This window comes from Bordetella genomosp. 8 (assembly GCF_002119685.1).
GTDB lineage: Bacteria > Pseudomonadota > Gammaproteobacteria > Burkholderiales > Burkholderiaceae_B > Bordetella_C.
In genome coordinates, this window is record NZ_CP021108.1 from 4096335 (window position 1) to 4152990 (window position 56656).

General features: G+C 66.5%; 55 protein-coding genes (2 of these 55 only partly in view). 7 read left to right on the plus strand and 48 right to left on the minus strand.

The annotated features are described in order from the left end of the window. Positions 1-628, minus strand: partial view of a 1,2-phenylacetyl-CoA epoxidase subunit PaaA gene (gene paaA / locus CAL12_RS18685; RefSeq protein ID WP_232464921.1) — the 5' portion only. The gene continues 329 nt to the left of window position 1, outside the view; only the first 628 of its 957 coding nucleotides appear in the window; the start codon lies at positions 626-628; its stop codon lies off the left edge, out of view. 194 nt (positions 629-822) lie between these two features. Here paaA and paaX point away from each other — a divergent pair, with 194 nt between their 5' ends. Beyond that, positions 823-1764 carry a phenylacetic acid degradation operon negative regulatory protein PaaX gene (gene paaX / locus CAL12_RS18690; protein ID WP_086065999.1) on the plus strand — a complete coding sequence of 314 codons (942 nt, stop codon included), beginning with the start codon at positions 823-825 and terminating at the stop codon, positions 1762-1764. On the opposite strand, the gene orn is transcribed toward paaX, so the two are convergent. Continuing rightward, entirely contained in the window at positions 1761-2306 is a 546-nt protein-coding gene (gene orn / locus CAL12_RS18695; protein WP_086066000.1) for an oligoribonuclease, read from the minus strand. The two genes, paaX and orn, sit on opposite strands and share 4 nt — an antisense overlap. A 58-nt stretch (positions 2307-2364) precedes the next feature. On the opposite strand from orn, the gene CAL12_RS18700 reads away from it, so the two are divergent. Both CAL12_RS18700 and rsgA read left to right on the plus strand, forming a co-directional pair. Beyond that, entirely contained in the window at positions 2365-3615 is a 1251-nt protein-coding gene (locus tag CAL12_RS18700) for a M48 family metallopeptidase (protein WP_086066001.1), read from the plus strand. Positions 3616-3785: 170 nt separating this feature from the next. Then, a complete protein-coding gene (gene rsgA / locus CAL12_RS18705; protein WP_232464922.1) occupies positions 3786-4622 on the plus strand; it encodes a ribosome small subunit-dependent GTPase A in 837 nt (278 codons plus the stop codon). A 16-nt stretch (positions 4623-4638) separates the two neighbouring features. Here rsgA and CAL12_RS18710 read toward each other — a convergent pair whose 3' ends face one another. The 18 genes from CAL12_RS18710 to mdcA all read right to left on the minus strand — a co-directional run bounded on the left by CAL12_RS18710 (position 4639) and on the right by mdcA (position 21461). Next, positions 4639-5382: a CoA pyrophosphatase gene (locus CAL12_RS18710; RefSeq protein WP_086066003.1), complete on the minus strand. Its 744-nt coding sequence runs from the start codon at positions 5380-5382 to the stop codon at positions 4639-4641. A 168-nt stretch (positions 5383-5550) separates the two neighbouring features. Beyond that, the gene (gene rplS / locus CAL12_RS18715) at positions 5551-5961 is read right to left on the minus strand and encodes a 50S ribosomal protein L19 (RefSeq protein ID WP_086066004.1); all 411 of its coding nucleotides are present in this window, start codon (positions 5959-5961) and stop codon (positions 5551-5553) included. Positions 5962-6173: 212 nt separating this feature from the next. Next, positions 6174-6527, minus strand: coding sequence for a hypothetical protein (locus CAL12_RS18720; RefSeq protein ID WP_086066005.1), 354 nt, complete (start codon positions 6525-6527; stop codon positions 6174-6176). Positions 6528-6549: 22 nt separating this feature from the next. Then, positions 6550-7761 carry a PA0069 family radical SAM protein gene (locus CAL12_RS18725; protein WP_086066006.1) on the minus strand — a complete coding sequence of 404 codons (1212 nt, stop codon included), beginning with the start codon at positions 7759-7761 and terminating at the stop codon, positions 6550-6552. Between the two features lie 280 nt (positions 7762-8041). Then, positions 8042-9340 carry a sulfate adenylyltransferase subunit 1 gene (locus CAL12_RS18730; RefSeq protein WP_086066007.1) on the minus strand — a complete coding sequence of 433 codons (1299 nt, stop codon included), beginning with the start codon at positions 9338-9340 and terminating at the stop codon, positions 8042-8044. Positions 9341-9373: 33 nt separating this feature from the next. After that, positions 9374-10282, minus strand: coding sequence for a sulfate adenylyltransferase subunit CysD (cysD, locus tag CAL12_RS18735; protein WP_086066008.1), 909 nt, complete (start codon positions 10280-10282; stop codon positions 9374-9376). Between the two features lie 71 nt (positions 10283-10353). Next, positions 10354-11142, minus strand: a complete 789-nt coding sequence (locus CAL12_RS18740) for a phosphoadenylyl-sulfate reductase (protein ID WP_086066009.1) — start codon at positions 11140-11142, stop codon at positions 10354-10356. Between the two features lie 5 nt (positions 11143-11147). Beyond that, positions 11148-12209 (minus strand): sulfate/molybdate ABC transporter ATP-binding protein, encoded by a 1062-nt coding sequence (locus CAL12_RS18745; RefSeq protein WP_086066010.1) that lies wholly within the window; start codon positions 12207-12209, stop codon positions 11148-11150. A 24-nt stretch (positions 12210-12233) separates the two neighbouring features. Further along, complete coding sequence (cysW, locus tag CAL12_RS18750; RefSeq protein WP_086066011.1) at positions 12234-13175, minus strand: sulfate ABC transporter permease subunit CysW; 942 nt, start codon at positions 13173-13175, stop codon at positions 12234-12236. Beyond that, entirely contained in the window at positions 13172-14053 is an 882-nt protein-coding gene (cysT, locus tag CAL12_RS18755) for a sulfate ABC transporter permease subunit CysT (protein WP_086066012.1), read from the minus strand. The genes cysW and cysT overlap by 4 nt, the downstream gene beginning before the upstream one ends. 19 nt (positions 14054-14072) lie before the next feature. Next, positions 14073-15110 (minus strand): sulfate ABC transporter substrate-binding protein, encoded by a 1038-nt coding sequence (locus CAL12_RS18760; RefSeq protein WP_086066013.1) that lies wholly within the window; start codon positions 15108-15110, stop codon positions 14073-14075. Positions 15111-15286: 176 nt separating this feature from the next. Next, the gene (gene mdcH, locus CAL12_RS18765; protein ID WP_086066014.1) at positions 15287-16210 is read right to left on the minus strand and encodes a malonate decarboxylase subunit epsilon; all 924 of its coding nucleotides are present in this window, start codon (positions 16208-16210) and stop codon (positions 15287-15289) included. Beyond that, positions 16207-16896: a malonate decarboxylase holo-ACP synthase gene (locus CAL12_RS18770; RefSeq protein ID WP_086066015.1), complete on the minus strand. Its 690-nt coding sequence runs from the start codon at positions 16894-16896 to the stop codon at positions 16207-16209. The genes mdcH and CAL12_RS18770 overlap by 4 nt, the downstream gene beginning before the upstream one ends. 4 nt (positions 16897-16900) lie before the next feature. Beyond that, complete coding sequence (gene mdcE, locus CAL12_RS18775) at positions 16901-17707, minus strand: biotin-independent malonate decarboxylase subunit gamma (RefSeq protein WP_232464567.1); 807 nt, start codon at positions 17705-17707, stop codon at positions 16901-16903. Between the two features lie 56 nt (positions 17708-17763). Next, positions 17764-18609: a biotin-independent malonate decarboxylase subunit beta gene (locus CAL12_RS18780; protein ID WP_198298505.1), complete on the minus strand. Its 846-nt coding sequence runs from the start codon at positions 18607-18609 to the stop codon at positions 17764-17766. Beyond that, a complete protein-coding gene (locus CAL12_RS18785) occupies positions 18609-18917 on the minus strand; it encodes a malonate decarboxylase subunit delta (RefSeq protein ID WP_086066018.1) in 309 nt (102 codons plus the stop codon). The genes CAL12_RS18780 and CAL12_RS18785 overlap by 1 nt, the downstream gene beginning before the upstream one ends. Next, positions 18898-19803 carry a triphosphoribosyl-dephospho-CoA synthase gene (locus tag CAL12_RS18790; protein ID WP_086066019.1) on the minus strand — a complete coding sequence of 302 codons (906 nt, stop codon included), beginning with the start codon at positions 19801-19803 and terminating at the stop codon, positions 18898-18900. Before CAL12_RS18790 ends, CAL12_RS18785 begins: the two co-directional genes overlap by 20 nt. After that, the gene (mdcA, locus tag CAL12_RS18795) at positions 19803-21461 is read right to left on the minus strand and encodes a malonate decarboxylase subunit alpha (protein WP_086066020.1); all 1659 of its coding nucleotides are present in this window, start codon (positions 21459-21461) and stop codon (positions 19803-19805) included. Before mdcA ends, CAL12_RS18790 begins: the two co-directional genes overlap by 1 nt. Positions 21462-21593: 132 nt before the next feature. Here mdcA and CAL12_RS18800 point away from each other — a divergent pair, with 132 nt between their 5' ends. Beyond that, positions 21594-22523 carry a LysR family transcriptional regulator gene (locus tag CAL12_RS18800; RefSeq protein WP_420042730.1) on the plus strand — a complete coding sequence of 310 codons (930 nt, stop codon included), beginning with the start codon at positions 21594-21596 and terminating at the stop codon, positions 22521-22523. A gap of 53 nt (positions 22524-22576) precedes the next feature. On the opposite strand, the gene CAL12_RS18805 is transcribed toward CAL12_RS18800, so the two are convergent. From CAL12_RS18805 to CAL12_RS18825, 5 genes are all read right to left on the minus strand, one after another. After that, positions 22577-23563 (minus strand): Bug family tripartite tricarboxylate transporter substrate binding protein, encoded by a 987-nt coding sequence (locus CAL12_RS18805; protein ID WP_086066021.1) that lies wholly within the window; start codon positions 23561-23563, stop codon positions 22577-22579. Positions 23564-23710: 147 nt separating this feature from the next. Continuing rightward, positions 23711-24421: an RraA family protein gene (locus tag CAL12_RS18810; protein ID WP_086066022.1), complete on the minus strand. Its 711-nt coding sequence runs from the start codon at positions 24419-24421 to the stop codon at positions 23711-23713. A 41-nt stretch (positions 24422-24462) separates the two neighbouring features. Continuing rightward, positions 24463-25458, minus strand: a complete 996-nt coding sequence (locus CAL12_RS18815; protein ID WP_086066023.1) for a hydroxyacid dehydrogenase — start codon at positions 25456-25458, stop codon at positions 24463-24465. 9 nt (positions 25459-25467) lie between these two features. Further along, positions 25468-26346, minus strand: a complete 879-nt coding sequence (locus tag CAL12_RS18820; RefSeq protein ID WP_157793030.1) for an amidohydrolase family protein — start codon at positions 26344-26346, stop codon at positions 25468-25470. 2 nt (positions 26347-26348) lie between these two features. Beyond that, positions 26349-27365 (minus strand): Bug family tripartite tricarboxylate transporter substrate binding protein, encoded by a 1017-nt coding sequence (locus CAL12_RS18825; protein ID WP_086066025.1) that lies wholly within the window; start codon positions 27363-27365, stop codon positions 26349-26351. 163 nt (positions 27366-27528) lie between these two features. Here CAL12_RS18825 and CAL12_RS18830 point away from each other — a divergent pair, with 163 nt between their 5' ends. Then, positions 27529-28437: a LysR family transcriptional regulator gene (locus tag CAL12_RS18830; RefSeq protein WP_086066026.1), complete on the plus strand. Its 909-nt coding sequence runs from the start codon at positions 27529-27531 to the stop codon at positions 28435-28437. Between the two features lie 20 nt (positions 28438-28457). Here CAL12_RS18830 and CAL12_RS18835 read toward each other — a convergent pair whose 3' ends face one another. The 3 genes from CAL12_RS18835 to CAL12_RS18845 are packed head-to-tail and all read right to left on the minus strand — an operon-like array spanning position 28458 to position 34250. Continuing rightward, complete coding sequence (locus CAL12_RS18835; protein ID WP_086066027.1) at positions 28458-29891, minus strand: cytochrome-c peroxidase; 1434 nt, start codon at positions 29889-29891, stop codon at positions 28458-28460. Then, entirely contained in the window at positions 29891-32170 is a 2280-nt protein-coding gene (locus CAL12_RS18840; protein ID WP_086066028.1) for an alkaline phosphatase family protein, read from the minus strand. Before CAL12_RS18840 ends, CAL12_RS18835 begins: the two co-directional genes overlap by 1 nt. 43 nt (positions 32171-32213) lie before the next feature. Then, entirely contained in the window at positions 32214-34250 is a 2037-nt protein-coding gene (locus tag CAL12_RS18845) for an alkaline phosphatase D family protein (protein WP_086066029.1), read from the minus strand. Positions 34251-34486: 236 nt separating this feature from the next. Between CAL12_RS18845 and CAL12_RS18850 the strand changes: the two genes are divergently transcribed. After that, entirely contained in the window at positions 34487-35383 is an 897-nt protein-coding gene (locus tag CAL12_RS18850; RefSeq protein ID WP_086066030.1) for a 2OG-Fe(II) oxygenase, read from the plus strand. 76 nt (positions 35384-35459) lie between these two features. Here the strand turns inward: CAL12_RS18850 and CAL12_RS18855 are convergent, their stop codons facing one another. The 5 genes from CAL12_RS18855 to CAL12_RS18875 all read right to left on the minus strand — a co-directional run bounded on the left by CAL12_RS18855 (position 35460) and on the right by CAL12_RS18875 (position 40943). Further along, positions 35460-36101, minus strand: coding sequence for a peroxiredoxin (locus tag CAL12_RS18855; protein WP_086066031.1), 642 nt, complete (start codon positions 36099-36101; stop codon positions 35460-35462). A gap of 173 nt (positions 36102-36274) precedes the next feature. Beyond that, positions 36275-38119, minus strand: a complete 1845-nt coding sequence (locus CAL12_RS18860) for an acyl-CoA dehydrogenase (protein ID WP_086066032.1) — start codon at positions 38117-38119, stop codon at positions 36275-36277. Between the two features lie 87 nt (positions 38120-38206). After that, positions 38207-39136, minus strand: a complete 930-nt coding sequence (locus CAL12_RS18865; protein ID WP_086066033.1) for an electron transfer flavoprotein subunit alpha/FixB family protein — start codon at positions 39134-39136, stop codon at positions 38207-38209. 1 nt (position 39137) lies between these two features. After that, positions 39138-39887: an electron transfer flavoprotein subunit beta/FixA family protein gene (locus tag CAL12_RS18870; RefSeq protein WP_086066034.1), complete on the minus strand. Its 750-nt coding sequence runs from the start codon at positions 39885-39887 to the stop codon at positions 39138-39140. 132 nt (positions 39888-40019) lie between these two features. After that, complete coding sequence (locus tag CAL12_RS18875; protein ID WP_086066035.1) at positions 40020-40943, minus strand: histone deacetylase family protein; 924 nt, start codon at positions 40941-40943, stop codon at positions 40020-40022. Positions 40944-40952: 9 nt separating this feature from the next. Between CAL12_RS18875 and mltB the strand changes: the two genes are divergently transcribed. After that, positions 40953-42344 carry a lytic murein transglycosylase B gene (mltB, locus tag CAL12_RS18880; protein WP_086066036.1) on the plus strand — a complete coding sequence of 464 codons (1392 nt, stop codon included), beginning with the start codon at positions 40953-40955 and terminating at the stop codon, positions 42342-42344. Here the strand turns inward: mltB and cysM are convergent. From cysM to gyrA, 15 genes are all read right to left on the minus strand, one after another. Next, entirely contained in the window at positions 42317-43228 is a 912-nt protein-coding gene (gene cysM, locus CAL12_RS18885) for a cysteine synthase CysM (protein WP_086066037.1), read from the minus strand. The two genes, mltB and cysM, sit on opposite strands and share 28 nt — an antisense overlap. A 159-nt stretch (positions 43229-43387) precedes the next feature. Continuing rightward, positions 43388-43915: a ComEA family DNA-binding protein gene (locus CAL12_RS18890; RefSeq protein ID WP_086067982.1), complete on the minus strand. Its 528-nt coding sequence runs from the start codon at positions 43913-43915 to the stop codon at positions 43388-43390. A gap of 162 nt (positions 43916-44077) precedes the next feature. Beyond that, positions 44078-45067 carry an ADP-glyceromanno-heptose 6-epimerase gene (rfaD, locus tag CAL12_RS18895; protein WP_086066038.1) on the minus strand — a complete coding sequence of 330 codons (990 nt, stop codon included), beginning with the start codon at positions 45065-45067 and terminating at the stop codon, positions 44078-44080. Then, positions 45064-46002: a D-glycero-beta-D-manno-heptose-7-phosphate kinase gene (gene rfaE1 / locus CAL12_RS18900; protein ID WP_086066039.1), complete on the minus strand. Its 939-nt coding sequence runs from the start codon at positions 46000-46002 to the stop codon at positions 45064-45066. The genes rfaD and rfaE1 overlap by 4 nt, the downstream gene beginning before the upstream one ends. After that, complete coding sequence (gene lapB, locus CAL12_RS18905) at positions 45999-47219, minus strand: lipopolysaccharide assembly protein LapB (protein ID WP_086066040.1); 1221 nt, start codon at positions 47217-47219, stop codon at positions 45999-46001. Before lapB ends, rfaE1 begins: the two co-directional genes overlap by 4 nt. Before the next feature lie 63 nt (positions 47220-47282). Continuing rightward, on the minus strand, positions 47283-47606 hold the full coding sequence (locus CAL12_RS18910; RefSeq protein ID WP_086066041.1) for a LapA family protein: 324 nt from the start codon (positions 47604-47606) through the stop codon (positions 47283-47285). Between the two features lie 119 nt (positions 47607-47725). After that, positions 47726-48088 carry an integration host factor subunit beta gene (locus CAL12_RS18915; protein WP_086066042.1) on the minus strand — a complete coding sequence of 121 codons (363 nt, stop codon included), beginning with the start codon at positions 48086-48088 and terminating at the stop codon, positions 47726-47728. 6 nt (positions 48089-48094) lie between these two features. Further along, positions 48095-49834: a 30S ribosomal protein S1 gene (gene rpsA, locus CAL12_RS18920; RefSeq protein ID WP_086066043.1), complete on the minus strand. Its 1740-nt coding sequence runs from the start codon at positions 49832-49834 to the stop codon at positions 48095-48097. Positions 49835-50045: 211 nt separating this feature from the next. After that, positions 50046-50780 carry a (d)CMP kinase gene (gene cmk / locus CAL12_RS18925; RefSeq protein ID WP_086066044.1) on the minus strand — a complete coding sequence of 245 codons (735 nt, stop codon included), beginning with the start codon at positions 50778-50780 and terminating at the stop codon, positions 50046-50048. Continuing rightward, positions 50777-52111, minus strand: coding sequence for a 3-phosphoshikimate 1-carboxyvinyltransferase (gene aroA, locus CAL12_RS18930; RefSeq protein WP_086066045.1), 1335 nt, complete (start codon positions 52109-52111; stop codon positions 50777-50779). The genes cmk and aroA overlap by 4 nt, the downstream gene beginning before the upstream one ends. 55 nt (positions 52112-52166) lie before the next feature. Beyond that, complete coding sequence (locus CAL12_RS18935) at positions 52167-53060, minus strand: prephenate dehydrogenase (RefSeq protein WP_086066046.1); 894 nt, start codon at positions 53058-53060, stop codon at positions 52167-52169. Beyond that, positions 53057-54181, minus strand: a complete 1125-nt coding sequence (hisC, locus tag CAL12_RS18940; RefSeq protein WP_086066047.1) for a histidinol-phosphate transaminase — start codon at positions 54179-54181, stop codon at positions 53057-53059. The genes CAL12_RS18935 and hisC overlap by 4 nt, the downstream gene beginning before the upstream one ends. A gap of 65 nt (positions 54182-54246) precedes the next feature. Next, positions 54247-55332, minus strand: a complete 1086-nt coding sequence (pheA, locus tag CAL12_RS18945; RefSeq protein WP_086066048.1) for a prephenate dehydratase — start codon at positions 55330-55332, stop codon at positions 54247-54249. Beyond that, positions 55325-56458, minus strand: coding sequence for a 3-phosphoserine/phosphohydroxythreonine transaminase (serC, locus tag CAL12_RS18950; RefSeq protein ID WP_086066049.1), 1134 nt, complete (start codon positions 56456-56458; stop codon positions 55325-55327). Before serC ends, pheA begins: the two co-directional genes overlap by 8 nt. Continuing rightward, positions 56455-56656: the final stretch of a DNA gyrase subunit A gene (gene gyrA / locus CAL12_RS18955; protein WP_086066050.1), read on the minus strand. It continues 2456 nt past the right edge of the window; only the last 202 of its 2658 coding nucleotides appear in the window; the start codon falls outside the window, past its right edge; its stop codon occupies positions 56455-56457. The genes serC and gyrA overlap by 4 nt, the downstream gene beginning before the upstream one ends.

Genomic DNA, 56656 nt, shown 5'->3' on the forward strand with positions numbered 1-56656 from the left:
CGGCGTCCGGCGGACCGAACATCATCAAGGCGGGCCACCACCAGCGGTTCAAGGCGTCCTGGCACATGGCCTTCTGCTCCGGCGTGCCGTGCAGGCACATCTGGATCAGCAGGTCGTAGCCCTGGCGCTGGTGGAAGGATTCCTCCTTGCATATCCGCACCATGGCGCGGGCATAGGGACCATAGGAACAGCGGCACAGCGGGATCTGGTTGATGATGGCCGAGCCATCCACCAGCCAGCCGATCATGCCGATGTCGGCCCATGTCAGCGTGGGGTAATTGAAGATGGTCGAATACTTGGCCTTGCCGCTGTGCAGGTCGGCGATCATTTCGTCGCGCGACGTACCCAGGGTTTCAGCCGCGCTGTAGAGATACAGCCCATGCCCGCATTCGTCCTGCACCTTGGCCAGCAGGATGGCCTTGCGCATGAGCGTCGGGGCGCGCGAGATCCAGTTGCCTTCCGGCAGCATGCCGACGATTTCGGAATGGGCATGCTGGGAAATCTGCCGGACCAGGGTGCGCCGGTAGGCGTCCGGCATGGCGTCACGCGCCTCGATGCGCACGCCGGCGTCGATGCGCTGTTCGAAGGCGGCCTCCACCGGGTCGGTGACGCCGGCGGCGATCGCCATGGGTTCAGGCGCGTGCGCGTCCATGATGTGTCTCCTGCCTGGGCCGTCCGCCGGAGCGGAGGCCAAACGGTTCTTGATGCCGATAAGCTGTACGGCGATTATTTAATACAGAAATTCGTCTGTCAAACGCATTTCTGTATCACATTGGATTTATGTATCATGTCGCGTCATCCCGATAGCCTCCTCCGCCCTCCATGGCCCCTGCCGCGTCCGCGCTGGAACGCCTTACCGCCAGACTGATCAAGGCGGACCCGCCGCGCGCCAAGTCGCTGTGCGTCAGCCTGCTGGGCGACGCCATCGAGCCGCACGGCGGGGCGATCTGGCTGGGCGACCTCATCGCCCTGCTGCGTCCGCTGGGCATCAATGAACGCCTGCTGCGCACCAGCGTGTTCCGGCTGGTCGCGGAAGGCTGGCTGCATGCGGAAAGACAGGGCCGCCGCAGCCTGTATCGGCTATCGCCGCAGGGGGCGCGCAATACCGCCCATGCCGCGCTGCGCATCTACCAGTCGGTCGAGCCGCCCTGGGACGGCGAATGGACGCTGGTGCTCATCCCGCGCATGACCAGCAACGGCCTGGCGGAAAGGACCGAGTTGCGGCGCGCGCTGGAATGGGAGGGCTACGGGATGCTGGCGCCGGGCGTCTTCGCCCATCCGCGCGCCCGGCCGGCCGCGGCCGGCAGCATCCTGGAATCGTTGGGCATACCGGACAAGGCGCTGGTCCTGGCCGCGCGCGACCTGCCCGACGTGGGCGCCCTGCCCCTGGCCGCCCTGGCAGAGCAATGCTGGAATCTGCAGGAGCTGGCCGGGCAGTACCGTGAATTCGTCCAGCAGTTCGCGCCGCTGGAAAAAACCCTGGCAGACGGCGGGGCCGGCGCGCCGGCGGCGGCCTTCGCCGCACGGGTGCTGTTGCTGCATCGCTGGCGCCGGATCGTCTTGCACGACCCGCAATTGCCCGCCGGCATGCTGGCGCCGGACTGGCCGGGACACGCGGCGCGCGAGCTCTGCGGGCGCCTGTACTGGGCCTTGTTCGATGCGTCCGAAGCGCACCTGGCCAGCCTGGCCGGCCATGATGGCGAGCCCCATTTCCGGCCGCTGGCCGCGGAGGCGCTGCTGCGCTTCGGCGGCCGCCAGCCCTAGACCTTCAGGAAGTGCTCGCGGTAATGCTTGAGCTCGTCGATGGAATCGTGGATGTCGGCCAGGGCTTCGTGGCGGCTTTTCTTTTCGAAGCTCTTGTAGACGTCCGGCCGCCAGCGGCGCGCCAGTTCCTTCAGCGTGCTGACGTCCAGGTTGCGGTAATGGAAGAATTGTTCCAGCCGCGGCATGTAGCGGAACATGAACCGCCGGTCCTGGCTGATGGTGTTGCCGCATAGCGGCGACTTGCCGGCCGGCACGTGCTGCGACAGGAAGGCAATCAGGATATCCTCGGCCTGCGCCTCAGTGATCGTGGACGCCTTGACCTTGTCGATCAGGCCGCTTTTGCCGTGTGTGGACTTGTTCCAGCTGTCCATGGCGTCCAGCAGGCTGTCGGGCTGGTGTATGGCCAGCGCCGGGCCTTCGGCCACGACGGTCAGGTCCGGTTCGGTCACGACCACCGCCACTTCGATGATGCGTTCCTTTTCCGGATCGAGGCCGGTCATTTCCATGTCGAGCCAGACCAGGCGGTTGTCGTTCAGAGCCATATAATTCGCCTTTTGAAAACCCGATTTTCTCATATCGGTTTCCCAGCCCGGATTCCCCATGCTGACTCTGTTGTTCGTTGCGCTGCTGCTGGTCGATATCAGCGTCAGGCTCTGGCTGTCCACGCGGCAGATCCGCCACGTCGCCCGCCACCGGGACCGCGTACCGCCCGAATTCGCCGATCGGATCGGCCTGGCAAGCCACCAGCGCGCCGCCGACTATACGGTCGCCCGCGTTCGGCTCGGCATCGTCGAACGGGTATTCGATGCCGCCGTTCTGGTGGGCCTGACCCTGCTGGGCGGGCTGCAGGCCATCGACATGCTTGCCGGCTGGCTGACCGACAACGATTTCCTGCACCAGATGCTGTTGCTGGTCATCACCGGCCTGCTGCTGGGCGCGTTGGAGTTGCCCTTCACCCTGTGGCGCCAGTTCAGGCTGGAAGCCCGCTTCGGCTTCAACCGGATGACGCCGGCGCTGTTCATCTCCGACGCGATCAAGGGGCTGGCGCTCACCGCCATCATCGGGCTGCCCCTGGTCGCCGCCATCCTGTGGCTGATGGGCAAGGCCGGCACGCTTTGGTGGATCTGGGCCTGGGGCCTGTGGGTCGGCTTCAGCCTGCTGACGCTGCTGCTGTTTCCCATGGTGATCGCCCCACTGTTCAACAAGTTCACGCCGCTGGCCGACCAGGATCTGTCCAAGCGCATCGGCCAACTGGTGCAACGCTGCGGCTTCGCCATCAACGGGCTGTTCGTCATGGACGGATCGCGCCGCTCCGGGCACGGAAATGCCTATTTCACCGGCTTCGGCAAATCGCGGCGCATCGTTTTCTTCGACACGCTGCTGGCGCGCCTGAACGGCGACGAAATCGAAGCCGTGCTGGCCCATGAACTGGGCCATTTCGCCCGCCGCCACATCACCCGGCGCATCGCGATCAGCTTCGCCGTGGCGCTGGGCTTTTTCGCACTGCTGGGATGGCTGGCGCGCCAGCCCTGGTTCTACGAACAGCTGGGCGTGCTGCCGCGCCTGGACGGCCGCAACGATGCCATGGCCTTGCTGCTGTTCTTCCTGGTCGTGCCGGTGTTCACCTTCCTGTTCACGCCTATCGCCAGCTGGTATTCGCGACGTGATGAATTCCAGGCGGACGACTACGCCGCGCGCCAGAGCTCGGCGAAGCAACTGGTGTCGGCGCTGGTCAAGCTGTATGACGACAACGCCGCCACCCTGACGCCGGATCCCGTCCATTCCGCCTTCTATGACAGCCATCCGCCGGCGGCGGTGCGCATCCGGCACCTGGGCATGGCCGCCCGATGAGCCGGCGCGAGCGCCCTGCCCGGCCGGGTCGCCAGGACGGCATGCCGGCCGCCCGGCCGGACAAGGGCCGGCCCAAGGGTGCCGTCACGACGGATGACGCCCACCCGGACACGCAGGGCCTGCTCGACGGCCGCATCGTCGCGGCCCATGGCCGCCACTACATCGTCGAAATGGCAGACGGCACGTCGCGGCAATGCTACCCGCGCGGAAAGAAGGCCGGGGCGGCGGTCGGCGATCGCGTCCGCATTGCGCCGCAGGGCCGGGACGAAGGTGCCATCGAGGAAATCCTGCCGCGCAGCAACCTGCTCTACCGGTCAGACGACATGCGGGCCAAGCAGTTCGCCGCCAACGTCGACAAGCTGTTCATCGTCGTCGCCGTCGTGCCCACGTTTTCGGACGACCTGGCCGGCCGCGCGCTGGCGGGCGCCTGGAGCGCCGGCATCGCCCCCCGGATCGTGCTGAACAAAGTCGACCTGCAGGCAGGGCTGGCGGAAGCCAGGGCGCGCCTGGCGCCGCTGGCGCGGCTGGGCGTGCCTGTGCTGGAGGTCAGCGCCCTGGACGCCGATGCCACCCGACGCACGCTATACCCGGAGATGGCCGGCCACGTCAGCCTGCTGCTGGGCCAGAGCGGCATGGGCAAGTCAACCCTGCTCAATGACCTGATACCCGGCGCCAATGCAGCCACGCGTGAGCATTCCGCCGCGCTGGACATGGGGCGCCACACCACCACCAGTACGCGCCTGTATCACTTGCCGGAGGGTGGCGACCTGATCGATTCGCCGGGCTTCCAGGCCTTTGGCCTGCAACACCTGACGCGTGAGGATATCGAGCGTGGCTTCCCTGAATTCGCGCCGTATGCGGCGCAATGCCGGTTCTACAACTGCACCCATCAGCATGAGCCGGGCTGCGGGGTCCTGCAGGCCCTGGAGCAAGGCCGGATCGATCCGTCGCGCCATGCGCTGTATCTGCGCATCCTGCACGAGAACGCCGCGGCGCCCCGCTACTGATTGCTGATCCCGCCGCTTATTCCGGCGCGGTATCCCGCGCGTTCGGATCGCACAGGACGTGGTACAGGTTGCGCAGCATGGCGGCCGTCGCGCCCCAGATGAAGTACTTGCCCCAGGGCATGGAGTAATACCGGCGCACGCGCCCGTCCGGCAGCTCCACGCTGTGCAGCCGATGATTCGCCGGATCTGTGATGAAAGACAGCGGGACTTCGAAAATCTCCGCGACTTCGAAAGGGTCCGGTACCAGTTCGAAACCCGGGCGGACCAGGGCCACGGCGGGTGTGATGGAGAAACCCGTTGCCGTCAGGTAGGGCGGCATGGTGCCCAGGACATCCACCCAATCCGGCGCCAGGCCCGTTTCTTCCTGGGCTTCGCGCAAGGCGGCCGCGATGGGGCTGGCGTCGGTTTCTTCGATGCGCCCGCCGGGAAAGCTGATCTGCCCCGCATGGTCGTGCAAATGCGCGGTGCGCTGTGTCAGCATGACCGTCACGCCCGGTTCGCGCATGACCAGGGGGATCAGCACGGCCGCCAGTACGGGCGCGCCTTCCCGGCCGGGATACCGCGTATCGCCATTCAAAGGCAGTTGCGCCGGCAGCCCGCGCGGATGCTGCAGCACCCGGCGCAGCTCATCCACCGCCAAGGCCTGCGGCGGCACGGCCCGCAAGCCTTCGTTGGCCGCGACCCACGGTTGCACCGCCGCATCGAAGGCGGGCCTGACGATGGGACGACGCGGACGTGGCGAGGCGGGCTGGTCGGGCATGTGGCGGATGGATCAGGGACGGTGAGCAGGATCCGGAAACGGTAGTGGGAAACAGTATTCGGAAACAGTGCCCGGAAACGAAAAGGCACCCCGCTTGGGGGTGCCTTTTCTGGCGGCCGGCGAGGCGCTGGGGTCCGGCTGGCGGACCGGCCGGTGGTACCCCCGAGATCAGGACGCCGCGGATTCGGCAGCCTGGGCCGATTGCGCGGCAGCCTGACGGCTGACCAGCTTTTCCTTGATGCGAGCCGACTTGCCCGAACGATCGCGCAGGTAGTACAGCTTGGCGCGACGGACGTCGCCACGGCGCTTGACTTCGATCGAAGCGATCTGCGGCGAATACAGCTGGAACGTACGTTCCACGGCTTGGCCGGACGAGATCTTGCGAACGATGAAGGCCGAGTTCAGGCCGCGGTTGCGCTTGGCGATCACGACGCCTTCGAAGGCCTGCACACGCTTGCGGGTGCCTTCGACAACGTTGACGTTGACGACCACGGTGTCGCCCGGGGCGAAAGACGGCAGCGTCTTGTCGGCGGTCAGGCGGGTGATCTCTTCCTGTTCCAGGACAGCGATAAGGTTCATGAAAACTCCGAAATCATCGTGCCGTGCGATTGTTATGAGGGTGCCATGTTATGGAGTGCCATGTATGGGGGGTCCCAATAGGGGTTGTCCCAACGGGGGTCCCCAGTAAGAGTTCCCCATATCATGGCAACATGATGCGCCGCACGCAGAGGATGACACTTGGCAAAACCCGGCATTCTACATGAAATCAGTGCTTTAGGTAAGCGGCTGGGTCAGAATCCCGCCACGGCGCCCAGCCACATCAGCCCGGGGATCATGGCGCCCCACATGGCTACCAGGAGCACGTCGACGATCATCTGGCGTACGGTCACGCCCTGCTCTGCCGTAGCGCCAGCCACGGAAACGCCGCCGATGGTGGAAACCGTGAGGGTGGCGGGACCGCCCGGAACGTCACCCGTGCCGGCCAGGCCGGTCAGGCCGACCTGGGTGGCCATGCCACGGAGCCGCGCCTGGCCAGGACGGAAACGGGACAGGACACCGCCCAGGCGGCCCAGTCCGCGCCGGCTGGGCGGCACGGGCGGAAACGGCCATTTGGTAGGGAATTGCGGTTCGGCGGCTAGGTTCATGCGAGTGCTCCTTGGAGACAACTTAATCGAATAGACCCAGCTGCCTGACCGGCGCAGGTCCACGGACAGCCCCCGGCCCGGAAACGAATGGGGCCGGAGGGACGAATTGCTTGGTATCCAGTTGCAGGCGCTGCCGGTTCAACCCGGCCTTGCGCACCGCCATATCGAATCGCTGGCGCAGCAGGTCGGCCCAGATACCGGTGCCTTTCATGCGTGTGCCGAAGCGGGGATCGTTGCGCTTGCCTTCCCGCATGTCTTCGATGCGGTGCAGGACGCGCTCGGCGCGATCGGGAAAATGCGCCTGCAGCCATTCTTCGAATACGGGCTTGACCTCCCAGGGCAGCCGCACGACGGTGTAGCTGGCGTAGTACGCGCCGGCGCGGGCGGCTTCCTGCACGATGCGCTCCAGGAATTCGTCGGTGACAAAGGGAATCACCGGGGCCGCCAATACGCCGACGGGCACGCCGGCGTCGGCCAGCTTGCGCACGGCTTCCAGCCGCCGCCAGGGCGCCGAGGCGCGTGGTTCCAACGTGCGGGAAATATCGGCGTCCAGGGAGGTCACGCTGATATACACGGCCACCAGGTTGCGACGCGCCATGGCCTGCAGCAGATCCAGGTCGCGCTCGATCAGCGCGTTCTTGGTGACGATCGTCAGCGGATGGCCGGTTTCCAGCAGCAGTTCCAGCACCCCGCGCGTCAGCCGCCACGAGCGTTCAATGGGCTGATAGACGTCGGTCGCCGACCCTACGTTGACCGGCTCGACGCGATAGCCGGGGCGGGCAAGCTCGGCCCGCAGGGCATCCACCGCATTGGCCTTGGCCACCAGCCGGGTTTCGAAGTCCAGCCCGGGCGAATATCCCAGGTAGGCGTGGGTAGGACGCGCGTAGCAATAGACGCAGCCGTGTTCGCAACCCCGGTACGTATTGATTGCCCGGTCGAAGGGCACGTCGGGCGAATCGTTGCGGGAAATCAGCTTGCGGGCCTGCTCCACCGCCACGGTGGTGGCAATGCCGCTGGGGGTGTCGGCCGGCGGGAGGGGACGTATGGGAAGGATGGGCCGGACGGGGGTGGCCCCGTCTGCCAGCGCCGGTTCGTCCGCCGGATCGGCGGTACTGCGGTCGTCGCGCTGGAAGCGGTGCCGAACATTAGTAACCGCACCCCGACCGCGCAAGGCGGCGGGGGCGGCAGCCGGGGACCCAGAACCGGCAAAAACGGAATGATCGGTACGTGCCATGAATAGTACTGTACATCCATACAGTATTTTCTGACAAGCACCTACCGCCTTTTTTTCGGCGACGTCCCACTTTACCCCAAGTCCAGTGGCCGTTGGCGGCATTTTCCGGGGCTCGACGCGGACTGTCGCTTTACCGCAAAACCCGCATGAAATAAGGCTTTGCGGGCGATTGGCGTGGTAAAAGCGGGGCCGCCGCCCCTGCCCCGCCCGCCGCCGACGGCGGCCGTTCGCGACAACCGCGCGATCGTCACCGGACGACCCGCGCGGGACGTCGACGAAGTCAACGCAACATGCCCGCGGCGGCGGTCTGATGCGTGGACTCGTCGATCAGAATGAAGGCGCCGGTGGCCGCGATGTCGTCATATCGATCGAGCGTCAGCGGATCGCGCGTCACGATGCGGACCTTGCCGATATCGTTCATCGCCAACGTCCCGACGTCGCCATCGATCTCGCGCAGTTCATGGATATCGCGGCGCGTCGCGACTTCGCGCACCTTCGCCGTGGTCAAGCGCGTGCCTTGCTTGAGCAGATAGCGGCGTGCCGTATTCAGCGGCTGCGTATCGAGCCAGCACACTTCCGCATCGAACTCCTTGCCGGTGCGCACCGCCGCGCCCGCATGCGACAACACATCGCCCCGCGACACGTCGACGTCGCGGTCCAGCACCACGATTACCGAATCGCCGGCGCTCGCGCTGGCCAGTTCCCGATCGTGCGCGCGTATCCCCACCACGCGCGCGCCGACCCCGGAAGGCTGCACCAGGATCTCGTCGCCCGCGCGCAGGGTACCGCTGGCGACGCGCCCGGCATAGCCGCGGAAGTCCTGCGCGCTGCTGCCGTCATGGCGAACCACCCATTGCACCGGATAGCGCAAAGGCGCGTCGGCCGCTTCGACGGCGGGGTCCAGCGACTCCAGCAGGGACAGCAGGGGTGGCCCTTCGTACCACGGCGTGTGCGCGGACGGCGTCACGACGTTGTCGCCGTTCAGCGCGGACAAGGGCAACGCCTGGAAGTCGGGGATGCCGATGCGCGCCGCCAGGTCCGCGTAGGCGTCGCGGATGCGGTCGAATACCGCGCGGTCCCAGGCCACCAGATCCATTTTGTTCACCGCCACGACGATGTGGCGTATGCCCAGCAGGCGCGCGATCGTACTGTGCCGCTTGGTCTGCGGCAGCAGCCTGCCGTCGGCGGCGCGCGTGGCGTCGATGAGGATGATGGCCACGTCTGCCGTCGACGCGCCGGTCACCATATTGCGGGTGTACTGCTCATGTCCCGGCGCGTCGGCGACGATGAACTTGCGGCGCGGCGTGGCGAAATAGCGGTAGGCGACGTCGATGGTGATGCCCTGCTCGCGCTCGGCCTCCAGCCCATCCGTCAACAAGGCGAAATCGATGCCGTCGCCGGCCACGCGCTTGTACTTGGCCCGCGCGATGGCGTCGAGCTGGTCGGCGAAGACGCTTTTGCTGTCGTACAGCAGGCGTCCGATCAGCGTGGACTTGCCGTCGTCCACGGAACCGGCCGTGATCAGGCGTATGACCGCCGTCTCGCCGGCGGGAAGGAAAGAATCGTTGACTGCGTTCATGTGCGTGTGCTCCGGCCAGGCGTCAGGGTCGGTTCAGAAATAGCCTTCCTTCTTGCGGCGCTCCATCGATGCCTCGGAAGTCTGGTCGTCCATGCGGGTGGCGCCGCGCTCGGTGATATCGCTGAGCGCGGTCTCGGCGATGATGGCCTGGTTATCGGCCGCATCGGACGCCACCGGGCAGGTGCAGGAAATATCGCCCACGGTACGGAAGCGGACCGACAGCGTCTCCACCTGTTCGTCCGCCTGCGCCGGGGTCAGCGGCGTGATCGGCACCAGCAGGCCGCGCCGCCGCACCACTTCGCGCCGATGGGCGTAGTAGATGGACGGCAGCGCCAGGTTTTCCCGCGCGATGTACTGCCACACGTCCAGCTCGGTCCAGTTGGAAATCGGGAACACGCGCATGTTTTCGCCGCGATGCACGCGGGTGTTGTACAGGCTCCAGACCTCGGGGCGCTGGCTCTTGGGATCCCATTGGCCGAACTCGTCGCGGAAGGAAAAAATGCGCTCCTTGGCGCGGGCTTTTTCCTCGTCGCGCCGGGCGCCACCGATGCAGGCGTCGAAACCGAATTCCGCGATGGCCTCCAGCAGCGTCACCGCCTGGGCTGCATTGCGCGAATCGGTTTCCTTGCGCAGCACCACCGACCCGCGCGCGATCGAATCTTCCACGCTGCGCACGACCAGGGTTTCGCCCAGCTCGGCCGCGCGCGCGTCACGGAACTGGATGACTTCCGGGAAATTGTGTCCCGTATCGATGTGCATGAGCGGGAACGGGAAGCGGGCCGGACGGAAGGCTTTTTCCGCCAATCGCAGCAGCACGCAGGAATCCTTGCCGCCGGAAAACAGCAGCACCGGCTTTTCGCACTCGGCCGCGACCTCGCGCAGGATGAAAATGGCTTCGGACTCCAGCCAATCCAGATGGCTGCGTGTGTGAACGGTGGACATAAGGGGTCTCGTGGCTTCGGTAGAACGACGTTTGGATGGAGCGGTGTTCGATAAAGGGCCGGCGCGTCTCGTCAAGCCTTGCCGTCGGCGGCCCCGCCGGGACGGCGGGCGGCGAACTGGACGACGTGTGCCTCCGGCGGACCGCCGCGATTGCCCGCGTGCAGCCCGCACTCCTTGCTGTCGGACGACTCCCACCACCAGCGCCCGGCGCGTACGTCCTCGCCCGGCCGGATAGCCCTCGTACAGGGTTCGCAGCCGATGGAGGGATAGCCCCGGTCGTGCAGCGGGTTATAGGGAATGTCGAGCGCGCGGATGGCGTTCCAGACATCGTCCTCGCTCCACGCCGCGAGCGGATTGAATTTGTAGAGACCGAAGACCGGATCCTGTTCTTCCTGCGGCAGGCTGCCGCGCGTGGCGGCCTGCGCGCGCCGCTGCCCGGTGATCCAGGCGCCGCGTCCGGACAGGGCCCGCCGCAGCGGCTCCACCTTGCGGATATGGCAGCAGGCCTGGCGCAGTTCCTTGCTTTCATAGAAGGCGAAGGCGCCGTGCGCCGCCACGTGCGCATCCACGGATTCCCCTATGGGCCGATAGACGGTGGGCCGGCGGCCATAGCGCCGCTCGATGACGTCCAGCATGGACAGCGTTTCGGCGTGCAGGCGGCCGGTGTCCAGCGTGAAGATTTCCAGCGGTACGCCGCCCGTATGGATGGCATGCGTCAGCACCATGTCTTCCGCGGCCAGCGATGACGCCAGCGCCGCGTCCGGATAGTGCGCGGCGATATCGGACAGCCGCTGCAGCAGTTCGGACCAACGCCCCGCGATGTCGGGGTGGGAACGGGAAAGGATCGCGGGATCGGCCATGGCGTCTACCTGCTGGCGGGAAAGATACGGCCACGGCGGGGACGGGCCAGCAGCATCGCGCCTTCGCGCAAGTCCAGGCCGTGGTATTCCTCTTCGGACAATTGGGCTTCCAGCAATGCGCCGTCTTCGCGCTGGAGCTCCAGGAACGCGCTGGGGCCGGCCAGATAGGCGTGATTGAGCTTGACGGCCATGCCCTCGCCGGTCGGGGCGTAAGGCAGGATGTCCAGCTCGTGCGGGCGCACATAGGCCACGGCGCGCTGTTCGTCCGTGCCGTCGAAGGCCGGCGCGGGCAGCGAAACGCCGTTGGCGCGCCACAGTCCGCCCGCCGCATAACCGTCTATCTGGTTGACGTCGCCCAGGAAGCCGTAGACGAAGGGCGTGGCCGGATGGGTCCAGACGTCGCGGGGCGTGCCGACCTGCTCGATGCGGCCCGCGTTCATCACCACCACGCGGTCCGCCACTTCCAGGGCCTCTTCCTGGTCGTGGGTGACGAAGACGCTGGCCACGTGCAGTTCGTCATGCAGGCGACGCAGCCAGCGCCGCAACTCCTTGCGTACCTTGGCGTCCAGCGCGCCGAAGGGCTCGTCCAGCAACAGTACGCGCGGCTCCACCGCCAGGGCGCGGGCCAGCGCGATGCGCTGGCGCTGGCCGCCGGACAACTGGCCGGGATAGCGGTCGGCCAACCAATCCAGCTGCACCAGGTTCAGCAGCGCATGGACCTTTTCCTTGATGGCGGCTTCGCCGGGACGCTGGCCGCGCGGCTTGATGCGCAGGCCGAAAGCGACGTTCTCGAACACCGTCATATGGCGGAACAGCGCGTAATGCTGGAACACGAAGCCGACCTGGCGCTCGCGCACGTGCACGCCGGTGCTGTCCTCGCCGAAGAAATAGATGCTGCCGCTGTCCGGCGTTTCGAGCCCGGCGATGATGCGCAGCAAGGTCGTCTTGCCGCAGCCGGACGGCCCCAGCAAGGCCACCAGTTCACCCGAGTCGATGTGCAGGTCGACGTCGCGCAAGGCCTGGAAGTTGCCGAAGCGCTTGTTGACCGATTTGATTTCGATATCCATGTGATTTCCTAGATTCCGTCCGCCTCAGGCACCAGCGGCGCGTCGTACGCGCGCGTCGCGATGGGACGCGGCCAGCGCCTCCAGGGCGGGCGATGCGTCGCCCTCGTCCTGGCGCGCCAGGGCATGCGTGTGCCGCCATTGCACCACGGTTTTGATGGCCAGCGTGACCAAGGCCAGTATGGCCAGCAGCGACGCGACGGCGAATCCGGCCTGGATCTGGTATTCGTTGTAGAGGATCTCCACCTGCAAGGGGATGGTGTTGGTCAGGCCGCGGATATGCCCCGATATGACGGACACCGCGCCGAACTCACCCATGGCGCGTGCATTGCACAGGATCACGCCGTATAGCAGGCCCCAGCGGACGTTCGGCAGCGTGACACGCCAGAACGCCTGCCAGCCGCGCGCGCCCAGCACGATGGCGGCTTCTTCTTCCTCGCTACCCTGGGCTTCCATGAGCGGAATCAGTTCGCGCGCCACCAGCGGCAGCGTGACGAAGGTGGTGACCAGCACGATACCGGGCACGGCGAAGGCGATCTTCAGGTCGTGCGCCATCAGCCATGGCCCTATCCAGCCCTGCGCGCCCACCACTAGCATGTAGGACAGGCCCGCCACCACCGGCGACACGGAGAACGGCAGGTCTATCAGGGTGACCAGCATCGACTTGCCGCGGAACTCATGCTTGGCGATCGCCCACGCCGCGACGACGCCGAAAGCCATGTTCAGCGGCACGCTGATGGCCGCCGTCAACAGCGTCAGCAGGATGGCAGATACCGTATCCGGCTCCACCAGGGCGGCCGCGTAGGCGCCCAGGCCCTTGCGTAGCGCCTCGGCGAATACGGCGCACAAGGGCAACAGCAGAAACAGCGCCAGGAACGCGACCGCCGCGACGATCAGCACGCTTCGGCCGCCCCGGCCACGACGGCTCGCCCGATGCGTGGCGGTGGCATCCGCTCGCCGCGCCGTCATGGCCGTCCTCCATGCGCGAGGCGCCGCCAGGCCTGCAATCCATTGATGGCCAGCAGCATGGCGAACGACAGGCCCAGCAGGACCGCGCCGATCGCCGCGGCGCCGGCATAGTCGAACTGCTCCAGCTTGACGAGTATCAGCAGGGGCGCGATCTCCGACACCATGGGCATATTGCCGGCGATGAAGATCACCGAGCCATACTCGCCGATCGCGCGCGCGAAAGCCATCGCGAAACCGGTCAGCAGCGCCGGCATGACGGTGGGCAGGATCACGCGGATGAAAATCTGCACGGGCGTGGCGCCCAGGCTGGAAGCCGCTTCCTCCAGCGAGGCCTCCAGGTCTTCCAGCACCGGCTGCACCGTACGGACGACGAAAGGAATGCCGATGAAAATCAACGCAACGACGATGCCCGCCGGCGTATAGGCGATCTTGATGCCCAGTGGCGCCAGCAGGCCGCCGATCCAGCCGTGCGGACCGAGCAGCGCGGCCAGCGCGATACCCGCGACCGCGGTGGGCAGCGCGAAAGGCAGGTCGACCAGCGCATCCAGCAGCCGCTTGCCCGGGAAGCGATAGCGCACCAGCACCCAGGCCACCAGCAGGCCGAACAGCAGATTGACCACGGCGGCGACCAACGACGCGCCGAATGTGACGCGATACGCCGCCAGCACGCGCGGCGACGTGACCGCGCTGACAAAGGCTTCCCAGCTCAACCCGGCGGCCTTGATGACCAGGGCCGCCAGCGGCAGCAGCACCAGCACGCCAAGATAGGCCAGCGCCAGGCCCAGGGTCAGCTTCAACCCCGGCAGCACGGGCGGCGTGCGCGCGCCACGCCGCGCCGGCGAGGCGCGCCGGCCGCGACTGGCCACGGACAGGGCCATTGCGGTCGACGCCGCTCGACTACTGCTTGACATAGATCTGGTCGAATAACGCGTTATCCGCGAAATGCAGCTTGTCCACGGCGGGCCAGCCGCCCAGGTCGCGTATGGTGAACAAATCCAGCTTGGGGAACTGCGTCGCGTATTTGGCCTTGGCCTTCTCGCCGATCGGACGGTAGTAGTTGCGCGCGATCAGGTCCTGCGCGTCGTCGGAATACAGATACTTCAGATAGGCTTCCGCGACCTCGCGGGTGCCCTTGCGATCGACGTTCCTGTCGACCACGGCCACCGTGGGCTCGCACAGGACGCTCAGGCTGGGAACCACGATCTCCAGTTCCCCCGCGCCGAACTCCTTCTGCGCCAGGAAGGCATCGTTTTCCCAGGAAATGAGCACATCGCCGACGCCGCGCTGGGCGAAGGTGATGGTGGAACCGCGTGCGCCGGAATCCAGGACCGGCACGTTGCGATAAAGTTTTTCGACGAAGGCCTTGGCGCCGGCATCACCGGACTGGCGGCGCGCATGCTCCCAGGCCGCCAGGTAGTTCCAGCGCGCGCCGGCGGAGGTCTTCGGATTCGGGGTGATCACGGATACGCCTGGCTTGACCAGGTCATCCCAGCCCTTGATGCCCTTGGGGTTGCCCTTGCGCACCAGCAGGATGATCGTGGAGGTATACGGCGAGGCATGGTCGGGCAGCCGGTCTTCCCACCCCGGCTTGACCAGGCCGCCATGGGTGACCAGCGCCTCGACGTCCGGCGCCAGGCCCAACGTCACGACGTCCGCATCCACGCCGTCGATGACGCTGCGGGCCTGCTTGCTGGAGCCGCCATGCGAATTGCGGATGGAAACGTCCTGACCGGTCTTGGCCTTCCAGTACTTGGCAAACAAGGGGTTGTACTGGGCGTACAGCTCGCGGGTCGGGTCGTAGGAAACGTTCAGCAATTCCAGGGGACGCCCCTGCGCGCGGACGGCCGTCGGCAGCATTTGCGTCGCCGCCAGTGCCGACGCCATGCCGATCGAGCGTTTCAGGAATTGCCGCTTTCGAATGTCGTGTTCTTTCATATTGTCGTTCCCGCGATGGTGCCTGTCGGCGTGATCGCGTGGGGTGCCCGGGACTGCCACACGGTGTAACGGCATTGTGCGGTCGACGGACCCAGGGGCAAACGACAAAGTGCTTGTTTGTATATTTCCTGAGCCGGCATATGGGAAGCCGGGACAGGCGAAAACGGAAATATCTTTCAGCGCTCGCGAACGGACAAGGCGCGTATGGTTTCGAGGGAGTTTGCCGAACAGGCGACGGCCATACCTTCGGCGAATGCGGGGATCATCAGGCGCGTCAGCACATCCCCGCTGGGCATTTCCACCGCCAGGCGGGCGCCGCGTTCCCAGGCCAGTTGCGCCGTGTCCCGCCAATTCACTTCCCGGCACAGATTGGTCGCGAGGTCTTCCGCGATGCGATCGGGGTCGGCGATCGCGCGCGCCAGGCTGCTGCTCAGGTAGGCGACTCCCGGGGGTCGCAGGGAAACGTCGGCCAGGCAGCGCCGCAGCGTTGCGGCCGCATCGCACAGCAGTTCGCAATGGGAAGGCACGCTGACGGCCAGGCGCGGGCAGTGCGTCGCGCCCGCGCGCAAGGCACGTTGCGCAACGGCAGCCATGGCGGCGTCGGCGCCCGAAATGACGACCTGCCGTTCCGCATTGATGTTCGCGACATAGACCGGATTCCCCGCAGTGTGCACGTCGGCCACGGCGCGCCTGACCTGCGATTCGTCCAGGCCCAGGATGGCCACCATGCCGTAGCCGGCCGGATAGGCCTGCTGCATGAGCCGTGCGCGCATGTCGACCAGGCGCAAGGCGTCCTCATAACGCAGCACCCCTGCAACCACGGCGGCGGGGAAAGCACCCACCGACATGCCGGCAACCATATCCGGCCGACAACCGAGGTCGGCCAGGGCGCCGGCCGTGGCGACACCGGCGATCAACAGCGCCAGCTGGGCCGACACCGTGGACGCGAGCGACGCTTCGGTTTCCATGTCCAGCGGGTCACGGCCCAGCACCTCTCGGGCGATGCGCAGTGCGTCGTCGGTGGGCTTGACGGGAGGCAGGCGCGACAGCATTCCTGCCTGTTGCGACCCCTGCCCCGGAAAGGTGTACAGCACGCTCATGCGGCCGCCCCGCCGGAGATGGGGCCGCCGGGGCGGTCGTCTGCGACGGTGCTCTGGCAAGCGTTCCAGGGATGGTTGCAGGGATGGTTCCAGGGATCGGTGACCATCACCGGTCCCCGGTTCGTCTTGAGCAACACCTCGCCCCGATCGGCCAGCCACTCCGCCAGGCTGAATCCGCCCGCCACCGTTTCGATCTGGATATCGAGCCGGCAGCCGGCATGACGGGCGAGCTCCGCCAGGCCCTGCTTCTGGTCCGCATCCAGGCGCGCAGGCGCGTCGATACGGATATCGAGATCGCTGTCCGGACGCAGCAAGGGCACGCCCGTCGCAAGCGCGAATCCCACGCTGCCCGTGGGTCCCCAGGACACACCCATTCCGTCCAGGCGAGGCGCGACCGCATCCAGCGCCAGCAGACACGGCAGCATGGCTTGAGCATGCCCGCGCAAGCGTGCCTCCAGCGCCAGCTGTTCCGGGACGACACGCCCTTTCACGTCGCCGGCGTCCGTCCACGCCGCCAGGCGCTGCGAACGCTGCTCACCGCGCAGCCCGATGGGAATACGGCCCGGGCCATGATCGCGCCGCACCACCACCGGCCAGTCCAGGCGCAGCCAGCCTGGCAGCGCGCCCATCGGCGGCCGGCTCAGCCATAGCAAGTCATGCGGCCGCGGAAAAGACATCTCGTCCATGACGTCACCGGTCCTGCCAGAGCGACCTCAAGCGCGCCCGGACGTCATGCGACATTTTGCGGCCGGCCGGGTTCACGCGGCAGGCAAGGCTGCTGTCCGCGTCGGCGCGTATGCTGGCGAGCGCCTGCTCCAAAGCGGCGGCCGCGGCCGCGAAGTCCTCCTGTGCCGGCGCGTCCGCGCGCACCCCGTGCAGCACGCGCCACAGCAAGCCCAATCGCGCGAAGCTTTCGATGTCATATGCCATGGGCGGGATGGTGGCCGCCAGCGCCTCCAGTTGCGCGACGGAGCGCAACGTGACGCGCGCGGCGGCTTCCTTGCCCATGGCGTGCACCATCACGCCAGGATCATCCAGCGCGATCAAACGGTTGGCCTGGTAGCCATGCGCCAGCAGCCCCCCCGACATCGCCTTGCCGACGATCAGCCCGATGACGGGATGCCCGGCCAGGCGGGCTTCCGCGTAGGCCGCGGCGGCGCCGGCCAGGCATAGATGGATGCCATAGGCTTCCTCGCGGCGCCCATAGGCCTGGCTCGGCACGTCGATGACCGCGACGATGGGGCGCCGCCCCGGGCCCGCCGCGTCGGCATCGACGACCTCACGCACCGCCCGCGCCAGTTCCCATCCTTCCAGCAACCCGACTTCGCCTTTGCTGGCGCGCGGGAAAGGGTTCCGCGCATCGGGCACGACGGCGAGATAGCGGGCGAGTTCGCCTCCCAGCCATGCGTCGACCACGCGTACCGACGGCACGAAACCGGCAAGCTGCCGCCCCGACCCGGCCAGCCCCGCCAGCCAGCGCGCCCCGCGCGATTCCACGCCACCGTCCTGGCGAGGATCCTGAGTCCCACTTCGGGATTGTTCATGCGGCATGATCAAAGCCCCTTCTGATACAAGGCACGCACGGCCTCGGGCCGCGCCTGTTCCGTGGCGTCGACCCGCGCCAGGCAAGCCAGGAAGTCGTCGACCCGGTTGCTGCGGAACCGTGCGGGATTTCCCATGTCCAGGCAGCCCCGTACCTGCTCGCGAACCTTGTCCGCATCGTCGTCGACATAGGCATCCGCGAGACGGGACGCATAACGTTGCTCGCCACCGGTAAGCCCCCAGATGAAGGGACGATCCCGCGAGTCGTATTCGGCCAGGCCGGCTTCCTGCTCGATGACCTGCGGCCCGTTCAAGCCTATGCGGGCCTCGCGCGTGACGATGAGATAGCTGCACAATCCCGCGGCGATGGACATGCCGCCGAAGCAACCGACGGTGCCCGCGACCACGCCTACCACAGGCTGGTAGCGGCGCAGGTCCACGATGGCCGCGTGTATCTCCGCGATGGCCGCCAGTCCCAGGTTGGCTTCCTGCAAGCGTACGCCGCCGGTCTCGAACAACACCACGGCGCTGGTGGCGATGCCCGCGCGGTTATCCTCGGCCGCGAGCTCCAGCGCGCCGGCGATCTTGGCGCCGCCCACTTCGCCCATGCTGCCGCCCTGATACGCGCCTTCGATCGCCAGGACCACCACGGATCGACCCTGTATGCGGCCTTTCGCCACGATCACGCCGTCATCGGCTTGCGGCACCACGCCTTGCGGCGGCAGCCATGGCGACATCATGCGCTCGAAGGGATCGATCAGCTCGCGCATCGTCCCCGCATCAAGCAGGGCGCGGGCGCGCTCACGCGCGCTCAGCTCGATAAAGCTGGCGCGCTCCAGCATTTCCTGTGCATCCATCACGCATCCCCCGTCTCGTCGGCAAGCTGTTCGAAGGCCTGCTCCAGGCGCATGCGCACGACGCCGGGCGTCGCGCCGGAATCGTGGATCTCGATCATCGCGGCGGGCAGCGCCTCGTGCAGCACGCGGGCCAGCACCGCCTTCCAGATCGCGGCCATGCCATCCACCGACGTGGTGATCGCGACGACGGTCTTGCCCGCCACGGCCGGCTCGAGCAGGACCTCAAGATCGCCCGAACCGACAACGCCGGCCAGGGCGCGGCCGGCCGCGGGCCGCCCAGCCTCGAATTCAAAAGTCATTGCTTCCATACATCGCTCCGTTTTCGATAGACGCCGACGGCGGATCGCCCGCTCGCTCCAGCCGATCCAGGAACAAGGCGGCGGCCAGCAGATCGGCGGCGCCGCCGGGTGATACCTGGATATCCAACAGGCCCTGTTCCAGCCGGCGCAAAGCGGCACGCCCGCCGATTTGCCCGGCGCCGCCGGCCGCAAGGACCTCGGCCGCCGCGTGTTGCATATAGGCCAGCGCCGCGCGCCCGCCGCGCGCCAGCACGCAGGTGTCATCCAGGTCCGCCATGATCGCCACCAGCGCGTTCAGGCGGCAGGCGTTCTCGGCATCCCCGCGAGCACGTGAACGCCACAATTGCGGCAAGGCGACCCGCAACACATGCGGGAAATCCGCCTGCGCCTGGCCTTTCGCACCGCCGACGCCGTATGCCAGTCGTGCCCGTTCGCCCTTGTGTCCGGTGCGTTCCGGCGCGCCGTCGTCGCGCAGGCGGGCCAGCGCACCCGCGCTTGCGCAGATCCGGTCCGCGCGCCAGCCGCCCGGCAATGCGGCTGCGGTCACCAGCAGGCCCAGGGCCCAGATCGCGCCCCGATGCGTATTCACGCCCTTCGTGGCCGCCAGCATCGCCGCTTCACCGGCGCGGCCCAGGCTGCCGATGCGCTGCCTGAGCCCACGCGCATCGGCCGCATCGCGGACCGCATGGGCGCAGGCCTGGAAGGTGGGCCGCAGCGTGTGTGCCGACAGGCACATCAGGGACCAGTTCAAATCCTTGTGCGCGCCCCGGCTGCGGATGTCCACCAGCCCCGGCTTGGGCGCGAGCGTGGCCTCGTCGATCAGCGCCTCGACCGCCTGTCCGGCCAGGTAGGCGGCGGTATCCCGCGCGCGCGTCTGGGTGCATATCGCGTCCATCACCAGCTCCTGAACTTGGCCGGTGGGTCGTACAGGCCATCCGACCAGGTCACCAGGTCGGCGACGCTTTTTGCCGCCAGCAGCGACCGCGTCGCTTCGTGGCGATGCACGCCCAGGTCCTCGGGCAAGGCGACCAGGCCGCGACGGCGCAAGTCGTCCGTCCGTTTCGGATCATGCGTCAGGCCGACGGGCGTGACGCCCGACACCGCCGCGATCATGGACTTGCGCTCGTCCAGCGAACCGGCCTTGTACAGGTAGGCGATGCCTTCTTCCGTGAGCACGTGCGTCACGTCGTCGCCGTAGATCATGATCGGCGCCAGCGGCATGCCGCTCTCGCGGCCCACCTGCACGGCATCCAGGGACTCCACGATGCATGGGCGGCCGCCGGCCTGGAAGGTTTCCACCACCTGCACCACCAGCTTGCGTCCCCGCGACAAGGGGTCGTCCCCTTCGATCAGGTCCAGCCATGCCGGCGTCGGATGCCGGCGGCCGCGCGGATCGTGGCCCATGTTGGGCGCGCCGCCGAAGCCGGCGAGCCGGCCGCGCGTCACCGTCGAGGAATTCGCCAGCCCGTCCATCTGCAGCGTGGATCCGATGAAGAGATCGACCGCGTACTGGCCCGCCAACTGGCAGAGTGCCCGGTTCGACCGCAATGAACCGTCGCGGCCCGTGAAGAAGATATCCGGTCGCGCGGCCACATAGGCTTCCATGCCGAGCTCGCCGCCGAAACAATGCACGCTCTCCACCCATCCCGACTCGATGGCCGGAATCAGCGTGGGGTGCGGGTTCAGGGTCCAGTGGCGGCAGATCTTCCCCTTCAAACCCAGTTTCTCGCCATAGGTCGGCAGGATCAGTTCGATGGCGGCGGTGTTGAAGCCTATCCCGTGGTTGAGCGACTGCACGTTATGGCGCTCGTACACCCCGCGTATCGCCATCATCGCCATCAATACCTGCATGGGCGTGATGTGGCGCGGATCGCGGGTGAACAGCGGCTCGATGAAGAACGGCCTGTCGGCCTGGACGACCAGATCGATCCAGTCGCCGGGCACGTCGACGCGCGCCAGATCCGCGACATCGTCGACGATCTCGTTCACCTGCGCGATCACGATGCCATCGTGAAATGCCGCGGCTTCCACCAGCGCCGGCGTATCTTCGGTGCTGGGACCCGTGTACAGATTGCCCTGCCGGTCCGCGCTGTAGCCGGCCACCAGGACGATGTTGGGGATCAGGTCCACGTACAGGCGTGCGTAAAGCTCGATATACGTGTGGATCGCGCCCACCTCCATCGCCCCATCCTGCAGCAGCTGCGAGATACGCAGGCTCTGGGGTCCGGCGAAGGCGAAATCCAGCTTGCGGGCGATGCCGCGTTCGAACACGTCCAGATGCTCGGGCCGGCTCACGCTGGGCATGATGAGATGAATGTCGTGGACCTTCCGGGCATCCACCTGGCTCAAAGCGCGCGACAGGAAGTCCGCCTGCTTCTGGTTGTTGCCCTCGAGCACCACCCGGTCGCCAGGGCCGATCAAGGCCTCCAGGGCCGGCACGATGGCGTCGCTGCGCAGCACCGCGCCCGTGGCCAGATGCCTGATGCCATCCAGGCGGCGGCGTTTTTCCGCCCGACGCCTGCTCCATCGATCCGCTGCGGCAGCTGTTTGCATCGTCGCTCCATGAATTCGCAAGGGGTATGGAGACGATAGGTGGCAAGCGTCGACGCTTCAATAAACCCAACTGGCGTTTTATTACCTTTAAAGTAATAAACTAGACGCAAAAACGGTAATGGAGCCAAGGACATGACTAGCCCGGCCGTGCATATCGATGAGCAGGTCAGCTTCCGCAAGCTGGAGATATTCCTGAGCTTCCTGGAGCTGGGCAATATGACGCGCGTCAGCGAGGCGCTCGACCTGAGCGTCGTCAGCGTGCACCGGGCGCTGCACTCGCTGGAGGAAGGCCTGCGCTGCCCGCTGTTCCGCCGCGACGGCCGGAAACTGATTCCACTGGCGTCCGCCTACGTCTTCGCCGAGGACGCGGAACGCGCGCTGCGGGCCTGCGCGAGCGGCATCGAAAAAGCACGGCAGGCGGCCGGCGTGGGCGGCGCGCGCCTTAAAGTAGGCGCGCTTTACTCGCTGACGCTGAACACGATCCCGCGCCTGCTGATGGGCGTCAAAACCCGGCGTCCGGAATTGGACGTGGACCTGACGCTCGGTTCCAATCGCGATTTACTGCGCAAGTTGAGCGATGGGGAACTGGACGCGATCGTCATCGCGCTGCACGAACGCGATACGCCGTCAGACCTGCAGCCGGTGCCGGTCTTCGACGACGACATATGGTTCGCCGCGCCGCCAGGATCGCCCTACGCGCAACATCGCGAGATCGACCTGCTGGGGTTGCGCGACGCCGACTTCGTCAGCCTGAACGACGACTTCGCAACGTATCAGGACTTCACCCACGCCTTCGACGTGGCAGGCTTCCAGCCTCGCATCGCCATGCGGGTGGGGGATATCTTCTCGCTGATCAACCTGGTCAGCGGCGGCATGGGCTATGCCCTGCTGCCCGGGCGCATCGCCGAGTTCAGTCCGCAGATCCAGCTGATCCCGCTGGCGCGGCGTTACGCGACCAGCCAGCGCATCACCCTGTTATTTGCCCGCAACCGGGAGCGCGATCCGAACCTGCTGGCGCTGTCGGCGGAATGCCGTGTGTTCAAGCGCCATGATGTCAAGTAGCGACGGCATGATCAATGTCGAGCGGCCGATATCCACCGGCCACGCTTATCTATTCAACCTTGAATCTTGGCGCCGCGTATCAGCTTGCCCCACTTCTCGTGTTCGCTCCGTATCACTTGCGCGAACGCCTGCGGGGTGCCCCCGAGCGGCGCATTGCCTTCGGCGAGCAGACGATCCTCAACGTCCTTGCGCGCCAGAACGGCATTGACGGCGGCGTTGACGGTCGCCACGACGTTGGCAGGCACGCCGGCCGGGCCGACCAGCCCCAGCCACGTCGTCGCTTCGAAATCCGCATAACCTTGTTCGGCCACGGTCGGCAAATCGGGCAGCCCGGGCAAGCGCCGCGCGGACGTGACCGCCAGGCCACGTATCTTCCTGGCCTGCAGTTGCGGCATCACCGACGCCGCACTGCCGAAGTACGTATCCACCTGCCCGCCCAGGAGATCGGTCATCGCCGGCCCTGCCCCCTTGTACGGCACCTGCATCATCTCGATGCCGGCCACGCGTATCAACATCTCGCCGGCCAAATGGCCCACCGTCCCCAGTCCGGCCTGGGCAACCGTGTACTTGCCCGGTTCACGCCTGGCGGCCTGGACCAGGTCGGCCAGCGTCTTGAAGGGCGACTCGTTGCGCACCACCAGCACGACGGGCTGCGCGCAGACCTCGACGATGGGCGTCAGATCCTTCAAGGGATCGAAAGGCATGTTGGCGTACAACGCCGGATTGATGGCCATATTGGACGTCTGCGCCATGGCCAGCGTATATCCGTCCGGGCGCGCCTTGGAGACCTGGTCCAAGCCGATATTGCCGGCCGCCCCGGGACGGTTGTCGACGATGACCTGCCACTTGTCCAGCAAGGTCAGTTTCTCCGCCATCAGCCGCGACACCGTGTCGGTGCCGCCGCCGGGCGGAAACGGCACCACGAGCTTGATGGGAGACTTGGGCCAGTCGGCTGATTGCGCTCTGGCGATCGCGGGCGTGAGCGTGGCCGGCAGCAGCGTGGCGGTCGCCGCAGCCTGGAGGAAATGACGTCGGTCCATGAGGGGCTGTCTCCTGTTTTCCAGCGCGTTTGCACGCTGTCTGTATCTGGCGCTCTATCCGGCGCGTGTTGGCCGCGGACCCGCGGCGCTGGCCTTATCGTAACGGTTTCGCCGGGGCAAACGGCGCCCGGCGATGCCTCGCCCTGCTCAGACGGGCAGGCCCTTGGCCCGCAGCACAGCATCGAAGCGCTCCGGATCCGCCGTCCCCGCGCGATTGGTCTCGCGTATGGCGGCTTCCTTTTGCAGATGGGCGCGCGTGCGCCCCAGGATATCGGCGGCCTCTTCGGCACGCACGGCGATCACGCCATCGGCATCCGCGACGACGAGGTCGCCCGGGAGCACCACCATACCCGCGCAGGTGATCGGCACATTGATTTCTCCCGGACCGTCCTTGGTCGGGCCACGGTGCGTATGGCCACGGGCCCAGATGGGCATGCCGTCCTCGGCCCACTCGACCAGGTCGCGCACGGCTCCGTCGATGACCAGCCCCGCCAGCTTGCGCGCCACGCACGTGGTGCGCATCAGCCCGCCGACCAGCGCCTGCGTCAGGTCGCCCCCGCCGTCGATGACGAGCACGTCACCCGGCTGCACCATCATCAAGGCCTTGTGGATCATCAGGTTGTCGCCCGGGCGCACGCGCACCGTGAAGGCCGGCCCGCATATCGTCGTATCCAGCCTCGCGTGGTACTGGCGCAGTCCAAAGGCGCCGACGTTGCGGCTCATGGAATCGCCGATGGCCGCCGCGGGCAGGCCGCGGAAGCCCTGGACGATGTCGGCGGCAGGGCCCGCCGCGCGCGGATTGATGCGGTAGCCGGCAGGCCACGAAAGGCCGGCGGAATTCGGGGGGGCTTGCGTCATGTATCGCTCCAGGAAATCTCGGGAAGAAAATGTGCTCTGCTTCAGGCCCGCAGTGCGGCGGCTTGCGCCAGCACGGACGCGTTCACGCAAGCCGCGGCATCGACGGGTTCTCCCCGCAACCAGCCGAGCACGTTGCGGGCGGCGCCAGAGGCCATGCCCGCCAGCGCCGCCGGAGTGGAACCACCGACGTGCGGCGTCAGCACCACGTTGCGCAACTGCAGCAGCGGGCTGTCGGGCGGCAGGGGTTCGACCGCCATGGTGTCCAGGCCGGCCGCATAGAGCTGCCCGGTTTGCAGTGCCTGCACCAGCGCGGATTCGTCCACCACTTCGCCGCGCGCGGTATTGAGGAGGATGGCGCCCTTGGGCAGGCGCGCCAGGCGCGCACCGTCCAGAAGATTGCGGGTATGGGCATTCAGCGGCACGTGCAGGCTGAGCACGTCGCAATGCGGCAGCATGTCGTCCAGCGTATCCCACAACGTGACGTCGGCAACCGGACTGGACGCGCCGCGCAGCGCAGGATCGCAGGCATGCACACGCATCCCCAGCGCCAGGCACACGCGCGCCACGCGCTGACCGATCTGGCCGAAACCCACGAGGCCCAATGCGCGGCCCCGCAGTTCCAGGCCATCCTGGGCACGCGACCAGCGGCCGGCGCGCAATTCGCCGTCCATCCAGTTGATGCGGCGCGCGGCCGCGAACAACAGGCCCAGGGTCATTTCCGCAACGGACTGGGCATTGGCGCCGGGCGTGACATAGACCGGGATGCCGCGTTCGGTGCAGGCGGCCACATCGATATTGCTGACCCCAACGCCATGCTTGGAGACGACCTTCAATGTCGGGCATGCCGCGATGGCCTGGCTGTCGAGCGCTACGGTACGGGATATGACGGCATCGACAGGCTCCCGAGCCATGATGGCACGCACGCCCGCGACGTCATCGGCATCGGGCAGGAAGATCACACGCGCGCCGGCGGCTTGCAACAGGTCCACGCCGGCCTGCGCGAGCCTGGGAGCGGTAACGAAAACGGTATGGGTCATGAGGAATTCTCAGGAAGAAATCTGGCGATGGCCTTCCGCCTCGGAATGGGCCGACTCGAAACCATAGAGTTGCTTGGGGTTATCCCAGAGGATGGCGCGGCGCAGCGCGGCGTCGGGCGCCACCGCGGACAGCCAATCGAGTAGCGCGGCATCATCCGGCATGGGCTCGCCGCGGCAAGCCGTCGCGGGATGGGGCCAATTCGTTCCCCACACCATGCGATCCGCCGCGATATCCACGAGCCGGCGCGCAAGCGCTGCCTGCGGCCGGTAAGCCGGCGCATGCGAGGCGCCGTCCAGCTCCAGGCCGGACAACTTGATCCAGGTGTTGCGCCGCTTCAGCAGCCTCGCAATGGCGCTCATGGCGGGGTGAGCGTCGCATGCCTCGGACGGCATGCGCCCCATGTGATCGATCACCAGGGGCACTGGCAGGTCCAGCAGCGCCGGGGCCATGGCCGCTATCGTGTCCGCGGCGGCATGCAGCTGCACGTGCCATCCCCGTGCCGCGATTCGGCGCGCAACCCTGGACAACGCCTCGCCCGACACGGGTGTGGGACGCAGCAGGTTGAAGCGGACGCCACGCGCGCCGGCCCGGTGCAGCGCGGCCAGTTCGCCTTCATCGATATCCGGATCGATGACGACCACCGCACGCGCCGCCACGCCTTCGTGGTTGAACCGCCGTACTGCGTCGAGCGTGCACCGATTGTCCAGGCCATAACTCGAGGGCTGGACCACGACCACGCGAGCGATCCCCAAGGCCTGTCGCACAGGCTCATACGCAGCCACGGTGGCCGGCGGCGGATGCAGGTCCGCACCTGCCACATAGGCATACGCCGGATCGTTGATATGGATATGGCAGTCGCAGACGGCCAACGCGGACGTCGGTCCCACCGTCACTCATCCACCGAAACATGCGCCTGTTGCGCGGCACGCGCCCAGCGCTGCGCATCGGCACGGACGTAATCCGGGAACTGCTCGGTCGTCAGGGTGGAAACGTCGGCGCCGATTTCCTGGAAGCGCTGGCGCACGCCCTCGTTGCGGCGCACCTGGTCCATCGCGTGCGCCAGCTTGGCGGTGACGTCGGCTGGCATGCCGGCCGGGCCGAACAGGCCGGTGTAGATGATGGAGGTCAACTCGGGATGGCCTTGCTCGGCCATCGTGGGCACGTCGGGCAACAGAGGCGAACGCTGCTCGCCGGTCTGGGCGACCGCCTTGACGCGTCCATCGCGCACCAGCGGCGCGGCCGTGGTGATCTGGTCGACCATGGCGTCGAGCTGCTGGCCCATCAGGTCGGTCGCGGCCGGCCCGGTGCCCTTGTACGGCACGATGGTGGCCTTGAGCCCGCCCCTGTCGTTGATCAGCGCCGCAACTAGATGGGTATAGGAACCGTATCCCGCGATGCCCACCGTGACGCCATTCGGCTGCGACAGCGCATATTGCTGGAATTCCTTGAAGTTCCGCGCGGGCACCTTGGTTGAGATCGTCAGCACCGACGGATTGGTGGTGATCGCGGCGATCGGCGTGAAACTGGTAACGCCATCGTAGGGGACGCGTTTGCTGACAGCGTTGGCCACCGCGTTCGGACCGGAGTTGCCAAGCAGCAAGGTATAGCCGTCCGGCTTGGCGCGCGCCACATAGGTCGCACCGATCACCCCACCCGCGCCGGCACGGTTTTCGACCACCACGGATTGGCCGAGCTGGCGGCCCAGCTCGGCGGAGATGATGCGGGCCGTGGTGTCGATGTTGCCCCCCGGGGCGAAAGGCACGACCAAGGTGATGGGACGCGTGGGATAGGCATCCTGGGCGTGCGCCATGGCGGACAGGCACAGCGCGGCGGCGCATGTCAGGATGTGTCCGATGCGGGCCGGGCGCGTACCGCGCCCGCCCGGGGTGCTAGGCGATGAATTCAAATTCGTCTCCGTCTCGTTGTCGTTTTGCGGCCGGGGTGGCCCTGTGGCAAGACCGGCGGTCGATGCGCGCGGGGTCCAGGCACTGACGGCATTGTCAGCGTCGGCGATTGATCAGGTCTACTGTAAAATTTTGATCAATTGATTCCTTCTGGATATCAAACCCATGGACCTGCGTGATCTGAAGTACTTCGTCGCCCTTGCCCACGCCGGCAATACGCGACGTGCGGCGGACGCCGTGCATCGTTCCCAGCCCGCGCTGATCAAGGCCATCGCACGCCTGGAGGCATCGTTGGGTGCGCGGCTGTTCGAACGTGTCGGCCGCGGGCAACGCCTGAGCGCGGCCGGCTCGGCCCTGCTTGCGCGTGCCGCGCCGCTGCTGAATGCTTCCGATGCCGTGCGGGACGAGGTTGCTGCGCTCGGGCAAGGCCGAGCGGGCATCGTGCGACTGGGTTGCGGTCCGCTGGGCGCCGAGTATCTGCTGCCTACCATCTCGCGCCGCCTGCTGCGCGAGGCTCCGGACGTGCAGCTCAAGCTGTCGATACGCATGAACTACGAGTCGCGTATCGAACTGCGCGACGGCAATCTGGATCTCGTGCTGGGCTTCGTGCCCGAACATGACGACGCCGAATTCGTCTACGACACCTTGCTGGAAGACATCGTGGTCGTGGCGGCGGGCGCCGGGCATCCCATCCTGCGCGCCCGCAAGCCCGTTACGCTGGAGCAATTGACGCGCTACCGCTGGGCGCTACCCAACGTGAGCGTGGCCAGCCGGGTATGGCTGGACCAGGTCTTCGCATCGCGCGGCCTGACGCCGCCGCAGACGCAGATCGAGACCAACTCCATTCCGCTCATTCCCCACGTCATCGCCGACACGCATCTGCTCAGCTTCGTCTCCCGGCGCACCATCCAGGCCAGCCGCGGACGTCTGCGAGAAATTCCGCTGCCGACGACCACGCTGGTGCGCAACTTCGGACTGACCTACCCGAAGGAGGTCAGTCTTTCACCCGCGGCGGAGAAGCTTGTAAGCCTGCTGCGAGAACACGGACAGGCGCTGTTCCACAAGATGGATTGACCGGTGGCGCCCGCCAGGCCTCAATCGATGCAGGCCTTCTGCGCCGCGGTAGGCGCCGCGCCGGGCCGGTAGTCGTCGGTCAGCGTATTCAGGAAGCAGATCAGGTCGTGCACGTCCTGCTCCGACATGGGCGGCGTCGAGCCTGCCGCCCGGCCGTCCAGCGGCATCTGGGTATCGATATTGGCCCAATACCGCCGCGGCAGATCGTTGTACTTCTCCACGTGGCCCGTGCCCTTGGCGTACTGGACCGTGATCAGCCCATAGCTGGGGTAGGCCGGGTCGTAACCGGGGTCGCCGGGCTTCAGGACCTTGCCGCCGGACGTGGGGTACCAGAGCTCCGGGTTGGTGTCGCGGGTGTTGTAGAACCGGATCGCCTGCTCCAGCGTATGGATCACGCCGTTATGGAAGAACGCCTGCCGCAGCGCCACGTTGCGTAGCGTTGGCGCCTTGAACATGCCGCAGAAATGGCTGGGAGCGCCGTCTTCCTCCAGCTTGTGATCAGGCCGCTGCGGTCCGCACAGTCCCATATCGAAGCGGCCCGCGTCCTTGTCGTTGGCGGGGATGTCGTTATGGTTGGCGCCCGGCGCGGTCGCATGCAGGTCGTTGCGCGGTACGCCGATGGCCTCGTACGAAAAATCGGTGAACAGCGCGCTGCTGCCGCGGAACCCGGCGCCCTGGTAATGGCAGGACGCGCAATTGCCGGTGTTCGGATCGGCGAACACCTTCAGCCCGCGCAGTTCGGCGATGGTGAGCTGTCCGCCCTTCTTGTTCGATGTGTACATATCGAACTTGCTGTTGTAAGGCCGGAAGCTGATGTCCTCCAGCTGGAAGGCCTGCAGCGCCGCCGTCAGGTCGCGAAACGCCGCGGCGGTGTCGTCCAGGGCGTGTTCGCCGAAGGCCTGGCGGAACAGCGGCGCGTAGTCGGCGGCCTTCACCTTGGCGACGACCTCCGCGGCCGACGCATTGGCCATTTCGACCGGGTCCAGCAGCGGGCCCTGGGCCTGGTCGGCATGGTTGGCCGCGCGTCCGTCCCAGTCGAAGCCGCCGCCCGGGCCCGGCACGCTGATGGCGTCCGGGTTGTCCAGCAGGTCGGAGTATGGCGGCGTCTTGTCCTTGTAGCGCAGCGAGGGCACTGCGCGCACCCCGCGCTGGGTCATGGCCTGCCCGCCGAGCTGCGCGGCAAGGTTGTTGGGCGGGCCATAGGCAAAGTTCGGATCGTGGCAGGTTGCACAGGAAATCTTGCGCGAGCCCGACATGTCGTGATCGAAGAACAGCTTCTGGCCCACCTGCGCGGCCAGGCTGAGCGGCTTCTGCCGGATCACGGGGTTGTGCCAGGGGGCGGACGCCGCGTCCGCCGCCGGCGCGTCACCCTGGCCCTGGCCGGCGCCGGCCGCCAGGCCAACGCCGGCGGCCATCGCCAACAGGCCGGTCGCGGCCAGGAAACGCTTGCGCATTACTTCACCGCCCACACGCTGACCTGCGTCTTGTCAGGACCGACCTGGGGCGCCGTCGCGGCGTCGGTGGACTGCTTCTGGCGATAATCGGCCGGGATCACGAACGCGTGATTCATGGGCCGCACCGCGTCGAAGTGCGTGTCGCCGCTGTTGGCGAACTCCGGCAGCATCTGCAGATGCTCGGCGATGAACTTTTCCGTGTACTTGGAACGGTTCATATAGCTGCCGTCGACCGCCGGATCCGCCAGCTGGAACATGTCCTGCATGGTGCGCACGAAGGAAAAATGGCTGTACGCGTCGCTATCGACCACGCCCTTGGGCGCCTTGGGCTGGTTGGTCACGATCAGGAAGATCGAATTTCCATGGCCATGGTTGCCTTCGGTGTAGTTCACCACCGACGCGTCGGGCGCGAAGCTGCCGTCGGGGTTTTCCTTCAGGGGCTGCGATACCGTGCTGTTGCTGACGTTCCAGCCGCAGCAGGAATTGAAGCCGCTGCTGGCGGTGGCTTCGTCGAACATGATGACGATGGCCGAACGCTGCTGGGTATTCTTCCACACCGCCGACGCCTGGATCTTCTTGATGATGTAATCGACGTAGTTGTCGCCGCGCGTGATGATGGCCGAGCCCGCGCAATCGGTGGTCAGCGCACCGCTGGTGGTTTTCTCGGTCGTGCTGTGCATGTCGTCGCACTGGTCGGGAATCAGGAAGTTCAGCGCGCCGACGTCGCCGCTTTCCAGATCCTTGCCGAACTGGTCGGCATCGTAGTTGGCCGGAACGACATACTTCGTGCCGTTCTTCATGTTCGCGTCGAACTGCCCGCCGCCCAGCGTGCGGTTGCTGAAGAAGAAGTCCGGCAACAGGCGCGCGTCCTGGTAAGGCATGGCCGGATGGTGCTTGGTGCGGTACATATTTCCCGGCAAGGGCACCGTGCCACCGGAAGGAATCGGCGTGGGATCGTTACCGATGCCGTTCGGATAGGCATTGTCGATCCCCGTGATCGCGGCATCGCCCACGCTGTCGGTGCGCGGATCCTGGCCGGGATTCATGGTCTCGCCATACACGCGCCAGTTCATCCCGACGCTTTCCAGCGCGGTGAACAGATTGGGCGCGGTGATGTTGTGATTGGTGCCGTCGCAATTGGCGGTGGCGCTGAAGGGCGAGGACACCAGGCCCGGCTTGTCGTGCGTGGGCAGCGGGTCCTTGGGGGCGTTCGCACCGGTGGCGCTGCAGTTCCACTGCGAGTCGTCGGTAATGCCGAAGTCGTCGCCGCCGCCGACCGCCGTATAGTTCGGTTCGCTCGGCTGTCCCGTCGAAAAATAGTTGGTCAGCTGATTGTTGGCCTTCAGGTACTGGGCGATCTTGGGCGCGAACGGCTGGTTCAGGATGGTGTTGGAGCCCTTGTTTTCCAGGAACAGGACGAACAAGTGGTCGTAGCGCGGGATACCTTCGACATTGAAGGCAGCCTGCTGCGCCTGCAGGAAGGTAATGGGCTTGCGGGTTTCCGGCGTGGTGGCAGTATCCGGCGTGACGTTGATCTTGTTGGTCAGTTCCGGATCGCCGCCGGCGACCGCCAGTGCGTCCGGGTAGAGATCGCCGCGGTCCAGCTTGGTGGTGGCGTAGGTGTAGCGGTTGCCGAGCTGGTTAGTCTCGAACAGCAGCGAGGTACGCGTCGCGCCTTGCGTGCCATGCACGTCGACGATGACGTCGGCCGGCTGCACGTTCAACCGCGCGGCCAGGTTGGCCTTTTCGGCCGCATAGTTGCTGCTGTCGTCTTCGACCATGCGCTGGATTTCGCTGGACATGGGGCTGATGACGATCTTGGCGGCGCCCTGGTCCTGGATCTGCTCGGCCGATACGCGCAGCGCCATGCGTCTGGCAACCTTGGCGCCGGTGGCCGTGTTGGTGGCGTCCGTGCCGACGTCGGCCAGCAGCGGCGCCACGGCGGCCGCTTGCAGGGAAAACGCGCCGTTGGCGTCGGTCACCACCGGGTTTTCATCCGCATCGCACTTGCCGTTGCCGTTGGCGTCGATACAGACCTTGGCGTTCTGGAAATAAGCGGCATCTATGGTCGGATTGGCCTGGCTGCCCGGTGTGTAGCTGGAGCCGGTGACCACGCCCTGCATGGTCATGGCGACGGGAGGATCGTTGCTCGGGGGCGCGGCCGACGAACTGGACGTATCGTCGTCGCCGCCGCCACAGCCGGCCAGCGCCAGCGAGGCCGCGATCACGGTCAGCGTGGCATAGAAAGGCGCGCGCCGGGTTTGCTTGGATAGGGTCATGAGTCTGTTCCCTTTTGAACGACGTGGAGGGGAATGCTGGAATTCAGGTGGGCACGTTGACCGCGGCGACGCCGGTATCGACCGTCACAGTCACCGTGCTGGCCACGGCGGGCGACGCCGGCAGCTCGCCATTGACCAACGGCTTCATCTTGCGGAAATCGCAGGTCAGCTTGTCGGCGGTCAGCGTGACCACCGCGTAGCCCTGGGCGTCGGTGTCGATGTACTTCAGCCAGCTGTTGTAGGTGGACATCGTGCCGTTCAGGCGATTGGTCACGTTCTGGTAGACCAGCGGCTGCAGGCCAGCCAGCGACGGCACGTTGTGGATTTCATCCACGTAGAAGCGGAACAGCGACGTGCTGGATACGCCGGCCGTCACCAGGTCCACCATGACCGGGACCGGGGTGGTGGCATCGAAGTCGTCCATCACCGGGCCCGAGAAGAACGCGTGGATGTCGCCGGTCAGGGCCACCACGTTCGCGATCGCGTTGTTCTTCAGGAAGGCCATCATGTCCTTGCGCTCGCTGTTGTAGCCGTCCCATTGGTCGGCGTCGAACAGGATGACGTTCAGGAAGGAAACCGGCGGCAGGATCGCATTGATCGCGGCGACCGATGCATTCACCGTGTCGACGCCGAAGGCATGGTCGAACAAGGCATGTATGGCGGTGAAGGCGCCCGGCAGCGTGCCGGAGGTCTTGATCGCCTGGATGTCCTGGCGCACTGCCGGCAGGATGGCAGTGTTGCGCAGCGGCGCCAGATCGCCCGGGTCCGTCGCCACGATGGCGTCGGTGACCAGTTGCACCACAGCCTCCTGGCCGTCGACCTGCATGCGCAGCAGGGAAACCTCGTTGCCCCACAGGCGCCATGCCGTCCTGGCCTTGCTGGCCAGCATCTGGTCCTTCCACCAGGCCAGTTGCGTGGCGCCCAGCATGGACTGCGTGCCGCCCGCGCTGATCTTGGCCTGTTCCGCGGCGGCCAGCGTATCGCGGGACACGAGGTAGCGGCTGCCCAGGAAACCGCCAGCGGCCGATTCGGGGATGACGTGGTCGTCGCGGTACAGGCGTTCGTCGGTCATGACCAGCGTGGCCAAAGAACCGAAAGTGAAGGAACGATAGATCTGGATGTTCTCGAAAGACGGGTTGCTCAGATCCAGCGTGACGTCGGCGGGCATGTACTCGAACCATGCCTGGTTGGCGCTGCGGCGCCGCGCGACGTGCTCGGTCTGGTCGTCGGTCGGCGTGTAGGTTTGATGGTCCTGCCAGGCGTCGTCGGAAAACTCGTGATCGTCCCAGATCGCGATGACCGGGAAGCGCGCATGCAGGGCCTGCAGGCGCGGATCGGCGCGATAGCTCTTGTACAGGGTGCGGTAGTCGTCGGTCGTCGTGGCGTAGACCGAACCGTCATCCATCTTGGTGCCATTGGGCAGGGCCAACGCGGTGTGGGCCTTTTCGGTCTGCCCGGTCAGCACGTGCGCGGGCAGCGTCTCGTAGATGTAGTCGCCCAGATGGACCACGAAATCCAGGTCCTCGTTCAGCATCTCGCTGAAGGCGGCCCAGTGGTTGGCGTTCCAGTCCTGACAGGAGATGAAGCCGAACTTCAGTTGCGCGACACCGGCACCTTCGGCCGGCGCGGTCTTGGTCCTGCCAGTCGTGCTGTTGGTGCCGCCCATGACGAAGCGGTAGAAGTAGCTGGTGGCCGGGTCCAGTCCGATCACCTTGTGCCGCACCGTGTAGTCGAATGAAGGATCGGCCTCTATCGTGTCGTTCACCAGCAGCTTGGAGAACGTGTCGTCGGTGGCCATCTGCACCGTCAGCTTCACCGGATCGGTGCCGTTGTCGCCATCGACGCGGGTCCATAGGATGATGCTGTCTGGCTTGGGATCGCCGGAAGCCACCCCATGCGCGAACGAGGTGGAGGGCGGCGGCGGGTTGCCGTTATCGGGTGGCGGGTTGTTGCCATTGCCGGCCTGGCCTCCGCCATCGTCATCGTCGTCACTGCCGCCACCGCATGCGGTAAGCGTGCCCGTCATGGCGACGGAGACGGTTAGGAAGCTGCCCCACTTGATAAATTTGCGACGATCCATGTTCACCAATATCGGGTTGGTTGATCCGCTGCCTGGTCCAGTGGCTTGCGCGATTGCTGGTCCGACTGCTCACGTCGGCCAAGCGCGGGATTGTTTTGGGTGCGGCATTACCCCATACGCAAATTGCGCCACCGTTACACAATTGGTACGCGCAGAAGACACTGCCACAATCCATTCAGGCCGCAGACAGCGCACCGTCAAGCACGGTTCACAGTGCGCGGCCTAAGATCGCGCCCATGCCTATTACCGTGAAGTTCTCGAATCCGGTGCGCGACTGGATCGCGCACAACCTGGACCGCGGCGCCGATGGCCGCGACATCGTCCGCGAACTGATGTCGAACGGCACCCAGCCCGATCTCGCGAACGCCATGGTCAACGCGGTGATCCATGCCCTGCGGCATCGCGGCCCATTGCCTGACGGCAAGCTCGTGCTGGAGACGGAGACATCTCCTGCGGCGGGCCGCCCCCGACGGGAAGCGTCAACGATGGAAACGGAGGATCGCCGGGTACGCGTGCTGGCGCGACTGTCGCGGCCTGCCGCGACCTTGCTGTCCAACGTGCTCGGGGATGAGGAATGCGAACAGCTGATATCAGCCGCGCGCCCGCGCCTGCGGCCGTCGCTGGTCGTGGATCCGATCACCGGCCTGGACGTGGCGAAGGATCACCGCAGCAGTTGGGGCATGTTCTTCCGGCCTGGCGAGAATGCGGTGATCCAGGCCATCGAGCGGCGTATCGCGCGCTTGATCGACCGGCCCGTGGACCATGGCGAAGGCCTGCAGATCCTGCACTACCCCACCGGCGCGGAAAGCACGCCCCATTTCGACTTCCTGATGCCGGTGAACGAGGCCAATCGCGCTTCCATCGCGCGCAGCGGCCAGCGCGTCTGCACCTTCATCATGTACCTGAACGATGTGCCGGCGGGCGGCGAGACCACGTTTCCGGAAGTCGGCTGGTCGGTGGTTCCGCGGCGAGGCCATGCGCTGCATTTCGAATACGGCACTGGCGTGCGGCCCGGCGATCCGGCGGCCGGCGACCCGGCGTCCCTGCATGCCGGCGCGCCGGTGCTGCAAGGCGAGAAATGGATCGCCACCAAGTGGGTGCGCGACCGGGTCTTCGTGCCACGCGGCGCGTAGGCGCCCTACGCTGCCTGGAAAGAAAAAGGCCGCGCCTTCGATGAAGGACGCGGCCCTTGGCCATGCGGCCTGGCGCTTATTTGTTCGGCTGAGGCGTGATGCGCAGATACGGCCGCACCGCCTTGTAGCCCTTGGGGAATTTCTGCTTGATGACTTCTTCGTCCTTCAGGGAAGGAACGATGATCACGTCATCGCCGTCCTCCCAGTTCACGGGCGTGGCCACGCTGTGGCTGTCCGTCAATTGCAGCGAGTCGATCACGCGCAGGATCTCGTTGAAGTTGCGCCCGGTGCTAGCCGGATAGGTGATGATCAGGCGCACCTTCTTGGCCGGGTCGACGATGAACACCGAGCGTACCGTGGCCGTCGCGCTGGCATTCGGGTGGATCATGTCGTACAGCTCGGCCACCTTGCGATCGTCATCCGCGATGATGGGGAAATTGACCTTGGTGCCCTGCGTGTCGTTGATATCGTCGATCCACTTGTTATGCGAATCCACCGCGTCGACCGACAGCGCCAGCACCTTCACGTTGCGCTTGGCGAACTCGTCGGCGAGCTTCGCGGTATAGCCCAGTTCGGTCGTGCACACCGGCGTGAAATCGGCAGGGTGCGAGAAAAGCACGCCCCAACTGTTGCCCAGGTACTCGTGAAAGCGGATGGGGCCGACGGAAGATTTTTGCTCGAAATCGGGGGCTTCATCGCCCAAGCGTAGTTGTCCCATGTTCGATCCTATTTCCAGAGGTGAAGAATGCCGGTCGCATGGCACGGTGGCATGGCATGTGGCATGGAAAACCCGGCTACGTGTTGGGACGCGCCGTTCGTGTCCGCGGCGCTCTCCCGATGCGTGATTCTTGCATCAAACCGCAGGAGGTAAAAGCCGAAATCCATATAACGTTATGAAATATCGGAGTAAGCCGCGCACGCGTCGACGACGTCGCCGGCCTGCACCGCGGCGGACAGCGAGACGGCACGGGGCAGAATATGCGCGCCATGGAAGGTGGCCGTCGCCAGTTTGTTGCGCAGGAACTCGGGCGACCACTCCGCCGTGCCGCCATCGTTCGAACGCAGACGGCGATGGCAGGCCAGCGCCGCGCGCGCCATCTGCCATCCGGCCAGCAACACGCCGGTGAGCATCAGGAAGGGCACGCTGCCGGAGAAAACGGCGCGCACCTGGGTCATGGCCGTGCGCGCCATGAACTCCAGGGCCTGCTGCTGGGCCTGCATCGCCCGACCCAGGTTGGCGTGCATCAGCGCCAGGGCCTTGGCATCCTCCGGCGAGGCGTCGGCCTGGGCCGCGCGCAGCTCCTCCAGGGTGGCGCCTATGGCCTGCAAGATATGGCGCGCCGTGGCGCCGCTGTCGCGCAACAGCTTGCGGCCGATCAGGTCGTTGGCCTGGATGGCCGTGGTGCCTTCGTAGATGGGCAGGATGCGGGCATCACGATAATGTTGCGCGGCGCCGGTTTCCTCGATATACCCCATGCCGCCGTGCACCTGCACGCCCAGCGATGCGACCTCTACAGCGGACTCCGTGCAATAGCCCTTGACCACGGGCACGAGGAATTCATAGAACGCACGATTCCTGGCCCGCGTCTCGGCATCCGGATGATGATGCGACAGATCGCACGCGGCGGCGGTCACGTAGGACAGCGCCCGGCCGCCTTCGGTCAGCGCGCGCATGGTCAGCAGCATGCGCTGCACGTCCGGATGATGCGCGATGGTCACCGGTCCGCTGGAACCTTCCACGGCGCGGCCCTGGACACGTTCGCGCGCATAGGCCACCGCCTGCTGCGTGGCCCGTTCGGCCAGCGCCACGCCCTGCTGGCCGACCGCGAAACGGGCCGCGTTCATCATGATGAACATGTATTCCAGGCCGTGATTCTCCTGGCCCACCAGGAAGCCGATGGCGCCCTCGCCGGCCTCGCCCTTGCCGGCGCCGTACAGCAATACGGCGGTCGGGCTGCCATGGATGCCCAGCTTGTGCTCCAGCGACGCGCACCAGACGTCGTTGCGTCGCCCCGGCGCGTCATTGGCATCCGGCAGGAATTTCGGCACGACGAACAGCGATATCCCCTTGACCCCGGGTGGCGCATCGGGCGTGCGCGCCAGCACCAGATGCACGATGTTCTCCGCCATATCGTGCTCGCCATAGGTGATGTAGATTTTCTGCCCCGTCAGCCGATAGCTGCCGTCCGGCTGCGGTACGGCGCGGGTGGCCACCTGCGCCAGGTCCGAACCCGCCTGCGGCTCCGTCAGGTTCATCGTGCCGGTCCATGTGCCGGACACCAGCTTGGGCACGTAGACATCGCGCAGCGTCTCGCTGCCGACCGTCAGCAAGGCCTCTATCACGCCATCGGTCAGCAAGGGGCATAAGGAGAACGCCAGGCAGGCCGAGTTGATGTTCTCGTTGGCGGTGGCGGCGATCAGCTTGGGCAGTCCCTGCCCGCCGCGCTCGACCGGATGCAGCAGGCCTTGCCAGCCGCCCTGCGCATAATCCCTGTAGGCCTCGACGTAACCCGGCGGGGTCGCCACCGCGCCGTCCTTCCACACGGCGGGCTGGCGGTCACCGACGCGATTCAAGGGCGCCACGGCCTGCTCGACGAAGCGCGCGTTTTCGCGCAGCACGGCGTCCGCGATATCGGCGCCGACCTCCTCATAGCCGGGCAGCGCCAGCACCTGATCCAGGCCGGCCAGCTCCTTGAGCGTGAAACGGATGTCCGCGAGGGGCACGTGGTAGGTCATGTCGTCTCCTTTTCCAGCGAGAAAAACAAAACGGCCGCCCCACGCGAGGACGGCCGTTCTGTCGGGGCTGGTTCCCTATAGTAAAGCTTAAAGCGCCTTGACCAGCTCCGGCACCGCGGTGAACAGATCGCCGACGAGGCCGTAGTCGGCGACGCCGAATATCGGCGCTTCCGCGTCCTTGTTGATGGCGACGATGACCTTGGAGTCCTTCATGCCGGCCAGATGCTGGATGGCGCCGGAAATGCCGACCGCCACGTACAGCTGGGGCGCGACGATCTTGCCGGTCTGGCCCACCTGCCAGTCATTGGGCGCATAGCCCGCGTCGACCGCGGCGCGCGAGGCGCCCAGCGCGGCACCCAGCTTGTCCGCCAGCGGATCCAGGATCTTGAAGTTTTCGGCGCTGCCCAGGCCACGGCCGCCCGACACCACCGCGCGCGCGCCCGCCAGTTCCGGACGGTCGCTCTTGGCCAGATCGCGGCCGACGAACGACGACAGCCCGCTGTCCGCCACCGCGGCAACGGTTTCCACCTGCGCGGTACCGCCCTGCGCGGCGGCCGCGTCGAACGCTGTCGTGCGGACCGTGATGACCTTGACCGGATCGGCCGATTGCACGGTGGCGATCGCGTTGCCGGCATAGATGGGCCGCTCGAAGGTGTCGGCCGAGTCCACCGCGGAAATATCGGAAATCTGAGCGACGTCCAGCTTGGCGGCCACGCGCGGCGCCACGTTCTTGCCCGACGCGGTGGCCGGGAACAGGATGTGGCTGTAATCCTTCGCGATCGCCAGCACCTGCGCGGCGACGTTTTCCGCCAGGCCGTCGGCAAGGTGCGGCGCGTCGGCCAGCAGCACCTTGGACACGCCGGCGATGCCGGCGGCCTCGTCGGCCACGGCCTTCGCGCCGCCGCCCGCCACCAGCACGTGCACGTCGCCGCCGATCTTGGCGGCGGCGGCCACGGTGTTCAGCGTGGCGCCCTTGAGCTGCGCATTATCGTGTTCGGCAATAACCAGGCTCGTCATCTCAAACCACCTTCGCTTCGTTCTTCAGTTTGTCCGCCAGCGTCGCCACGTCCGGCACCTTGATACCGGCCTTGCGCGCGGGCGGCTCGGTCACTTTCAGGGTCTTCAGGCGCGGCGCCGGGTCCACGCCCAGGTCCTGCGGCGTAACGGTGTCCAGCGTCTTCTTCTTGGCCTTCATGATGTTGGGCAGCGTGACGTAGCGCGGCTCGTTCAGGCGCAGGTCGGTGGTGACGATGGCCGGCAGCTTCAGCGACACCGTTTCCAACCCGCCGTCGACTTCACGCGTGACCGTGACCTTGCCGTCGGCGACTTCGACCTTGTTGGCGAAGGTGGCCTGCGGCCAGTCCAGCAGCGCGGCCAGCATCTGGCCGGTCTGGTTGGCGTCGTCGTCGATGGCCTGCTTGCCCAGGATGACCAACTGGGGCTGCTCCTTGTCGACCAGGGCCTTCAGCAGCTTGGCCACCGCCAGGGGCTGCAGGTCCGCGTCGGTCTGCACCAGGATGCCGCGATCCGCGCCGATCGCCATCGCCGTGCGCAGCGTTTCCTGGCACTGCTGCACGCCGCACGATACCGCGACCACTTCGCTGGCAGTGCCCTTTTCCTTGAGCCGGGTGGCCTCTTCCACGGCGATTTCGTCGAACGGGTTCATCGACATTTTCACATTGGCGATGTCGACGCCCGTTTGATCGGATTTCACGCGCACCTTGACGTTGTAGTCAACCACGCGTTTGACCGGTACCAGGACCTTCATCCAGCAGCCTCCAGAGATAATCGAATAATTGAACGCCGCACGAAGAGCCGCGACGCCCTGCGGGAACCGCCTGATTCTACAACCTTGCGCAGGGCGGCGCCCCGCGCGCTTTTCACCAGACGGAACGCAGGGCTACAGCCGCGCCAGTTCGCGGATATGCGCGACCGCGCTGCGGCCCAGCGCAGACAGGTTGTAGCCGCCTTCCAACATGCTGACCACCCTGCCCCGCGCATGGCGATCGGCCAGTTGCATGATCTGCCCGGTGATCCAGGCATAGTCGGCCTCGACCAGGCCCAGTTGCCCCAGGTCGTCCTCGCGATGGGCATCGAAGCCGGCCGACACGAGGATCAGCTGGGGACGATGGGCCTCCAGCCGCGGCAGCCAGACGCGCGTGACGATGTCGCGCACCTCCGCGCCGCCGGTGTACGCGGGCACAGGGACATTGACCATATTGTCCGCGCTGGGCGGCTCGCCCGTGTTCGGATAGAACGGGTGCTGGAAAATGCCGCACATCAGCACGCGGGCATCGCCGGCGAAGATGTCTTCCGTGCCGTTGCCATGGTGCACGTCGAAGTCGATGATGGCGACGCGCTCCAGTCCATGCGCCGCCATGGCGTGATGGGCCGCGACCGCGATGTTGTTGAACAGGCAGAATCCCATCGCCTGGTCCCGGCAGGCGTGGTGGCCTGGCGGGCGCACCGCGCAAAATGCCGTGGGCGCGTCGCCGGCCATGATGGCATCCACCGCCGCCAGGCCCGCGCCGGCGGCATGCAGCGCCGCCTCGTAGCTGTGCCGGTTCATCTGGGTGTCCGGATCCAGCGCGCGATAGCCCTCGGCGGGACTGGCCGCGGCCAGCGCATCGACGTAGGCGGCGCTGTGGGCGCGCAGCAGCGCCACGCGCGGCGCGGGGCCGGCCTCGCGTACGTCCAGGTAAGGCATGATGCCGCTGGCCAGCAGCTGATCCGAGATCGCATCCAGCCTCTGCGGACATTCCGGATGCCATTCGCCCATTTCATGCAGGCGGCAGGACGGGTGGGTAAGATACAGGGTCTCCATGGGAAGATTATGTTCACCTGTCGGCACTTACTGCAACTCGGCTTGATCGCGGCCCTACTGACGGGCTGCTCCTCCGCCCAGAACCGCGTGGATCCGGATACCCAACTGAATGCAGGCGCCCAGCCTGGAACGGCCTCCCGCGGCATGTTGGCGGATGGCTCGGTGGCACGCGTGCGCATCGGGCCGCCGCCCGGCGTGGGCTCGGCTTCGACGATAGGCAGCGAAGGCGGCGCCGTGCTCGACAGTGAACAGCGGTCCGCCGTCGCGGCGCCTGACGGGACCATGCGTGCGGATGTGCAGGCCTTCATCCAGCAATTGAGCGCCGAACGCGGCCTGCCCGCGCCCCAGCTGACCGGCGCCCTGGCCGACGCCCGCTACAGTCCCACGGTGGCGCGACTGATCGCGCCGCCGCCTGGGCGCAAGGTCGTGCGCAGTTGGATCACCTATCGCTCTCGCGTCGTGGAGCCCAAGCGCATCGGCTGGGGGGTGGAATTCTGGCGTGAGAACGCCGACGCGCTCAACCAGGCGGCCCAGCGTTTCGGCGTGCCGCCGGCCATCATCGTCGGCATCATCGGCGTGGAAACGCTATACGGCCGCAATATGGGGAATTTCCGCGTGCTGGATGCCCTGTCCACGCTGGCCTTCGACTATCCCGACCCGTCCAAGCCCGAACGCGCGCAGATGTTCCGCTCCCAACTGGCGGATTTCCTGACGCTGGCCATGCAGGGGCGGTTGGACCTGCAAACCCAGGGCTCCTATGCGGGCGCCATCGGCATGCCGCAGTTCATGCCGGGCAGCATCATGCGCTATGCCGTGGACGGCGACGGCAGCGGCCATATCGATCTGACCAACAATCCGCGCGACGCCATCCTCTCGGTCGGCAACTTCCTGATGGAGCATGGCTGGGAACGCGGCCGGCCGGTATTCGCGCCGGTGGCGCTGCCGCCCGATGCCGGCAAGCTGGTCGACGGCGGCCTCGCGCCGACCCATACCTGGCCGCAATTGCAGGCCGCCGGCGCGACCGTGCGCGGTACGGGGATGACGACGGGGATGACGCGTACCTCGGGGATGGACAATGCCTGGCAGCAGGGCATGCTGGGCGTCATCGACCTGCCGGAAGAATCGGCCGGCACGGCGGAATACCGTACAGGCACGGTGAACTTCTTCGCCCTGACCCAGTACAACCACAGCTACTTCTACGCCACATCGGTCGCCGACCTGGGAGCAGCCATCCAGGCCAGGATGAATGGTGTCGCGGGGTGGCCGGCTGAGGTGCGCCCGGCTGAGGGGCGGCCGGCTGAGGGGCGGCCGGCTGAGGTGCGCCCGGCTGAGGCGCAACCCGCCGAGGTGCTATCAGGTCAGCCAGTGTCCGCTCAGTTGAACACGCCGGTCGACAGGTAGCGGTCGCCGCGGTCGCACACGATGAAAACGATGGTGGCGTTTTCCACGCGTTCGGCCACGCGCAGCGCGGCCACCAGCGCCCCCGCCGAGGAAATGCCGCCGAATATGCCCTCTTCCGCCGCCAGGCGGCGGGCCATGGCTTCGGCGTCGGACTGCTTGATATTCTCGTAGGCATCCACGCGGCTGCGATCGAAAATGGCCGGCAGATAGGCTTCCGGCCATTTGCGTATGCCCGGAATCTGCGAGCCTTCCTCGGGTTGCGCGCCGATGATCTGGATCGCCGGGTTGCGCGCCTTCAGGTACTGGGACACGCCCATGATGGTGCCGGTCGTGCCCATGGCGCTGACGAAATGGGTGATGCCGCCGTCGGTCTGCGTCCACAGTTCCGGGCCCGTGCCTTCGACGTGCGCGCGCGGATTGTCCGGATTGGCGAACTGGTCCAGCACCTTGCCCTTGCCTTCGCTCTGCATGGCCATGGCCAGGTCGCGGGCGTACTCCATGCCGCCCTTGTCGGCCGGCGTCAGGATCAGCTCGGCCCCGTAGGCGGTCATGGCGGCACGCCGTTCCACCGACAGGTTGTCCGGCATGATCAGGATCATTCGATAGCCGCGCATGGCGGCAACCATCGCCAGCGCGATGCCGGTGTTGCCGCTGGTGGCCTCGATCAAGGTGTCGCTCGGCTTGATTTCACCGCGCGCCTCGGCGTGGCGGATCATGGACAGGGCGGGACGGTCCTTCACCGAGCCGGCGGGATTGTTGCCTTCCAGCTTGGCCAGGATCAGGTTGCCGCGGGCGGCGTTGCCGTCGCCCGGGATGCGTTGCAGGCGGACCAGCGGCGTGTTGCCGACGGTCTGTTCCACGGTGGGATAGGTGACTTGGTTCATGAGTCAACTATAACGCCGTGGCCGGGAAAGACCCGAAAGCCCCCACGCCCTCGTAGGAAGCAGGCCGGGGACGCGAGGGTGGGCCTGGCCCCGGGGGATCAGCTCGGGAATGCGGGAGCGGTCCTGGTCCCGCGGACGCGGTAGGCCTGCTCCCGGGGATCAGCGCGGGCCGCGCTGCGGCGACCGGGCCGCGGGCCCATCCTTGGCCGTGCGGCCACCGGAAGCCGCGCCCGGCGCGGGACGGACGCCCGCGCCGGCCCCGGCGCCCTGGCCCGGCCCCGGGCGCGCGCCAGCGGCTCCCGTGCCTGGCCCCACGCTGAGCCCGGCGGCCTGCAATGCCTGGGCCTTGCGCGGACCGATGCCCCGCACGCGATCGGACAGGTCTTCCATCGACTCGAAACGCCCGCCGCGTTCACGCTCCTTGACGATGGTTTCCGCGGTCTTGGGACCGACGCCGCGGATGGTCCGCAACTGGTCGACGCTGGCGCTGTTCACGTCCATCGCGTGGGCCGGCAGGACCGCCAGGGCAAGGCCGGCCGCCAGGGCCAGCCGGCCCAGCGCGTTCGGCCAGCGTCCGCGCCGCGCAGCAGGCGCGCCGGGCGTGCCTGGCAAACTGGGCGCACCGGGCGCGGTGCCGCACGGGGGCGGCTGGACAGTCGCCACGGGGTTGTACAGGAAAGGATTCATGGAGCCTCCGGACAGCGTAAAGGCGTTGATGGGCGGCGTCTGAAACGCCGGACCCATCATCGCTCGCCGCTATCCGGGGCGGCGCGGGAGTGAACGGAAAGGTCCACCCGCGTATCTACCCACACCCCGCCACGATGCCGGCGCGGGACGTCTGCGGATGCCTCAGCCCCGCGCGCGCCAGTAGCGCACGTATTCCGCCACGCCGGTCTGCACGTCCCGCATGGGTTGGTCGAAGCCGGCACCGCGCAGCCTGCTGGTATCGGCCTGGGTGTAGCTCTGGTATCGCCCCTTCAGGTCGTCCGGAAAGGGGATATAGCGGATCAAGCCCTGGCTGACCAGTTGTTCCAGCGGCAACGGCGCTTCGCCGCGCTCTTCGCGCAGGCTGTTGACCACGGCCATGGCCACGTCGTTGAACGGCTGGGCACGTCCGGTACCGCAGTTGAAGATGCCCGAGGTCTTGGGGTTGTCCAGGAAATGCAGGTTCACCGCCACCACGTCTTCGACCGAGATGAAGTCCCGGCTCTGGCCGCCATCGGGGTAGCCGTCCCAGCCCGCGAACAGGCGCACGTGCCCTTCCGCCAGGAACTGGTTCATGTTGTGGAAAGCCACGGACGCCATGCGGCCCTTGTGCTGCTCGTGCGGCCCGTAGACATTGAAATAGCGCAGCCCGACCACCTGCGCCGTCAGGGTAGCCATGCGCGTGCGCAGCACCTGGTCGAACAGCAGCTTGGAATAGCCATAGACGTTCAGCGGCCGTTCGTTGACGGGGTCTTCGGCATACACCGACGACCCGCCATAGGTGGCGGCCGACGATGCGTACAGGAAAGGCACGCATTCGGACTGGCAATAGTCGAACAACTCCAGCGTGACGCGGTAGTTGTTGTCCATCATGTACTTGCCGTTGCGCTCGGTCGTATCGGAGCAAGCGCCCTGGTGGAACACCGCGCGGATGTTCGGCAATGCGCGCCGGCCGACCAGTTCCCGGAAGTAGTCCTTGTCCATGTAGTCCGCGATACGGCAATCCGCCAGATTGACGAACTTGTCGCCATCCGACAGGTCGTCGACCGCGATGATGTCCTGGATGCCGCGCCGGTTCAGTCCGCGGACCAGATTGCTGCCGATGAAGCCGGCCGCGCCGGTAACCACGATCATGACAATTCTCCCAATTCCTTCGCGGTGACGGTCGATGTGCCCAGCTTGCCGACCACCACGCCGCCGGCGCGGTTGGCCCAGCGCATGGCTTGCGGCCAGGGCATGCCCACCGCGCGGGTCACCGCCAGCGTGGCCAGCACGGTGTCGCCGGCGCCCGATACGTCGAATACTTCGTGCGCCTGGGCATCGACATGCTCGCGGCCATCGTCGGTGAACAGGGTCATGCCCTGTTCGGACCGCGTCACCAGCAATGCTTCGAGCTGCAGGCCCGCGCGCAAGGCCTGGGCGCGAGTGGCCAGGTCGTCTTCCGACGTCCAGCGTCCCACCGCCTGCTGCATTTCCGCCCGGTTCGGCGTCACCAGCGTGGCGCCGCGATAGATATCGTAGTGGTCTCCCTTGGGATCCACCAGCACCGGCACGCCCGCCCGGCGCGCATGTGCAATCAGTTCCTGGACCCGGCCCAATGCCCCTTTGGCGTAATCCGACAGGACCACGACGTCGTGGTCCTGCAGATGGCGCTGGAACTCCGCATCCAGCGCGTCCAGCGTGGAGGGCCGCGGCGCTTCCTCGAAATCGACGCGCAGCAGCTGCTGCTGGCGGCCAAGGACCCGCATTTTCAAGGTGGTGGGATGGCCCGCATCAGCCACCAGGCCCGGCGTGATGCCGGCATCATGCGCCAGGGCATGGATGCGTTCGCCGGCTTCGTCCGCGCCGATGACGCCGATCAGGGTGGCCTGCCCGCCCAGCGCCGCGACGTTGCGCGCGACGTTGGCGGCGCCGCCCAGGCGGTCCTCGCGGCGCGCCACCCGGACGATGGGCACGGGAGCCTCGGGCGACACGCGGTCGACCTCGCCGAACCAGTAGCGGTCCAGCATGACGTCACCCACGACAAGGATGCGGCGACACGAGATGTCGCCAACGGGAAAAGCGGTCATTCCAGTTCTTCCAGACGGCGCGGCGCATAGGTTTCCCATGCGTTGCAACCAGGACATTGCCAATAATAGCGTCGCGCCTGGAAGCCGCAGGAACGGCATGCATAGCGGTCCAGGCGCTGCGTGTGTTTATGGATCAGGCTGCGCAACAGGCTGAGGTCGGCGCCGGGGACCGGGCTGACTTCGCCATCGCCGCCGGGAGCGGCCAGCTCGGCTTCCAGCAGGCGATCCAGGCCCAGCAGCGAGGGATGATGGCGCAAGGCCGAACGGGCGAAGGCCCACGCCGGCGCCGCGCCGCGCTGCGCGCGCAGCTCGCGGAACACGACGTTGAACAGATCCAGCGATGGAAACTGGTCGTACTGCTTCTGCAGCAGGTCCAGCGCAGAGGCCGCGTCGTGGTTGGCCTGGTAGCTGTTGAGCAGGGCTTCCGCGACCAGCCCCGAGTATTCGGGCTCGTCGGTCAGGATGGATTCCAGGTGCAGGCGCTCGCGCTTGGCGTCGCCTTCCAACGCCGCCAGCCGGGCGCGCAGCATGGCGATACGGACCAGCGATCCCTTGCTGGGCGAACTGGCTTCGGTGACGATGCTGGCCGCGTGGTCGGCGGCGTCGAGCGCGGCCTGCGCCGCGTCGAGGTTGGGAGGCTGCAGCGCCATCGCCTGCTGCGCCATTTCGCAGTGGTAATGCACCAGCTGAGGCACGGGTTCATCCACCAGGCCGCGCAGCGTCTTCACGGCATCGATGGCGCGCGGCCAGTCGTGCTCGGATTCGTAGATCCGGATGAGCGAACGCAGGGCCTGTAGCGAATAGCGGGTATCGCGCAGTTGCTTGAATCCCGCCTCGGCGCGATCCAGCATGCCGGCCTTGAGGAAATCCTGGGCCAGTTCGTGCTGGGCATGTTCGCGCTCTTCCACCGGCAGGTCAGCCCGGTTGAGCAGGCTCTGGTGCACCCGGATGGCGCGCTCCATCTCGCCACGGCGGCGGAACAGGCTGCCCAGGGCGAAGTGCAGTTCGGTCGTTTCGGGATCCAGCTTGGCGACTTCGACGAAGGCGTCGATGGCCCGGTCAGGCTCTTCGTTCAGCAGGAAATTCAGGCCGCGGAAATAGGAATCCGGCAGGACGCGGTTTTCCGACAGCATCTGCCGGATATCGAAGCGCGCGGCCAACCAGCCGAGCGCGAACAACAGGGGGACGAAAATCAACCACCAGGGTTCAAAATCCACGGCGCTCGGCCTCGCAGGGTTGAGATGCGCGCGGCGGCGCGGCAATCGGGACGGCTACCGGCATCACAGGGGCGACATGGGAGCAATGACCTCCGGCGGCACATTCACGGGCTGGCCGGGCTGGTTGTTCATGGCCGCCTGCACGCGATCGAGTTCCTTGCGCAGGCGCACGGCTTCGCGCCGCCGCCGCATGGCCGCGGGCACCGTCAGCAACAGGCCGAATATGGCGCCCACCACGAAAGTGACCAGCATGACGACGATCAGCGGTACATCGTGCATGATGTAGTCGCCGTAGAAGTTGACCTGGACGGGGTTGGTGTTCTTGAGCGCGAACATCAGCACCGCGACAAATACGATGAGTCGCAGCGCCCAGACGAAATAGCGCATGGCGCAAACTCCACAGGGTTCAGTACCGGAATTGTAAGCGCGCTTCGCCCGGCGGCAAAAAAAACCGCCGTGAACGGCGGTTTTCAGGGTATTTCGAGTGACCAGACTGCGGCACGGGATCAAAGCATGGCGTGAGCACCGACGCTCGATACCGAGGCTTCCACGTTGTCGCCGGAGGCATTCGACGATGCATCGTCGCTGCCGTCCAGGTCGACACGTTCGCGAAGTTCCTTGCCCGCCTTAAAATGCGGCACCTGCTTGCCAGGCACCAGCACCTGTTCGCCCGACTTCGGATTGCGGCCGATGCGAGGCGAACGCCGCGATAACGAAAAACTGCCGAACCCCCGGATCTCGATGCGTTGGCCGGCGGCAAGTGCCTGGGCCATCGCGTCGAGTATCGTTTTTACGGCGAAATCGGTATCGCGGGCGGCCAGCGTGGGATAGCGGGCCGCCAAGGCGGCGATAAGCTCCGACTTGGTCACAACGATTTAACCGTCGTTGCGCTGCTGGTCCAGCTTGGCCTTCAGCAGGGCGCCCAGGTTGGTGGTGCCCGACGAAGCGCTGGCTTCAGACATGCGCTGGATCGTATCCGCGGTTTCGGCGTTGTCACGCGCCTTGATGGACAACTGGATCGAACGCGTCTTGCGATCGACGTTGACGATCATGGCTTCGATGTTGTCGCCGGCGTTCAGCACGGTGGTGGCGTCTTCGACACGACCCGAGGAGATCTCGGACGCGCGCAGGTAGCCTTCCACGTCCACCGACAGCGTCACCACGGCGCCCTTGGGCTCGACCGACTTGATCGTGCCAGGAACGACCGCGCCCTTGTCATGGGTCGCGACGAAGTTGTTGAACGGATCGCCTTCCAGCTGCTTGATGCCCAGCGAGATGCGTTCCTTGTCGGTGTCGATGCCCAGAACCACGGCTTCGATTTCGTCGCCCTTCTTGAAGTTGCGAACGGCTTCTTCGCCGGTTTCCGTCCAGGACAGGTCGGACAGGTGCACCAGGCCATCGATGCCGCCGGGCAGGCCGACGAACACGCCGAAGTCGGTGATGGACTTGATCGCGCCCTGCACCTTGTCGCCACGCTTGAAGTTCGTGGCAAATTCTTCCCACGGATTCTGGCGGCACTGCTTCATGCCCAGCGAGATACGGCGACGGTCTTCGTCGATTTCCAGGACCATGACTTCGACTTCTTCGCCCAGGGTGACAACCTTGCGCGGATCGACGTTCTTGTTGGTCCAGTCCATTTCGGACACGTGCACCAGGCCTTCGATGCCGGCTTCGACTTCGACGAACGCGCCGTAGTCGGTCAGGTTGGTGACCTTGCCGAACAGGCGGGTGCCTTGCGGATAGCGACGGGCCAGGCCGACCCACGGATCTTCGCCCAGCTGCTTGACGCCCAGCGAGACGCGGCTCTTTTCCTGGTCGAACTTGAGGACCTTGGCTTCCACTTCCTGGCCCACTTGCAGGACTTCGGAGGGGTGACGCACGCGGCGCCATGCCATGTCGGTGATGTGCAGCAGGCCATCGATACCGCCCAGGTCGACGAACGCGCCGTAGTCGGTGATGTTCTTGACCACGCCCTTGACCACCGCGCCTTCGTGCAGCGTTTCCAGCAGCTTCTGGCGCTCTTCGCCCATGCTGGCTTCCAGCACCTGGCGGCGCGACAGCACGACGTTGTTGCGCTTGCGGTCGAGCTTGATGACCTTGAATTCGAGGGTCTTGCCTTCGTACGGGGTGGTGTCCTTGACCGGACGCAGGTCCACCAGCGAACCGGGCAGGAACGCGCGGATGCCGTTGGTCATGACGGTCAGGCCGCCCTTCACCTTGCCGGTGATGGTGCCGGTGACCAGTTCGCCGTTATCCAGGGCCTGTTCGAGCTGCAGCCAGGCCGACAGGCGCTTGGCGCGGTCGCGCGACAGGATGGTGTCGCCATAGCCGTTTTCCAGCGAGTCGATCGCAACGGAGACGAAATCGCCAGGGTTGACTTCGACTTCGCCCTGGTCGTTCAGGAACTCTTCCAGCGGGATCAGTGCTTCGGACTTGAGGCCAGCATTGACGACGACGAAGTTGTGGTCGATACGCACGACTTCGGCGCTGATGACCTCGCCGGACTTCATGTCCTGGCTCTTGAGGCTCGAAGCGAACAGATCGGCAAAGCTTTCGCCGCCCATGGCGTCGAGGACAGCGGTAGAAGGATTGGAAGACATTGAGTTGAAATCCATAGGCCGGGATGGCCCAGTTAAAGATACACGCCAGCGCGGCTTGCCCGTACCAGCGGAGTGGAACAAAACCGACGGAGACATCGCTATCTGGGAGCGATATCCCGGCGGCACCGGAAAAAACTACGTGTACGACTGTTGTCCTTTTGCTTCCTGGAAGGCGGTGCGGCGTACTACCCGCCACCCGTTGATGCAACCGGTTGGCACAACCGCTTTATCGCAACCGCCGGGCCGCGACACTACGCTGGCCGTTCCACAGATCGAGTATGGCTTGCACCGTTTCCTGAGCCGTCATTTTCGACGAATCCAACACCACGGCGTCCGCGGCGGGCGCCAGAGGAGCCACCGCGCGCTGGGTATCGCGGGCGTCACGCTCGCGCATATCTCGCAAAAGGTCTTCTAGATTAGCAGAAATACCCTTTTCCATCAACTGCTTACGCCGCCTTTCGGCCCGTGCCTGGACATCGGCGACCAGGAAAATCTTCAGGCCGGCGTCGGGAAAAACGACGGTGCCCATATCGCGGCCATCGGCCACCAGCCCGGGGCCGCGGCGAAAAGCGCGTTGCCGGTCCAGCAGGGCTTGCCGCACGGGACCGTAGGCGGCCACGCGCGAGGCCAGGTTGCCGACCTGCTCCTGCCGGATGTCATAACCGACCTCGCGGCCGTCCAGGTAGATATGCTGGCCCTCGAAGCGGACGGGGAGCGTGCGGGCGGCCTCTGCCAGGCCATCCTGGTCGTCCGCGGCGATGCCCCGCTCCAGCGCCGCCAGCGCCGTCAGGCGATACAGCGCGCCACTGTCGAGCACGGTCCAACCCAGGCGGCGCGCCACGCCGTGCGCGACGGTACCCTTGCCCGAGGCCGTCGGGCCGTCGATGGTGATCACGGGCACCAGCCCCGCCGGTGCCTGCCCGGCAGCCGCATCCGAAGCCGTACCGCCTGTATCCGTCATACCAGCTCCTCGCCGCCGACCAGCTCGGCGTAAACGTCGAAATACGTCGGAAAGGTCTTGCTGACGCAGCCGGGATCCAGGATGCGCACCTTGGCCGGCCCGAACGCCGCCAGGGACATGGACATGGCCATGCGGTGGTCGTCCCAGGTGCCAATTTCGGCATCGCGCCAGCCGTCCGCCGCGGGCGGCGTGACTTCCAGCCAGTCCGGCCCGGACGCCACGCCGGCGCCCAGTTTGGCCAGTTCGGTCTGCATGGCGTGAATGCGGTCGGTTTCCTTGACGCGCCAGCTGCCGATATTGCGCAAGCGGCAGGGCCCATCGGCGAAAAGGGCCAATGCGGCGGCCGTCATGGCGGCATCCGGGATCAGGTTAAAGTCGGCGTCGAAGGCGCGCAGTTTTTCGCCGCGCGCCACGCAGATACCTCGCGATTCCATCCAATCGCCGCCGAATTCGATGTGCACGCCCATGGCTTCCAGGGTCTGGGTGAAGGCCACGTCGCCCTGGATACTGTCGCGCCCCACGCCCTGCACCCTGACGGGGCCTTCGCCCACGGCGCCCAGCGCCAGGAAATAGGAGGCGGACGACGCATCGCCTTCGACGGCGATGCGGCCGGGACTGCGGTAGGAGGAGCTTGCGGGCACGGTGAAACGCGACCAGCCATCACGCTCAACAACCACCCCATAGCGCGCCATCAGGTTCAGGGTGATTTCGATATACGGCTTGGAAATCAGGTCGCCGACGATCTCGATGACCAGCGGCTCGCCCACCGTGTTGGTGTAGATGGGCGCGGCCAGCAGCATCGCCGTCAGGAACTGGCTGGAGACCGCGCCCGGCATGCGCACCGGTCCCTGTGCCCGCAGCCTGCCGGTGCCGATGCGCAAGGGCGGATAGCCTTCCTGCCCGCCGTAGCTGATTTCGGCGCCCAGCGCGCGCAGGGCGTCCACGAGGTCGCCGATGGGGCGTTCGTGCATGCGCGGCACGCCGGAAACGCCGTAGTCGCCGCCCATGAGCGCGAGCGCGGCCGTCAGCGGCCGCACGGCGGTGCCGGCATTGCCGAGAAACAGTTCGGCCGCGGGCTGCCGGAAGCGTTCCGCGCCGCGCACAGTGACGCGGCCATCACCCTGTTCGTCCAGCGTCACACCCAGCGCCGCCAAGGCCGCCAGCATGACACGCGTGTCGTCGGAATCCAGCAGTCCGGTGATGTTGGTCGTGCCATCGGCCAGCGCCGCCAGCAGCAGTACCCGATTGGAAATGCTCTTGGATCCGGGCAGGGTCACCGTGCCCCGGGCCCGGGTCGCGCGCGGCAGGTCGAGAAAAGAAGGTCCGCTCATGTAAGCCGTATCCTGTCGTAAACCGTATTGCGTCGCGCGCGCAGCGACGATCGCGTCAATGTCCCGCTTTCCAGCCACGCCTGCAGCGCGCGGCTTCTTCCAGCAGCTGCTCCAGCGCGGCGCCGTCTTCCGCGGCCAGGGCGCGTTCGGCTTCGTCGAGCACCGCCCTCACCTGCCCCAGTTCCGCCATCATCGCGGACCGGTTGGAAAGAAAAATATCACGCCACATTTCCGCCGAGCCGGCGGCGATGCGGGTGAAATCCCGGAACCCGCTGCCCGCGACCGCCAGCCGCTGCGCGCTGTCCGCGCTGCGCGCCACCTGCGCCACGTACACGGCAGCCAGGAAATGCGGCATATGGCTGACCGACGCCAGGACCTGATCGTGCGTGTCCGCGTCCATTTCCAGCACGCGTGCGCCACAGGCTTCCCAGGCGGCGCGTACGCGGGCGACATCTTCCGCCCGGTTCTCCGGCAAGGGCGTCAGGATCACGTTGCGCCCAGTATAAAGACCCGCGTCCGCCGCGTCAGGCCCGACTTTTTCACCGCCCGCGATGGGATGGCCCGGCACGAAACATCCGGCGCGCGCGCCCAGCGCCGCGCGCGCGGCCTGCACGACCTGCGCCTTGGTGCTGCCGCCGTCAGTGATGATGGCGCCCGGCTTCAGGTGATCCCGCATATCGGCCAGGATGGCGCCAAAACTGCCTACCGGCGCGGCCAGCATGATCAGATCGGCGCGCGCCGCGGCTTGGGCGGCGTCGACCGCTTCGTCGATCAGGCCCAGCTCGCGGGCACGCTGAAGCGTCGGGCCATTGCGGCCCACGCCCAGCACCTGGCCGACCTGCCCCGCGCGGCGCAACGCGGCGGCGAAAGAGCCGCCGATCAGACCGACGCCCACGACGGCAAGGACCAGTATCGGCGCCGATGCCGTCCCCCCATGCGCCGCCGTCATGGCGCCCGCAGGATTTCGGTGAGCGCTTCGATGAAACGGGTATTCTCGTGCGGCAGGCCGATCGTGATCCGCAGCCATTCGGGCAGGCCGTCGCCGGCCACCGGACGCACGATTACGCCGCGCTTGAGCAATTCCAGATTGATGCGCGCCGCGTCGCCAACCCGCACCAGCACGAAATTGCCGTAGCTGGGGACGTATTGCAGCTTCAGCGCGTCGAAGGCCTGGCAGAGCTGCGCCTTGCCTTCCTTGTTGAGCTGGTAGGCGCGCGCCAGGAATTCCTTGTCCTGCAGCGCGGCGATGGCGGCCGCCTGGGCCAGCGTATTGACGTTGAAAGGCTGCCGCACACGGTTGAGCAGGTCGGTCAGCGCGGGCTGCGCGGTGCCGAAGCCCACCCGCAGGCCGGCCAGGCCGTAGGCCTTGGACAGCGTGCGCGACACGATCAGGTTGGGAAATTCGCGCACCCAGGCCACGCTGTCGAAGCGTTGCTCGGGATCCAGGTACTCGTTGTAGGCCTCGTCCAGGACCACCACGACACGCTGCCCGTGGCGCGCGCGCACCTGCTCCAGGAACGCCTGGATGCGCGGCGCCGGCACGAAGGTGCCGGTGGGGTTGTTCGGATTGGCGATGAACACCACGCGCGTGTCGTCGGCGATGGCCTCCAGCATGGCGTCCAGGTCATGCCCGTAATCGCGTGCCGGCACCATGATGTGGCGTGCGCCGCGCGCCTGGGTGGCCAGGCGATACACGACGAACGCGTGCTGTGAATAGACCGCCGACGCGCCCTTTTCCAGCAAGGCCAGCGCCACCAGTTCCAGGATATCGTTGGACCCGTTGCCCAGCGTGATCCACTCCATCGGCACGCCGTACAGGCGGGACAGCGTCGATTTCAGTTCGAAGCCATTGGGATCCGGATAACGGGCCAGCGAGGTCGCGGCCGCGAGCATCGCCTTGCGCGCCGATTCCGGCATGCCCAGCGGGTTCTCATTGGAAGCCAGTTTGATGATGCTGGCTGGATCCAGGCCGAACTCGCGCGCGAGCTCTTCGATGGGCTTGCCGGCTTGATAAGGCGCGATGGCGCTTACGTGGGCGGGTGCTGCGAGGGTGTTGTTGGTGTCTGTCATAGCGGATCAGGCTTGCGCCGCCCGCGGTGGCCGGCCGGGCCGGACCGCCGTGGCGGCCTGCCCCTTTATTGCGCGGGATAGGAACCGAGAAGTTTGAAGTAAGCCACTTGCGCGCGCAGCGCGTCGAAGGCGCGCGCGACATGCGGGTCCTGCGCGTGGCCAAGGACGTCCACGTAGAAATAGTATTCCCACTGGCCGGTACGGGCCGGACGCGATTCGAAGCGCGTCATGGACACTTTGTTCTCGGCCAGCGGCGCCAGCATGTCGTACACCGCGCCGGCGCGATTAGGTACCGCCATGATCAGGCTGGTCTTGTCGTTGCCGGTAGGCTGGCTGGGAATCGAGCCCAATGCCAGGAAGCGGGTCCGGTTGTGCGGATCGTCCTGGATTCCGGCGCTGACGACGCGCAGCCCCCAGGTATCCGCCGCCGATTCGCCGGCGATCGCGGCCACGGTGGGATCCTGCGCGGCCACGCGCGCCGCTTCGGCGTTGCTGGATGCCGCGGCGCGCGCCAGTTCGGGGCAATTGCGGCCCAGCCAGACCTGGCACTGCGCCAGCGCCTGCGGGTGCGCCATCACCGCCTTCACGCCATCCAGGGTGCCGCTTTGCGACATCAGGCAATGGCGGATCACCAGCGATCGCTCGCCCATCACCGTCAAGGACGTGTTCAGCAGCAGGTCCAGCGTACGGTTGACGGCGCCTTCCGTGGAGTTTTCCACGGGAACCATGCCGACGTCGGCCTGGCCGGCTTCGAGCGCGCGGAAGACTTCATCGAAGGACGGACAGGGCAGGCGGTTCACCGCGTGGCCGAAATGTTCGAGCGCCGCCTGCTCGGAATAGGAGCCTTCCGGCCCCAGATAGGCCAGGGTCAGGCCGCGCTCCAGGCCACGGCAGGCGGAAATGATTTCCGTCCACACCGCCGCGACGGCTTCGCGCGGGATGGGACCGGCATTCAATTGCTGCAAGCGCCGGACGACTTCCGCTTCACGATCCGGGCGCAGCACCGGCCCGTCGGCGTTTTCGGCATGCTTGACCGCGCCCACCTCCATCGCGGCGCGGGCGCGCTGCGTCAGCAGGTCGAGGATTTGCGCGTCCAGGGCATCGATGCGCTCACGCAAGGGCCGCAGCTTTTCAGCAAGGGAATCAGCCATGGCGCTGCTCGAAATCCTTCAAGTACGACACTAGCGCCTGCACGGCTTCCATCGGCACCGCATTGTAGATGGACGCGCGCATGCCGCCGACGCTCTTGTGCCCTTTCAATTGGGTCAGCCCGGCTTCGTCGGCACCTTTCAGGAAGGCGTCGTTGAGCGATTCGTCGCTCAGGATGAAAGGCACGTTCATGCGCGAACGCACGGGAGCATGCACCGGATTGCGATAGAAGGCAGTGCTGTCCAGATAGCCGTACAGCAGTTCGGCCTTGGCAATATTGGCGCGTTCCAGGGCCGGCACGCCGCCCTGCGCCTTGATCCACTTGAACACCAGGCCGGCGATATAGATGGCGAAGGTCGGCGGCGTATTGAAACGCGAGTGTTCCGGCGCGACATTGGCGTAGTCGAACGCGGCCGGGCAGATGGGCAGTGCATGACCGATCAGGTCGCGCCGCACCATCACCACGGTCACGCCCGCCGGGCCGGCGTTCTTCTGCGCCCCGGCGTACACCATGCCCGTACCCGAGATATCCAGCGGACGTGACAGGAAGTGCGAGGATGCGTCGACCACCAGGGGCACGTCATCCGCGCCCAACTGGGCGGGGGTGGGCCAATCGGTGAACTCGACGCCGCCTATGGTTTCGTTGCTGCAGAAATGCACGTAGGCGGCGTTCTTGCGGACTTTCCAGCTGTCCACGGGCGGCACCCAGGTCCAGGGCTGCTGCTGCTTGCCGTCCAGGACGGTCTCGACGCCGCTGGTGGCCGCGACGGCCACGTCGCCGTACTTGCACGCTTCCTTTTGCGACTTGACCGACCACTGGCCGGTCAGCACGTAGTCGGCCGCGCCGGTACCGCGATGGTTGATCAGGTTCATCGGCACGATGGCGTTTTCCGCCGTCGCGCCACCCTGCATGAAAAGCACCGCGTACTCGTCCGGAATGGCCATCAGGTCGCGCAGGTCCTGCTCGGCTTCGTCGCAGATCTGCACGAAGTGCTTGCCGCGATGGCTCATTTCCATGACCGACATGCCGCTGCCGTGCCAGTCGAGCATTTCTTCGGCCGCCTGCCGCAGCACGGGCTCAGGCAGGGCCGAAGGCCCCGCCGAGAAATTCCAGGGACGCGCCATCATTCCTCCGTCGGCTCAGTCGCTTGCTCGCCGTCGGTCGAGTCGGCCGGCGGTTGGGTTTCCTCGCTGTCGGCCTCGACGTCGAGGTCGGCATCGCTTTCCACCACGCGGCGCACCCCGGACAGGCGGCTGCCGTCGTCCACGCTGATCAGCGTGACGCCCTGCGTGGCCCGGCCCATCTCGCGGATTTCGGAGACGCGG

Bases quoted from the DNA above. Each gene is read 5' to 3' on its own strand.
- CAL12_RS18860 (WP_086066032.1), bottom strand. From the start codon at position 38,119: ATGACCTACCACGTGCCCCTCGCGGACATCCGTTTCACGCTCAAGGAG.
- cysW (WP_086066011.1), bottom strand. From the start codon at position 13,175: ATGACGGCGCGGCGAGCGGATGCCACCGCCACGCATCGGGCGAGCCGT.
- CAL12_RS18870 (WP_086066034.1), bottom strand. From the start codon at position 39,887: ATGAAGGTCCTGGTACCGGTCAAACGCGTGGTTGACTACAACGTCAAG.
- rpsA (WP_086066043.1), bottom strand. From the start codon at position 49,834: ATGGATTTCAACTCAATGTCTTCCAATCCTTCTACCGCTGTCCTCGAC.
- rplS (WP_086066004.1), bottom strand. From the start codon at position 5,961: ATGAACCTTATCGCTGTCCTGGAACAGGAAGAGATCACCCGCCTGACC.
- mltB (WP_086066036.1), top strand. From the start codon at position 40,953: ATGTTCACCTGTCGGCACTTACTGCAACTCGGCTTGATCGCGGCCCTA.
- CAL12_RS18710 (WP_086066003.1), bottom strand. From the start codon at position 5,382: ATGCCCGACCAGCCCGCCTCGCCACGTCCGCGTCGTCCCATCGTCAGG.
- CAL12_RS18770 (WP_086066015.1), bottom strand. From the start codon at position 16,896: ATGGACGAGATGTCTTTTCCGCGGCCGCATGACTTGCTATGGCTGAGC.
- serC (WP_086066049.1), bottom strand. From the start codon at position 56,458: ATGATGGCGCGTCCCTGGAATTTCTCGGCGGGGCCTTCGGCCCTGCCT.
- CAL12_RS18725 (WP_086066006.1), bottom strand. From the start codon at position 7,761: ATGGCACGTACCGATCATTCCGTTTTTGCCGGTTCTGGGTCCCCGGCT.
- CAL12_RS18730 (WP_086066007.1), bottom strand. From the start codon at position 9,340: ATGAACGCAGTCAACGATTCTTTCCTTCCCGCCGGCGAGACGGCGGTC.
- CAL12_RS18805 (WP_086066021.1), bottom strand. From the start codon at position 23,563: ATGGACCGACGTCATTTCCTCCAGGCTGCGGCGACCGCCACGCTGCTG.
- mdcA (WP_086066020.1), bottom strand. From the start codon at position 21,461: ATGCAAACAGCTGCCGCAGCGGATCGATGGAGCAGGCGTCGGGCGGAA.
- CAL12_RS18875 (WP_086066035.1), bottom strand. From the start codon at position 40,943: ATGGAGACCCTGTATCTTACCCACCCGTCCTGCCGCCTGCATGAAATG.
- CAL12_RS18780 (WP_198298505.1), bottom strand. From the start codon at position 18,609: ATGGATGCACAGGAAATGCTGGAGCGCGCCAGCTTTATCGAGCTGAGC.
- CAL12_RS18745 (WP_086066010.1), bottom strand. From the start codon at position 12,209: ATGGATATCGAAATCAAATCGGTCAACAAGCGCTTCGGCAACTTCCAG.
- CAL12_RS18845 (WP_086066029.1), bottom strand. From the start codon at position 34,250: ATGGATCGTCGCAAATTTATCAAGTGGGGCAGCTTCCTAACCGTCTCC.
- orn (WP_086066000.1), bottom strand. From the start codon at position 2,306: ATGGCTCTGAACGACAACCGCCTGGTCTGGCTCGACATGGAAATGACC.
- CAL12_RS18935 (WP_086066046.1), bottom strand. From the start codon at position 53,060: ATGACGGCGGCGCATGGGGGGACGGCATCGGCGCCGATACTGGTCCTT.
- CAL12_RS18815 (WP_086066023.1), bottom strand. From the start codon at position 25,458: ATGACCCATACCGTTTTCGTTACCGCTCCCAGGCTCGCGCAGGCCGGC.
- cmk (WP_086066044.1), bottom strand. From the start codon at position 50,780: ATGACGGATACAGGCGGTACGGCTTCGGATGCGGCTGCCGGGCAGGCA.
- hisC (WP_086066047.1), bottom strand. From the start codon at position 54,181: ATGACAGACACCAACAACACCCTCGCAGCACCCGCCCACGTAAGCGCC.
- CAL12_RS18800 (WP_420042730.1), top strand. From the start codon at position 21,594: ATGACTAGCCCGGCCGTGCATATCGATGAGCAGGTCAGCTTCCGCAAG.
- CAL12_RS18790 (WP_086066019.1), bottom strand. From the start codon at position 19,803: ATGGACGCGATATGCACCCAGACGCGCGCGCGGGATACCGCCGCCTAC.
- paaX (WP_086065999.1), top strand. From the start codon at position 823: ATGGCCCCTGCCGCGTCCGCGCTGGAACGCCTTACCGCCAGACTGATC.
- CAL12_RS18740 (WP_086066009.1), bottom strand. From the start codon at position 11,142: ATGGCCGATCCCGCGATCCTTTCCCGTTCCCACCCCGACATCGCGGGG.
- cysD (WP_086066008.1), bottom strand. From the start codon at position 10,282: ATGTCCACCGTTCACACACGCAGCCATCTGGATTGGCTGGAGTCCGAA.
- rfaD (WP_086066038.1), bottom strand. From the start codon at position 45,067: ATGATCGTGGTTACCGGCGCGGCCGGCTTCATCGGCAGCAATCTGGTC.
- CAL12_RS18890 (WP_086067982.1), bottom strand. From the start codon at position 43,915: ATGAATCCTTTCCTGTACAACCCCGTGGCGACTGTCCAGCCGCCCCCG.
- rfaE1 (WP_086066039.1), bottom strand. From the start codon at position 46,002: ATGACCGCTTTTCCCGTTGGCGACATCTCGTGTCGCCGCATCCTTGTC.
- CAL12_RS18785 (WP_086066018.1), bottom strand. From the start codon at position 18,917: ATGGAAGCAATGACTTTTGAATTCGAGGCTGGGCGGCCCGCGGCCGGC.
- CAL12_RS18720 (WP_086066005.1), bottom strand. From the start codon at position 6,527: ATGAACCTAGCCGCCGAACCGCAATTCCCTACCAAATGGCCGTTTCCG.
- mdcH (WP_086066014.1), bottom strand. From the start codon at position 16,210: ATGAGCGTGCTGTACACCTTTCCGGGGCAGGGGTCGCAACAGGCAGGA.
- CAL12_RS18700 (WP_086066001.1), top strand. From the start codon at position 2,365: ATGCTGACTCTGTTGTTCGTTGCGCTGCTGCTGGTCGATATCAGCGTC.
- CAL12_RS18760 (WP_086066013.1), bottom strand. From the start codon at position 15,110: ATGAAAGAACACGACATTCGAAAGCGGCAATTCCTGAAACGCTCGATC.
- CAL12_RS18850 (WP_086066030.1), top strand. From the start codon at position 34,487: ATGCCTATTACCGTGAAGTTCTCGAATCCGGTGCGCGACTGGATCGCG.
- aroA (WP_086066045.1), bottom strand. From the start codon at position 52,111: ATGAGCGGACCTTCTTTTCTCGACCTGCCGCGCGCGACCCGGGCCCGG.
- CAL12_RS18865 (WP_086066033.1), bottom strand. From the start codon at position 39,136: ATGACGAGCCTGGTTATTGCCGAACACGATAATGCGCAGCTCAAGGGC.
- CAL12_RS18835 (WP_086066027.1), bottom strand. From the start codon at position 29,891: ATGCGCAAGCGTTTCCTGGCCGCGACCGGCCTGTTGGCGATGGCCGCC.
- CAL12_RS18910 (WP_086066041.1), bottom strand. From the start codon at position 47,606: ATGCGCTATTTCGTCTGGGCGCTGCGACTCATCGTATTTGTCGCGGTG.
- pheA (WP_086066048.1), bottom strand. From the start codon at position 55,332: ATGGCTGATTCCCTTGCTGAAAAGCTGCGGCCCTTGCGTGAGCGCATC.
- cysM (WP_086066037.1), bottom strand. From the start codon at position 43,228: ATGAACCAAGTCACCTATCCCACCGTGGAACAGACCGTCGGCAACACG.
- cysT (WP_086066012.1), bottom strand. From the start codon at position 14,053: ATGGCCCTGTCCGTGGCCAGTCGCGGCCGGCGCGCCTCGCCGGCGCGG.
- CAL12_RS18855 (WP_086066031.1), bottom strand. From the start codon at position 36,101: ATGGGACAACTACGCTTGGGCGATGAAGCCCCCGATTTCGAGCAAAAA.
- CAL12_RS18840 (WP_086066028.1), bottom strand. From the start codon at position 32,170: ATGACCCTATCCAAGCAAACCCGGCGCGCGCCTTTCTATGCCACGCTG.
- CAL12_RS18830 (WP_086066026.1), top strand. From the start codon at position 27,529: ATGGACCTGCGTGATCTGAAGTACTTCGTCGCCCTTGCCCACGCCGGC.
- rsgA (WP_232464922.1), top strand. From the start codon at position 3,786: ATGGCAGACGGCACGTCGCGGCAATGCTACCCGCGCGGAAAGAAGGCC.
- CAL12_RS18810 (WP_086066022.1), bottom strand. From the start codon at position 24,421: ATGACGCAAGCCCCCCCGAATTCCGCCGGCCTTTCGTGGCCTGCCGGC.